This window comes from Pseudomonas sp. Q11 (assembly GCF_024494355.1).
GTDB classification, from domain to species: Bacteria; Pseudomonadota; Gammaproteobacteria; order Pseudomonadales; family Pseudomonadaceae; genus Aquipseudomonas; species Aquipseudomonas hefeiensis.
In genome coordinates this window covers 1-57,671 of sequence record NZ_JAKNQY010000033.1, presented here as the reverse complement: position 1 = coordinate 57,671, position 57,671 = coordinate 1, and the positions used below count along the sequence as shown (strand labels likewise).

Here is a 57,671-nt window from a genome sequence, read left to right as displayed (position 1 = left end):
GGCCGCAACATGTACTCACTCACTCATTGGAGGTTTACCGTCATGAACAACACCATGTTCGCCGCCATTGCCCAAACCGCTCAGGCTCCGCTGGTCGTTCGCCACATCCCCCGACCTGTTCCCGGCAAAGGACAGGTATTGATCAGGGTCCACGCCGCAGGGATCAATCCTCTGGATACCAAGATCGCGGCAGGTGGCGGCGCTCATGCCCGCCAGCCGCTGCCCGCCGTACTGGGTATCGATCTGGCCGGGACGGTCGTTGAACTGGGGGAGGGTGTGCACGATTTCGCTCCCGGCGATGACGTGTTCGGCATGGCTGGGGGGATCGGCGGCGTCCAGGGTGCGCTGGCCGAATACATTGCCGTCGATGCTCACCTGATTGCGCTCAAGCCCCGTTCATTGAGCATGCGCGAAGCAGCAGCCTTGCCGTTGGTCTTCATCACTGCCTGGGAAGGGTTGGTAGACCGGGCCAATGTTCGGGCCGGCCAACAAGTGCTGATCCACGGCGGCGCGGGCGGCGTCGGTCAAATGGCCGTACAAATCGCCAAGGCCCGCGGCGCCGAGGTCTACGCCACCGGCTCGGCCACCAGCCTGGATTTCATCCTCGAACTGGGCGCAACCCCTATCGACCACCGGGCGCAGGACACCGACAGTTACGTGCGCCAGCACACCGACGGCGAAGGCTTCGACATCGTCTACGACACCGTCGGGGGGTCGACACTGGATGCGTCGTTCAACGCGGTGAAGACCTATACCGGCCACGTACTCAGCTGTCTCGGCTGGGGACAACACAGCCTGGCACCCTTGTCGTTCAAGGGGGCGAGTTATTCCGGGGTGTTTACCTTGATGCCGCTGCTGACCGGCAAGGGGCGCGAGCACCATGGTCGGATATTGCGCGAAGCGGCGGCTTTGGTTGAGGCCGGGGTACTGCGCATCAAGGTAGACCCACATCGGTTTGGCCTGGGAGACGTGAATGAGGCGTTTGCGCAAGTAGCGCAGGGGCGTGGGCAAGGGAAGACGGTGGTAGAGATGGCGGGGGAGTGACGCTGGTCTGTAACTGTCATCCGGAAGCTGCACCCATAAAATAGCCCCGGTCTGCAAAGGCCGGGGTTTTATCGCCATCCGCTACCGCTAAAACTTGAGAACCCTTCCAAACTCCGTAGAATGCTGCTGCCATTATGCCACTACCTTTCAGGGACGAGTTCAGACATGCGAGTTTTTACCCTCTTCCTGGCCCTCTGCCTTATGGCGGGCTGCGCCTCCAAACCCGATTACTACATTTCCCCCACGCCGGTAACGATTCCCACAACCGCCACCTATTGGATCGACACTTTCGATGTTGAAGTCGTAGGTAAAAACGAACGCTTTTTGCCTGACGAAAAAGTCCGTGAGCAATTGCACACCGACCTGATCGGCCGCCTGCTTGAGGACAATCGTTATGCCTCCAGCAAGGAAACCGCCGACTATCTGCTGGACGTCAACAGCGTCTACGCACGACGTATTCAAGACACCCAAGGTGGCTTCATGAGCAAGATCGTCGCCGATGGGACGTTCCTCGCCAGTGTTGATTTCAGCTATGAGGTCAAGGTGAAGAAGGCCGGCACCGAGGTTTTGCATTTTGCCCAGGCCCGTCAGGGGCTGATGCCGGGCGGTGCGGTCGGGCAATTTCAGAACATGAGAAGCATGGTGGGTGCTCTGACCAACAGAGGTAACTCTGATGTCGAAGGCTTTTACACCGGCCACTTGAGCGGCTTTATCGCCGACGACCTGCGGGCCATTCCGTCCCGCTAGTCATGACTGTCGCCGGTTGCTGACTCACGCATAAAAAAAATCTCGTGGTCGTTAACCCGAACCACGAGTGCCTCGCGTCTGACCTTGTGAACGGATCATTCATTCACGAGGTTCAGCCCATGTCCCGTCCTCCTTCATTTCTACGTCCTGCTGCCCAGGGCTTCGCCGTGACCTTGCTGGTGGCATTGGCCGGTTGTGAGTTGTCTTCGCCCCGGGAGGTTGCCAAGCCGGCCGAACCGGCGTCTGCGTCCCCCGGCCCTGTGCGGCAAAGCGAAATCGCTTACGTGCACGAGCCTCTGGCCAAGCGCATGGCCGGCCCGGCTTCGATGCCTTCGCCAAGGGTGCGCAGCGATGCTATCGCGGGGGATTACCGCGCCGAGCCCCGCGAGCAGTATGAAAAACTGCCGGACAACCCCATCCACAGCGTCGCCGAAACGCCAGTCTCGACCTTCAGCGTCGATGTCGACACCGGCAGCTATGCCAATGTGCGACGTTTGCTCAATCAAGGTAGCCTGCCGCCCGAAGGCGCTGTGCGACTGGAGGAAATGGTCAACTATTTCCCTTACGACTATGCCTTGCCCACTGACGGTTCCCCCTTCGGCGTGACCACTGAAGTGGCCCCGTCGCCCTGGAACCCTAACACCCGCCTGTTGCGCATTGGCATCAAGGCGAGCGATCGCGCCGTAGCGGATCTGGCGCCGGCCAACCTGGTTTTTCTGGTGGACGTTTCCAGTTCCATGGCCCGGCGCGAAGGCTTGCCGCTGGTCAAAAGCACCCTGAAACTGCTGGTGGATCAATTGCGCGAGCAGGACCGGGTCTCTCTGGTGGTGTACGCCGGCGAATCCCGGGTGGTGCTTAAGCCGACCTCGGGCCGCGACAAGGTCAAGATCCGCAACGCCATCGATCAGTTGGACGCTGGCGGTTCCACGGCAGGTGCGTCGGGTATCGAGCTGGCCTATCAGATGGCTCAGGAAAGCTTTATCGACAAAGGTATCAACCGCATCCTGCTGGCCACCGATGGCGACTTTAACGTCGGCATCAGCGATTTCGACAGCCTCAAGCAGATGGCGGTGGACCGGCGTAAAAGCGGCGTATCCCTGACCACGCTGGGCTTCGGTGTGGATAACTACAACGAACACCTGATGGAGCAACTGGCCGACGCCGGTGACGGCAACTATGCCTACATCGACAACCTGCTTGAAGCGCGCAAGGTATTGGTGGACCAGCTCAGCTCAACCCTGGCAGTGGTGGCGCGGGATGTGAAATTGCAGGTGGAGTTCAACCCCGCCCAGGTCAGTGAGTATCGTCTGTTGGGTTATGAGAACCGTGCGCTCAAGCGTGAAGATTTCAACAACGACAAGGTGGATGCGGGCGAAATCGGCGCTGGGCATACGGTGACCGCGTTGTATGAAATTGTTCCGAAGGGCGAGCAGGGCTGGTTGGAACCGTTGCGTTATGCGAGCACGCCCGCGCTGGGCGGCAAGGCAGGGGAGCTGGCGATGCTGCGCGTGCGCTACAAGCCCGCTGAAGGCGGGAGCAGCCGATTGATCGAGCACCCTGTCGCCAGCACGCAAAAAAATGACAAGGCCAGCGATGACCTGCGCTTCTCGGCCGCTGTGGCCGCTTTCGCCCAACAGCTCAAGGGGGATGGCCGCTACACTGGAACGATGAGTTTGCAGGACACCGCGCAATTGGCCCGCTCCGCCCGAGGTGATGATCCGTTTGGACTGCGCTCGGAGTTTGTGCAATTGGTGGAGCTCGCGCAGAGCCTCGAGCCTGCAGCCAAGCGCTGATCCTGACCACAACGAGGATCAAATGTGGGAGCGAGCCTGCTCGCGATAGCGGTGGATCGATCACTCTCATCATTGACTGATCCGACGCCATCGCGAGCAGGCTCGCTCCCACAGTATTCTCTTGTCGCCTGCCAGAGCTGTGTTGACCGCAAAGGAGTTCGTCACCGACATGCCCGCGCCCCATGATTGCCCCAGCGACGAATCGCTGCTGGCCCGTTATCGCAATGGCGACGGGGCTTGCTTCGAAGCCCTGTACGCCCGCCATCGACAGGGGCTATATCGTTTTCTGGTGTCCTTGAGCAACAAAACCGAACTGGCCGAGGAAGTCTTCCAGGACACCTGGCTTAGCCTGATCCGCAGCAGCACCCAGCCACAAGGGCGGGCGAGTTTTCGTACCTGGTTGTTCCAGATTGCCCGCAACCGCTTGATCGATCACTGGCGCAAACACGGTGTCCACAACCCGCTGCACGACAGTTACGATGAACAGCTCCACGTCCAGCCCGACGACACCGCCGGTCCCGAACAACAGCTGAGCCTGAGTCGCGATCAGGCCCGCCTGGACGCCGCGTTACAAGCGTTGCCTGAGGACCAGCGGGAAGTCTTCCTGCTGCGTCTACACGGTGACCTGGAATTACCGCAAATTGCCGCCCTGACCGGCGCCCCGCTGGAAACGGTAAAAAGCCGCTTGCGTTACGCCCAGCAGAAATTGCATCGACTGCTGGCCGAGGAGGTACCCGCATGATTGATTCCAAACAGACCCCGGATTCCGACGACGAAAGGCTCATCGAGCATTTTCGCCAGCACGCCAGCGGCGAGCCGCCCGCGTCCCTGGACGCCTTCATTCTGGCCGCCGCCCGTCGTGAAGCCCCGACGCCTGCGCTCAGTCTGTGGAAGCGCTGGCTGCAGGCCTGCCAACGGCCGCGCTGGCAGGTGGCATTTGCCACGGTTGCCGGTGTGGCGCTGATGATCGGCCTGGTGGTGCGTTCGCCAGTGCCCCACGACGAGCTGTCCTCACCCGCCTCGATGGAGTTTTCCGCCAATCGGCAGGAGTCCGCCGTCGCCGCTGCACCGCCGCCCGCCATGCCTGCTCCCGCGCCGACAGCCCGGATGGCGCCCCAGGGCGAAAGGGCCCGAGCCCAGGCAAACACTGACCAGGCCTTTGCGGATAGACCCGCGGCGAGAATGAGTAAAAGCGCGCCCGTTGCACTGCCGTCGCTGGAGCAGGAGCTGCTGGAAATCCTGCGCTTGCGCGAGGCGGGTGAGAGCAAGGCGGCTGATGAGAAGTTGCTGGCGTTGTATGAGCGCTTTCCCAAGGAGGATTTGCCGGCACGGTTGGAGGCGTTGCAAAAGCGTTGAGTAAAAAACCGGGATTCGCCCCTTCGATTTCTGACCACTAGCCTGCGATCAGGGTACGAAGTTCAGTGATCATGAGGATTGATAATTTTTTGTTTTGCTCGTGATCAAAACATATAGTTTTTTATGAATCCTCAATCTGTTTGCCAAGTAGAGGCGAAAGGAGCGAACTCATGCAAACGCTCAAAGTTGCAATCGCCGGATTCGGCGGCGTCGGACGTGCCACAGCCGACCTGCTGCTGTCCCGACGCGAGCGCTATCGCGAGGTTTACGGCGTGGACGTTCGCCTGGTCGCGGTGTGCGGATCACGTGCAGGCCTGGCTGACGCGAACGGTCTGCAAGCGAACCAGTTGGATGCCCTGCAGGCGGGTCTGTCAGGGCCGGATTTCGTGATGGCGAGCGGCGCAGACGTTCTTATCGAGGCTGGGCCGAGCGATTTTCGCAGCGGCGAGCCGGGTCTTGCCTACCTTCGTACGGCGCTGGCGGCCGGCCAGGACTGCATCGTGATATCGAAGGGCGCCCTGGTCCACAGCGGGCGACAATTGCGCGAACTCGCGCAGGCCTCGGGGGCGATGCTCAAACTCAGTGGTGCGGCGGCGGCCGCCCTGCCGACACTCGACCTGCTCGACCACAGCCTGGCCGGCTGCAAGGTGCTCGCCATCGAGGGCATCCTCAACGCCACCACCAACTACCTGCTTGACGCCATGAGCACGCAGGGCCTCGGCTTCGATGCGGCATTGCGTGAAGCGCAGGCGGGCGGCTTCGCCGAAGCTGACCCGCGCAACGACACGCAAGGCTGGGATACCGCCTGCAAGCTCCTGCTGCTCGCCAACTTCGGTCTGGGTGCCGACCTGACGATGGATGACCTGGTGGTCGACGGTATTCAGTCGGTCACGGCAGAGCGCATCGAGGCCTGGCGCGAGAAGGGTCTTGTTCCCAAACTGATCGGCAGCCTCACCCGCGCAGACGGTGCGATCCGCGCCAGCGTCGGTATCAAGACCTATCCACTGTCCGACCCGTTCGCCCACGTGAGCGGAAAGAACAAGGCGATCCGTATCAGCAGCGACGCAATGGGCGAGACGCTGGCGATCGGCTGCGGTGTGGAGCCGATCGCCACCGCAGCGGCCGCCCTGAAGGACCTCGAACACATTCTCATGGCCAGGGCCGCGCGGTCCTCCTCTGTTTCGGAATGCTCATCATGACCCTGCGCACCTTGCAAGCCATCCGCCACGTCGGTTTCGAAGATCTTGGCAGCTTTGAGGCGCCCCTGCGCAAAGCCGGCTACGCCATCGAGTACGTCGAAGCGGCAGAGCGCGATCTCGGGCTGCTCGACCCGCTTGATGCAGACCTTCTGGTGGTCCTTGGCGGCCCGATTGGCGTCTACGATCACGCCAGTTATCCGCTCCTCACCAACGAGCTAGAGCTATTGCGAGCACGCCTGGCGGCCGACCGACCGACGCTCGGTATTTGCCTCGGCGCGCAGTTGATGGCGGCCGCTCTCGGTGCGCGCGTCTATCCTGGGCCGGCCAAGGAGATCGGCTGGGCGGCCCTTGACCTGACGCCCGCCCTTGAACGTCAGCCCCTCGCCGCGCTGCGCAATGTGCCCGTTCTGCACTGGCATGGCGACACCTTCGACCTGCCGGAAGGCTGTAGCCTGCTTGCGTCCACCCCGCTCTGTCGCAGTCAGGCCTTCTCCCGCGGGCCAAACGTACTCGGTCTGCAGTTCCATCCCGAAGTCAGTGGCGCACGATTCGAGCATTGGTTACTGGGGCATGCAAGTGAGCTGGCCACGTCAGGTATCGACCCCGTTGCCTTGCGCCGCGATGCAAAGCGCTATGCAAACGATCTCGAGAAAGCCGGGGCCATCTTGCTGGACCAATGGTTGGCGGGCATAGATCAATAGTCGCCGACGCACGTGAATGCTGACCCTCCCAGCCTCAAGCAATCCATTGACCGCATAAATGTTCCAGAACCGTATACCTGTCCAATTTTCAGGCGGCCACTCTGGAGATAGTAGTGATGCCTTTCAGAAGGATTGAGGGACTGAGGGCCTACTCAAAACTGGCCTCTCTCTAAGACGTCGCCATGGTTGCAGCCCTGTGCTTAAGCCATGGCGATCATCAGCATTCACGCGCGAACAACATCAGGTGATCGAAATGACCAATCCAAAACTCGAAGTGCTGACACCCAGCAATTGCCAAGTGATTTTCATCGATCAACAGCCGCAAATGGCATTTGGGGTACAAAGCATTGATCGGCAGACCTTGAAGAACAACACCGTGGGCCTGGCCAAGGCCGCGAAGATTTTCTCGATTCCAACCATCATCACCACGGTCGAAACAGAAAGCTTTTCGGGCCATACCTATCCGGAATTGCTGGCTGTTTTCCCTGAAGCACCGATCCTTGAGCGTACCTCGATGAACTCCTGGGACGACCAGAAAGTACGCGATGCGCTGAAAAAAAATGGCCGTAACAAAGTGATCGTCTCTGGCTTGTGGACCGAAGTCTGCAATACAACCTTCGCGCTGTCAGCGATGCATGATGCCGGCTATGAAATTTATATGGTGGCCGACGCCTCGGGTGGCACCAGCCAAGCTGCGCATGATTACTCCATGCAACGCATGATTCAGGCTGGCGTTGTCCCGGTTACCTGGCAGCAAGTGCTGCTGGAGTGGCAGCGTGACTGGAAGAACCGCGACACCTACGACGCGGTCATGACATTGGTCAAAGAGCATTCTGGCGCATATGGAATGGGCGTCGACTACGCCTACACCATGGTGCACAAGGCGCCAGAGCGCGTAACGCACGGACCGACGCTGGAGCCTGTCGCGGCGAATATCTGACCGCTGCCGGGTCGATCCAGCAGGTCGACCCGACTGCAAATCAATGGACTCCGGTAGCGGGTACACCATGGGTATACGCCGTTTTTTGCTCTGCGGAGTACTGCCATTAGCCCCCCTGCTAAACCCTGCCTGGCTCACACAGCAGCAGTGCCGTCCCAAAACCACACATTCATACAATTTGCGCTCCGAGTCCTGCGCCAACATAACCCCGTAACGTGGTCAACCAGGCGCCTGCCGTACGCGCAGCCATGCTCCCGGCAGGCACCGCGCTCAAAAAAGACCACCTGCAATAAACCTTCGGGATGTGAGCCCCTTCATACGAAGTGCCACAAGGCGCTCATCCACTACAGGAGTCCATCATGGACGCAGATACCGTCAATGAGGCGGCCACGCTAGTTGTCAGGCACAGGGTTAAGGCCGGACATGAGCAGCAATACGAAGCATGGCTGCGGCGCACCATCGATACGGCAAGCCGTTATGTCGGGCATATGGGTATTGATGTCGTCCGCAGCCACAGCGACGGACTGCCGCTGTTCACCTGCGTGTTGCACTTTTCCTGCACGCTGCACTTGCAGAGCTGGCTGGATTCGAGTGATCGCCAGGCGTTGATTGTCCAGGTAAAGCCTTTGCTCACCGACGGCGATCAGATCGAAGTGTCGAGCGCCCGTGAGTTCTGGTTCGTACCTGCCTCAGAACATCAGCCCCCGCCACGCTGGAAGCAGGCCTGTGTGACCTTCCTGGTCATTATGCCGCTCAGTTTGATAGTGCCCCAACTGTGGCAGCCCCTCTTCACACGCATTACCTGGCTAGGCAGTCATCCCGTCAGTGCGGTGCTGGTCACGCTGAGTATCGTGCTGCTGGTGGTTTATTTGTTCATGCCAATGATGACCCGTTGGTTAGCGGCCTGGCTCAACCCACAACGCCGCGAGGAATGATCATGAGTGAAGATCCGTCAGACAAAAGCCGTCGCCAGTTTCTCGCTACCAGCTCAGTGCTCGGGGCCGCGGGAGCACTCTGGTCTGCCCTGCCTTTTGCCGGCTCCGCCGGCACCTCTTTCGCCAACTCTCCGGGAGGTTCCATGAAAGCCGATTTGATCCTTTACAACGGCCGTCTGCACACCGTGGATCGTGAAAAGCCGCAAGCGACAGCTGTGGCCATCAAGGACGGAAAATTCATTGCCGTGGGCAGCGACGTAGAGGTCATGGCGGTCCGGGCAGATACGACACAGGTTATAGATCTGCAAAAGCGCACGGTGATCCCAGGTCTCAATGACTCGCACCTGCACCTGATTCGTGGGGGGCTGAACTACAACCTGGAACTGCGCTGGGAAGGTGTTCCATCTCTCGCCGATGCGTTACGGATGCTCAAGGATCAGGCCGATCGCACACCTGCTCCGCAATGGGTGCGGGTGGTGGGGGGCTGGAATGAATTCCAGTTTGCCGAGCGTCGCCTGCCTACCCTGGACGAATTGAACAAGGCCGCACCAGATACACCGGTATTCGTCCTGCACCTTTATGACCGCGCCCTCCTCAATCGGGCGGCACTGCGCGTTGTCGGCTATACCCGCGACACGCCGAACCCGCCGGGCGGAGAGATTGTCCGCGACAGCAATGGTGAACCCACCGGCATGCTGGTGGCTAAACCCAATGCGATGATTCTCTACTCGACCCTGGCCAAGGGGCCAACGCTGCCGCTGGAATACCAGGTCAACTCGACACGCCAGTTTATGCGCGAACTCAACCGCCTCGGCGTAACCAGTGCCATCGATGCGGGTGGTGGTTTCCAGAACTATCCGGACGACTATGAAGTGGTCCGCGAGCTGGCCAAGCACAATCAGTTGAGCGTGCGCATCGCCTACAACCTGTTCACCCAGAAACCCAAGGAAGAGCTGACCGACTTCAAGAACTGGAGCAGCATGGTCAAGCCTGGCGATGGCGATGACTTCTTCCGGCACAACGGGGCCGGCGAAATGCTGGTGTTCTCTGCCGCTGACTTCGAAGACTTCCTTGAACCTCGCCCAGACCTTGCGCCGACTATGGAGCAGGACCTGGAACCGGTGGTCCGTCACTTGGTCGAGCAGCGCTGGCCGTTCCGGCTGCACGCGACCTACGACGAATCCATTTCACGGATGCTCGATGTGTTCGAGCGGGTCAATCGCGACATTCCGTTCAATGGCCTGCCATGGTTCTTCGATCACGCTGAAACCATTAGCCCGAAGAATATCGAGCGGGTACGCGCCCTTGGCGGTGGCATTGCCATTCAGGACCGCATGGCCTTCCAAGGCGAGTATTTCGTCGACCGTTACGGCAGCAAGGCCGCCGAGCAGACCCCGCCCATTCAACGCATGCTGGCCGAGGGCGTACCCGTTGGTGCGGGGACTGATGCAACCCGCGTCTCCAGTTACAACCCCTGGACCTCGCTTTATTGGCTGGTCAGCGGCCGAACCGTTGGCGGGCTGGAGCTTTACCCCAACGGTCTTTCACGTGACACCGCCCTGCAGCTCTTTACCCATGGCAGTGCCTGGTTCTCGTCAGAGCAAGGCAAGAAGGGCCAGATCAAGGTCGGGCAACTGGCCGATCTCACGGCCCTGTCGGCGGACTTCTTCAGTGTCGAGGAAGAGGCGATCAAGTGGATCGAATCAGTGCTGACCATAGTCGACGGCAAAGTGGTCTATGGTGCTGCGGAGTTCGACCAGCTGTCGCCCCCCAGCCTTCCGGTCATGCCGGACTGGTCACCGGTTGCCAAGATACCCGGCCACTGGCGTCCCGCTTCACCGCTGTTGACTCAGGTGCATCAATGCTCAGGCCCTTGCGCGGTGCATGCGCACAGCCATGACAGGGTGCGCCGGTCATCCGTACCTATCAGTGACTACCAAGGCTTCTGGGGCGCCTTCGGCTGCTCCTGCTTCGCTTTCTGACCATGGACACGACTATCGAAAAGCGCTCCCCCTGGAGCGCACTGCGCCATAGCACTTTCCGCTGGCTATGGCTGGCCAGCATCGCCTCCAACATCGGCACCTGGATGCACGAGGTAGGGGCCGGCTGGTTGATGACGACGCTGTCAGCCAGCCCCATGCACGTTGCCTTGGTGCAGGTTGCAGGCTCCGCGCCGATGTTCTTTCTTGCTCTTCCAGCGGGTGCCATGGCCGACATCGTCGACAAGCGTCGCTACCTGCTTATGGTGCAAGTGTGGATGGCCGCGGTGGCGATGTTCCTGGCGCTGCTCACGCTAAGCGGCATGATGACCGTCTCGCTGCTGCTCCTTCTGACCCTGGGCATGGGCGTGGGGACTGCATTGATGATGCCCGCATGGTCAGCGTTGACGCCCGAACTGGTCGACAAGCGCGACCTCGGCTCGGCCATCGCCCTGTCCAGCCTCGGCATCAACGTCGCCCGCGCCATCGGGCCGGCGATTGCTGGGGTGTTGGTCAGCATGAGCGGCCCCTGGGCCACCTTCGCGCTGAACGCCGTGTCGTTCTTCGCGGTGATGGCGGTGCTGTACACCTGGAAACGCGAACAGACACCGGCGCTGTTCCCGGCGGAACGGCTGCTCGGGGCCATGCGCGCAGGCTGGCGCTACAGCCGCAGCTCCCAGCCGTTGCAAGCGGTGCTGGTGCGGTCGGCGGCATTCTTCGTCGGCGCCAGTGCTGGCATGTCGCTGCTGCCGCTGATCGTGCGCGGTGAGCTGAACGGCAGCGCCAGCGATTTCGGCCTGCTGCTCGGCAGCGTCGGCATCGGTGCAGTGCTCGGCGCTACTTTACTGCCGCGCATCCGTGATGCGGTGAAACCCGATCACCTGGTAGCCGGCTCCAGCCTGCTCTACGCCTTGGTGCTTGCCGCGCTGGCCGGGGTGCGCAACTTGTACTGGCTGATACCGGTGATGATGATCAGTGGCGCGGCCTGGATCGCCGTGTTGTCGAGCCTGCAAATGGCGGCGCAGACCTCCGTACCCAACTGGGTGCGGGCGCGGGCGCTGTCGGTATACATCCTGGTGTTCTTCGGCAGCATGGCGGCCGGCGGCGCGCTGTGGGGCTTCGTCGCCAGTAACCTGTCGATCAGCCTAACCCTGCTGATCGCTGGCGGGGTCCTGCTAGCGGGCATCCTGTTGACCCTGCGCTTCCACCTGCCGGTGACCGAAGCCGAAGACCTGGCACCGTCCCTGCACTGGCCTGCCCCGGTCCTTGCCGATGACCAGGATCAGGAACGCGGTCCAGTAATGGTCACCCTTGAGTATCAGGTCGACCCGTCGCAGGCAGAACTATTTCGCCTTGCCATGCAGGATGTACGCAGCATGCGAATGCGCAATGGTGCCTTTTCCTGGGGACTGGTCCAGGACAGTGGGCATCCGCAACGTTGGCTGGAGTTTTTCTTTGACGAGTCCTGGCTTGAACATCTGCGCCACCACGGTCGGGTGACCCGCGCCGAACAACGCACCGAGGCTGCGGCTCGCCAGTTCCAGGCTGGCGGAGTCGCCATCCGCATTCACCACTACCTGGCACCCACTAAGCCCCACACTTGAGCGCATTAACCACAACATGCCAGCGCACGGAGACCTCGGTATTCAATGCTTTGGCACCCAGAGCGCTTGTGATCAACCTAAGCTCATGGGATCAGGGATGAATATAACCGTACTGTTCATACATGGCGAATGGCTGTCTGCCGCCGCCTGGGATAATTTCTCCAGCCGCTATCGGGCATGTGGCTACACCTGCATCGCACCACCCTGGCCCTTATCGGAGGGACCGCCAGAGAGGCTGCGCGAGGCGCCACATACCGACTTCCCGAGGCTTGGGATCACACAAATAATTGAGCACTATGCCGCGCTGATCCGGCGCATGCCTCAGCCCCCTTTGCTGATTGGTCACTCGCTGGGTGGCCTGCTCGTACAGATACTTCTGGATCGTGGTCTTGGCTGTGCCGGGATATCGATTACAGCGATGCCCCCTCGTGGGTTAATGCCTCGCTTGAGCATCCTCTACAAGGCGATCCCCATGCGCATGGCTTGGGGCAGTTGGAAGCGAGTCATGTATTTTCCGCTACGAGAATTTGCCCAACTTACTCGGGTTTTGGCGATCCAGGATCTTTCGCTGTTACATGCAAGCCATATCGTGCCAGCGCCGGGGCGGATTTTCTTTGAAGCGGCTTTCGGTATTGGCACACATGTCGACTTTGCCAATGACCACAGAGCACCGCTGCTGTTGATCGCCGCCGAGAACGATCACAGCATACGGCCATGCCTGGTGACGTCGAACTATCGGCAATACAATCGCTCGGCGGCCAGTACCTCGTTCAAGTGCTTTGCCGGGCACAGCCACTGGCTCATCGCCGAACCCGGTTGGGAGCAAATAGCTGACTACACAATTGAATGGGCGCAAACTCAACTGGGTCGCTTTTGATTAATTTCAGGTTCGCGCGGTGATTAGCGTATTGGGCTTTTCCCCAGCCAAACAGCAGAAGCCAACCCCAGGAAATCGCTGGCGCACATGCACGGCGCTGGCAATCTATATGCTGTTGGTTAGCCTGCCATGTTTTAGTCCGGCCGCAGCGGCCGCCGACTACTTACTGGACAAGCTGGAGCACCACCGCTGGACCGTCGCTGATGAAGGCCCCAATCAGGTCGGGGCCTTGGCTCAGACCCGAGACGGTTATCTCTGGCTTGGAACCAACGATTCGCTCTATCGCTTTGATGGCCTGGACTTCGAGCGATACATACCGCCAGACGGCAATCCGCTGGGCATCATTTCCGTACTCAAGGCGGAGGATGAAGGCTTGTGGGCGGGTCTGCGTGCAGGAGGCATTAGCCTGATCACTGACACAGGCATAACCCATTACCCAGTCAGTGCTGGGTTGCCTGGCGGGGTGATCTATAGCATCGCCAAGGATCGCAGTGGCGCAGTCTGGATCGCCGCCAACGATGGTTTGGCGCGTTTTGACGGTAACGCGTGGCAACGTATCGGTACCGAGTGGAACTTTCCGGGACGAAATGCCCGCGCTGTACTCGTCGACCGCGATGGCACGCTATGGGCAGCCAATGAAGATCGCCTTTTCTACCTGCCGTCAGGTGCCAAAGCGTTTATCGATGCAGGCATTGCGGTGGGTTGGGTGAGTCATATGGCCCAGGCTCCAGATGGGTCCATCTGGATGGCAGAACGATATGGCGGTTCGCTGCGCCGAATCGTGCCAAACGAAGGCGATGCGGCTACCCAGGTGACCGTAATCGATGGTGCCAGTGGTTTGTTATTCGACAGCACTGGGGCGCTATGGGTGGGAACCAGCGGTAAGGGCGTTCGCTATGTACACGCCTCTGCCAGCCTCAGTGCTCTATCGATAACTGACGTACGCAGTCACCAAGAAAAGTTCATGGCCAAGGATGGCTTGAGTGCAGATATCGTTCTTCCATTACTCGAAGATGTCGACGGCAATATTTGGGTGGGGACTAGTGCCGGGCTAGACCGTTTTCGGCCAAGCGCTATGGTCTCGGCCGCATTTCCACACAACGCCCAGAATTTGGCATTGGTTGCCGGTACGGCAGGCAGTGTCTGGGCAGGTACCAGCAACCTACCGGCAATGCGTCTGAGCAGCACAGGGTTAGCCTCTCTGGATATACCGGCACCGATCAGTAATGCCTTCAGTGATGCTAACGGTGATATCTGGATGGCTGGCAGCAAGGGTGTCTGGCGTGCGCAAGGCGACGAAATCGAGCGAGTCGCGTCATTGCCAACCCAGGATGGGCTTGACTCAGCCGTCCGCGCGATGACTCTCGATCAGGCGGGCAACCTGTGGGTTTCGATCAACCGCAAGGGGCTTTTCGTTCTTCGAAGCGGGCGTTGGTCAATGGTTGCGCCGCCTAATGCTGATCCAAGCCAGTTAATGCCTGTCACCGCTACCACCGATCCTCTTGGTAGACTCTGGTTCGGCTACCGCAATAATCTGATTGTGACCCACGACGACAAGGTCCAACGACACTGGGGGGCAGACGAAGGCTTAAAGGTGGGTCATGTCACGGCGATGCTGCATCAGGGCCGCCTCACCTGGGTTGGTGGCCAGCGTGGAGTGGCCTTCTTCGATGGTGAGCGCTTCCACAGCCTTCACCTACCGGACAATGGGCTGTTCGACAATATCTACGCGATTCTGGCCGTACCTCCCAGAGAACCAGAAGGTGATGGGAGCTATGATCTCTGGCTCCATGGCAAAGCCGGGGTTTATCAGTTGACCGCTCGTGAGGTAAAGCGCGCCATCGCTGACCCGCAATACCAAATACGTTACCGCAGCTATGAGGTGATTGGTGGCCTGGCCAATGACCCGCACCAAGTACTCCCATTACCTACTGCAGTGCGCAGTACGGATGGACGTCTATGGTTCAGCACCAGTAAGGGCGTGACTTGGATTGATCCGACTCGCTATGTGCAGAGTAAAGCGGCGCCCAAGGTAGTCATCCAATCGCTCAATGTCGATGGTAAGGAGCCCCGGCCAAGTGAGTTGTCACAACTGGGCGCAGAGCCAAAGAGAATCGAAATCTCTTATGCAGCGCTTAGTCTCTCAGGCATGCAAGGTTTGCACTTTCGCTATCTGTTGGAGGGGGTCGACACGGACTGGCAGCAGGCGGGTTCAAAACGTAGTGCCATTTATACGGGGCTCGGCCCCGGGGATTATCGGTTCCGCGTATTGGCCTCCAATCAGGATGGAATACTGAGCACCGAGGAGGCCGTGCTCAGCTTCAGTATTCGACCCGTTTTCTACCGCACCCCACTATTTATAGTGTTGAGCGGTCTGGCAGTGGCGATTATTTTGTGGATGCTGCATCGGTTCAATATTCGCCGTTCAGCCCAGCATCTGCGTGACCGTCTTGAGGAACGACATGCCGAGCGCGAGCGAATTGCCCGTGAGCTGCATGACACCCTACTCCAGGGTGTGCAGGGGCTTGTGTTGAGTTTCCAGGCGGCCACTGAGCAAATCCCCAGTACTCATCCGGCACGATCCAAAATGGAGAGAGCGCTAGACCGCGCAGATCAGGTTTTGGTGGAGGCACGAGAGCGGGTGAGTAATCTGCGTGATCTGAACGAGCCTGCTCTGAATCTGATCGATGCATTTGCCGCTGTCACGAGTGAGCTGCAGCAAGAAGGCAGTACGCGCTTTACCGTGAACAGCCACGGCACGCCACTGCCACTGCACCCTATAGTCGGAGAAGAAAGCTACCGGATAGGCTGTGAAGCGATCATGAACGCCTTTCGACATGCCAATGCGCAGAACGTGGAAATCCGGATCGTCTACACCAGGCACGCATTTCAGCTAAGCGTTGGCGATAATGGTAGCGGCATCGACCCACAGTATCTGCCGCCCAATATCCGCCCCGATCACTGGGGCTTGCATGGCATGCTGGAGCGGGCCCAAAAAATAGGCGGCCGGCTGTCTATTCAAAGAGGAGCCCACAATGGCACTGAAATTCAACTGACTGTACCCGCATTAACGGCCTACCGACGTGTCCCGCGACGTCTCAGCCAGTGGCTACGTGTATTGACTCAATTGAGGCCCTAGCGTGCACCCGGAGAATGAACAGATACGCGTGCTGGTCGTCGATGACCACCCTCTGCTGCGCGAGGGTATCGCTGCCGTCCTTGAAGCCCAATCAGACATAGTGCTGGTCGGCGAAGCGACCAATGGCTGCGAAGCGCTTCAGCTATTTCGCTCGCTGCGTCCGGACGTCACCCTGATGGATCTACAAATGCCCGAGATGGATGGCATCGAGGCGATTCATGCCATTCGCGCTGAGTTTCCTCTCGCCCGCATTGCCATCCTGACCACCTATCGGGGTGATGTACGGGCATTGCATGCAATCAAGGCGGGAGCTCTCGGCTACTTGTTGAAAAGTAGTCTGCGCAAGGAACTGCTGGATGCCATCCGCTCCATTGCTGCCGGCAAGCGCCATATCCCGGCAGAGATAGCCGTTGAGCTGGCTGATCACTTAAGCCACGACTCCCTGACCGCTCGTGAAATCCAGGTCCTGCAATGTGTCGCTATGGGTAAACCCAACAAGCAAATCGCGACGGAACTCATGATCGCGGAGGACACCATCAAGGGGCATTTAAGAAGCATCATGGACAAGTTGGGTGCCAGCAATCGCACCCATGCGGTCACCCTCGGCATTCAGCGCGGCATCATCACTGTGTGATACCCCACTTTTGAGGGGGGCGCGCGCCCCCCATTGTTGTCTTATGCGCGATCAGTGCACGGCATAGCATGGTGCCAGGACCCAAAAGATCCACAGTGGAGCACAGCCATGCGTGCCACCTTGCATGCCGTTACCCCGGCAACCGCAGTAGACCGCCCGAATCAGCGCTGTATTTCCGACGAAACGTATGATGGCGTCATGCGATTGCTTAGCGAGGCTCAAGCGCACCTGAGCATCGATCGTGACTCAGCCTGCCTATGCCTGACCCGTGCCCTGGTCATGATGCAAAAGAGCGATAGCCAGCTAAAAAGCCGCCATGGCTGTCTATCCAGTTGGCAAACTAAACGGGTGGTTGACTACATCGACGCTAACCTCGACTCATCAATACGCACAAATCAGATGGCTGCTGTTCTAAGCCTGAGTGTCAGCTACTTCTCGCATGCTTTCAAAAATACCTTTGGCGTAACGCCGCTGGTTTACGTCGCACGTCGGCGCATCGAATCTGCTCGACAGATCATGCTCACGACCGACTCCTCGCTGACCGACATCGCCCATAGTCACGGATTCTGTGACCAATCCCATTTCATCCGTACCTTCCGCCGCCAGATCGGGATTACACCTCAGGCTTGGCGACGGTTGTGCGATGCCGGGTTATACGAGGAACAGACCCGTTCCGCCCCCATGACATTGGCCACTTCCAGACCATCAGTGTGCAGCGCTATCGCCGCCGGACATCGAAGCTCAGGGGCTTGCGCCAGCACTCATTCAAACCGCTGAATTCGATGTGTTGTGTGATATAGGCGAAGCATATGCACGCAACCTGGACACCGCCGTGACGATTACTAGTTCGTGCTACAACGACAAGACTCACGACTGCGGGATGCTCAATCCACCGGCACATCTACCTGCGATGCACGCAGCTATGCGCCAGACTGGTAGAGGGGCACAGAATGGACACATTTGAGACACATGAAAAACAAAAGGGCCTAGGTTTTCACCTAGGCCCTTGTTTTATATGGTGCACCAGGCGGGATTCGAACCCACGACCCCTGCCTTCGGAGGGCAGTACTCTATCCAGCTGAGCTACTGGTGCGACGCGGGCGCCATGATACTCATATGCAATGCGGGCGTCCATGCTGCTGATTTGCCGGTGTTTTCATAAGCATAGGCGGGCATGGGCTACGCTGATCAGAAAAAGCGGGCAAATTCAGCTTTTTCGTTCTTTTTTTCGAACACCCTATTGTCCTTCACCCCCATCGGCCCTAGGATTCGTTTGAGATTTCAAACGCTCTTGTCTGAGTGCTGAACCGCACGTCTGTGCTTATGTGCGTTATTTCTGTGCTTCAGCCCGGTGGATGATTTCCCTGACGGCAGCCCATAAGGCGCCTTTCTACAAATCTAATTCGCTGCGCGTGTGCGCGGTGCTGTTAAGGAAAGCCGACATGCAGCTTAAAGACACCCAGTTGTTCCGCCAGCAAGCCTTCATCGATGGCGCTTGGGTCGATGCGGACAATGGTCAGACGATCAAGGTTACCAACCCGGCAACGGGCGAAGTGTTGGGCACTGTGCCGAAGATGGGCGCTGCCGAAACCCGTCGGGCGATTGAAGCCGCCGACAAGGCGTTGCCAGCCTGGCGCGCCCTCACCGCCAAAGAGCGCGCTAACAAGCTGCGCCGCTGGTACGAATTGCTGATCGAAAACCAGGATGACCTTGGTCGCCTGATGACCCTGGAACAAGGCAAGCCGCTGGCCGAAGCCAAGGGCGAAATTGTTTACGCAGCCTCGTTTATCGAATGGTTCGCCGAAGAAGCCAAGCGCATCTACGGTGATGTGATTCCCGGCCACCAGCCCGACAAGCGCCTGATCGTGATCAAGCAGCCGATCGGTGTGACTGCTGCGATTACCCCGTGGAATTTCCCGGCCGCGATGATCACCCGCAAGGCCGGGCCGGCCCTGGCCGCTGGCTGCACCATGGTCATCAAGCCGGCTTCGCAAACCCCGTTCTCGGCCCTGGCCCTGGTTGAGCTGGCCCACCGTGCCGGCATTCCGCAAGGGGTGCTGAGCGTGGTCACCGGCAGTGCCGGTGACATCGGCGGCGAGCTGACCAGCAACCCGATCGTGCGCAAACTGTCGTTCACCGGCTCGACCGAGATCGGTCGCCAGTTGATGGCCGAATGCGCCAAGGACATCAAGAAAGTCTCCCTGGAGCTGGGCGGTAATGCGCCGTTCATCGTGTTCGACGACGCGGACCTGGATAAGGCCGTCGAGGGCGCGATCATTTCCAAATACCGCAACAACGGCCAGACCTGCGTCTGCGCCAACCGTCTGTACATCCAGGATTCGGTGTACGACGCCTTCGCTGAAAAACTCAAAGTGGCGGTAGCCAAGCTCAAGATCGGCAATGGTCTGGAAGATGGCACTACCACCGGTCCGTTGATCGACGAGAAAGCGGTTGCCAAGGTGCAAGAGCACATCGCCGATGCGGTCAGCAAAGGCGCGACCGTGCTGGCTGGCGGCAAGGCTATGGAAGGCAACTTCTTCGAGCCGACCATCCTGACCAACGTGCCATCGAGCGCCGCCGTGGCGAAGGAAGAAACCTTCGGTCCGTTGGCGCCGCTGTTCCGCTTCAAAGACGAAGCCGAAGTGATCGCGATGTCCAACGACACCGAGTTCGGCCTGGCCTCGTACTTCTATGCCCGCGACCTGGGCCGTGTGTTCCGCGTGGCCGAAGCCCTGGAATACGGCATGGTCGGTGTCAACACCGGTTTGATCTCCAACGAAGTCGCGCCGTTCGGCGGCATCAAGGCGTCGGGCCTGGGCCGTGAAGGCTCCAAGTACGGCATCGAGGATTACCTGGAAATCAAATACCTCTGCCTCGGTATCTGATTCTGTTGCAAGCGCAAAGGGCACGAGAGCGCTGTCCCTTTGCGCGTTTCACCCGTTCAGTTTCTTGTGGCCGGAACGCTGTGACAGTCGATCATCGCATGCTGTCGCAGTTGCCTCCCTGCCATGTACGCCTTGGACCACGCCGCCGATGAGCGGCGAATGAGGACATTTTCAATGAGCAACAAGACCAACGCTTCCCTGATGAAACGCCGCGAAGCTGCTGTACCGCGCGGCGTGGGCCAGATTCACCCGATCTTCGCCGAGTCGGCGAAGAACGCCACGGTAACCGACGTTGAAGGCCGTGAATTCATCGACTTCGCCGGTGGCATCGCGGTGCTGAACACCGGCCACGTCCACCCGAAAATCATCGCCGCCGTGACCGAACAGTTGAACAAGCTGACCCACACCTGCTTCCAGGTCCTGGCTTACGAGCCGTATGTGGAACTGTGCGAAAAACTCAACGCCAAGGTACCGGGTGATTTCGCCAAGAAAACCCTGCTGGTGACCACAGGTTCCGAAGCGGTGGAGAACGCCGTAAAAATCGCCCGCGCCGCGACTGGTCGCGCGGGTGTCATCGCTTTTACTGGCGCCTACCACGGCCGCACCATGATGACCCTGGGCCTGACCGGTAAAGTCGTGCCGTATTCGGCCGGCATGGGCCTGATGCCCGGCGGCATCTTCCGCGCGCTGTACCCGAACGAACTGCACGGCGTGAGCATTGACGATTCCATCGCCAGCATCGAGCGCATCTTCAAGAACGACGCCGAACCACGTGACATCGCGGCAATCATCATCGAGCCGGTACAGGGCGAGGGTGGTTTCTACGTGGCGCCCAAGGAGTTCATGAAGCGTCTGCGCGCCCTCTGTGATCAGCATGGCATTCTGCTGATCGCTGACGAAGTACAGACCGGTGCCGGTCGTACTGGCACTTTCTTCGCCATGGAGCAGATGGGCGTTGCCGCCGACCTGACTACTTTCGCCAAATCCATCGCCGGTGGCTTCCCGTTGGCCGGTGTCTGCGGCAAGGCCGAGTACATGGACGCTATCGCCCCTGGTGGCCTGGGCGGCACCTACGCCGGCAGCCCGATTGCCTGCGCTGCTGCGCTGGCGGTGATGGAAGTGTTTGAGGAAGAACAACTGCTTGATCGCTGCAAAGCGGTGGGCGAGCGCCTGGTGACTGGCCTCAAGGCCATCCAGAAGAAATACCCGATCATCGGTGACGTGCGCGCTCTGGGCGCGATGATCGCCGTGGAGCTGTTCGAAAATGGCGATACCCACAAGCCGAACGCGGCGGCAGTGGCTCAGGTTGTGGCCAAGGCTCGCGACAAGGGCTTGATCCTGCTGTCCTGCGGCACCTACGGCAACGTCCTGCGGGTGCTGGTGCCATTGACCTCGCCAGACGAGCAATTGGACAAAGGCTTGGCAATCATCGAAGAGTGCTTCTCCGAGCTCTGATATTTACGAGCGCTGAGCTGTGCGTTGATCCACAAAAAACCCGCTTTGCAGCGGGTTTTTTCATTTTCGCGAACATATTCCCGGGGGTAGAGCTGTCTGCAACGGCCACCATTGACTAAGGTGCAAGTATTGCGAGGGGAGCGATACTGCATGACTGCTGTGGATTTACCCGCTGTACCGCGTGTGTTGATCGCCGAGGCCGATCCGGCGTCTCGGGAGCTGCTTGAGCAAGTGTTATCGGGCATACGTTGCGATGCCCAGGTGGATACGTGCGGTGAGGGCCAGCAAGCCCTGAACCTGCTGGCGCACAATGCGTACGATCTGGTGATCGCCGATTGGGAGCTGCCGGGCGTCGATGGTCTGAGTATTCTGCGCGGCCTTCGTCAGCAACATCGCAATCAGGTATTACCCTTCATTCTGATGAGCCGGCGCAACGATAGCGCCAGCGTACGTGAGGTCTTGCCGCTGGCGCCAGCGGCCTATCTGACCAAGCCCTTGAACCGGGAAGACTTGACCCAGCGTTTGCAAGGGCTGTTGTTGAGCGGCGGTGAAGATTGCACTACTGACGTGTCAGTCCCGGGGCAGACCCTGAAAGCCTTCTTGGAGCGTCGACGTGATTCTGCCGAAGGCGCGCCGTTGATGACCGATGTGCAAGTGGCTGTAAAGCGCAGCCTCAACCCCGGCGGTCTGGATTTGAAACTGCTGGAAGAGGAAATCCGCACTGACCCGCAAATCACCGCCGTATTGATCGCCGCGGCCAACAGCGCTGCGCAACACCAAGGTGGCGGCCGGGTGCAGACGGTGGCTCAGTCGCTGCAGCAGTTAGGCACCGGGCAGAGCATGAACCTGATTCTCGGCTTGACCCTCAAGCGCTGTGCCCGCCTGAGTGTCCCGTGCCTGGCGGACTATGCCGAGCGTTACTGGGAATTGTCGCTGCACACCGCCGAGCACGCCCGGATGCTGGCGCGGCTGCTGGATCTGGAGCAGGAGCGCTGTTATTGCGCCGGGCTGTTGCATCGTCTGGGGGACTTGGCGTTGTTGCGCTGCCTGGAAGAATGGAGGCAGGCCGGTGGGGAGTTGGACGATCTGGAAGAAGTGGGCAACGCACTCGATCAGTACGGTGCCAGCTTCGGTTCGGCATTGCGGACGCGCTGGCGCTTGCCATTGGAGCTGCGAGAGCTGATTGCGGCAGCTTATGGCCTGGGGGGCGGGGTTTACTCGCGGGAGGCGCTGGTGATGAACATGGCGTCGCAGATGGCCCATCTGACCGAGCATGAAGGACTTGAAGAACTGGCCCAGGGGCGCACGGCGCGCTTATTGAAGATCGGCTTGCCGGAATTGATGCGGTTGCGCCGCAAGTAGCACCAGCACCTAACCCCTGTGGGAGCGGGCTTTGTGGGAGCAAAGCTTGCTCGCGATGCAGGCAACTCGGGTTCAAGTGGACACCGAGGCGCTGCTATCGCGGGCAAGCCTTGCTTCCACAGGGGTTCAGTGGCGGGACAACTCACTCAAGCCGCAATGATGCGATTCTTGCCTTGGCGCTTGGCTTCGTACATGGCCGCGTCGGCGCGGGAGAACAGAGTATCCAGGGACTGGTCTTCGGCGGTGATGCTGGTCAAGCCTTGGCTGACGGTGATGCCGAAGTTTTGCTCCCCGCTACGGAAAGCCAGACGCTGAATCTCCCGCTGCAAACGCTCGGCGACTTGCAGTGCCATGTCCGGGGCACAGCCAGGAAATACTGCGGCGAACTCTTCACCACCGATTCGTCCGAACAGGTCGCCGCGCCTGAGCACGGAGCGTCCGCTTTCGGCGATTTTCTGCAGCACGGTGTCGCCTTCCTGATGACCATAGGTGTCGTTGATTACTTTGAAATCATCAATGTCCAGCAACAGGAACGCCATGGGTGTTCCTTGCAGCCGCGCCTGTGCGAATTCGCGGTGGGCACATTCGAAGAAGTGGCGGCGATTGCTGCTCTGGGTCAGCACGTCGGTAGTCGCCAGTCGTTGCAGTTCGCTTTCCAGCAGCTTCTTTTCAGTGATGTCTTCGGCGATGCCCACCACGATCACCGGTTGCCCCGACTCGGCCTTGCGGTTGATGAAGCACTTGTCGCTCAGCCAGCGGATTTGGCCATTGGCAGCGATGATGCGGTATTCGCGATCTTCCACGGCACCTTTGACCAGCACTTCGGCCAGGCTGCGTTCGGCGTATTCCAGATCGTCGGGGTAGATTGCGTCGCGCCATTCGTTGAAATCGGCCAGCACCAAGCCCGCCGGTCGACCGAAAATTCGTTCATAGGCGGGGCTGACGTACAGGACTTGTCGGGTTTCCCAGTTGAACGCCCAAAGCACCGCGTTGACGCTGACCAGTAATGAACTGAATAGCTGCTCACGCTCGCTCAGGCGCGCGACTTCGCCCTGGGCGTGCATCAGCGCCATGAGCGTCTGGGCCGCTTCGGGCCAATGAGGGTGGGACGAATCCTGTAGGTTCTTGTCGACCATCGGCACAAATCTCAAAGAACGTGCACTGCTGTGGATTGGCACGCGCTTGCTCCAAAGCCCGCCAGTATGGCGAAGTGCTCTTTGAGATAAGGGATTCGGGGCGAAGTTCCTTTTCAGGCGACGAAGGGCGGGGGATTTAGCGAGTCAAATTTATCGGGGCTGAACCTGTGGTGAGGGGTTTACCCCCTCGCCACAGGAACCCTTCACCACAGTGATCTTGTCAGGCCGTTGCAGGTCGCAACGAGTAAGTCTTGAGCTGGTCAGCGAAGTCGCGCAGGGACTGGATGCCGCTGGCCTCGGCTTCGTGGATCCACTCCTTGATGGCTGCGAGCATGTCATGGCCGTTGCTGCTGGTCTTGACCCAGATCTGCTGCAAAGCCAGGCGTTTTTCGTAGATCACCTTCAATGCATGGCTGTGTTCCAGCATGCTCTGGATGCGCGCGTGGTGACGCTCATCCAGCAGGCTGGTTTCCCGCGACAGCAGGCGTTTGGCCCGGTGGAACTGGTGGCGGACCGAGTGATCGACCTTTTCCAGTTCCTGCTTGACCAGCGGTGCGATAACCAGCCTGCGGTACTGGGCCATGATCTGGAAACGGTTGTTGAGGATCGCCATGGCGGTATCCATGTCCAGGTGGCCCTTGCCTTCGACCCGGTGTGCGATCGGCGCGACGCGCTGGACCTTGGCCAGGCGCAGGAAGCTGAACACCTGGATCCAGGCCCAGCCCAGGTCGAACTCCCATTTACGTACCGACAGTTTGGCCGAATTGGGATAGGTGTGATGGTTGTTGTGCAGTTCTTCGCCACCGATCAGGATGCCCCAGGGCACAAGGTTGGTCGCTGCGTCGCGGCATTCGAAGTTGCGGTAGCCCACGGCATGGCCCAGGCCATTGACGACGCCGGCGGCCCAGACCGGAATCCACATCATCTGGATGGCCCAGATGGTGATGCCGATCGTGCCGAACAGCAGCAGGTCGATGACGCCCATGATCACCACGCCCAGTATCGGGAAGCGGCTATAAAGGTTGCGCTCGATCCAGTCATCAGGGCAGTTCTTGCCGTAGATGCGCAGGGTTTCGGGGTTTTCCGCTTCGGCGCGATACAGCTCGGCGCCTTTGCGCAGCACGGTGGACAGGCCCTTGATCACCGGGCTGTGGGGGTCGTCGACGGTTTCGCATTTGGCATGGTGCTTGCGGTGGATGGCGGTCCACTCGCGGGTGTTCTGCGCCGTGGTCAACCACAGCCAGAAGCGGAAGAAATGTTTGAGGCCGGCGTTGAGCTCCAGGGAGCGATGAGCCGAGTAACGGTGCAGATAGACCGTGACGCCAATGATCGTGACATGGGTCATCAGCAGGGTGATTGCCACCAGTGACCAGGGCGACAAGCCAAGAAAACCTTCGTACCACATAGGCTATAGGGCCCTCGATAAAGATAGAAACAGCCGTAGCATTATCACCTGCCACACAGATAAAACCAGTCGGCCTTTCAGATAACAGTGGCAGGATGTTTCTTACTCTATAATTCCCGCCTTTGTGGGGACATGGACGACCTAATGACCATTTATCACCGTAGCGCCATGCGTGGAGCACTGCTTTATCTCCTGTTGTCGATCGTCTGGCTGCAGCTGGTTGGTTATTTATTGAGCAGTTTCTTCGATCAATCTGCCGACCGGCTTCGCTGGCAGTTGATCAACGGTTACGCCTGGGTCCTGGTCAGCGCCGGATTGGTTTTCCTGGCGGGTGTGCGCATGTCCCGGCTTTTCGGAAAAGGCGTACACCGTGCCGACGGCGAGCGTTTGCGCCAGGCCGCCGCTGTCTTCGATTGCACGCGCGAAGGCGTGTTGGTGACGGATCCCAAGGGCCTGATCGTGCACGTCAATCGGGCCTTCATGGCGATCACAGGTTACGGCCGGGATGAGGTGCTGGGCCGTCGGCCCAACCTGTTCAAGTCGGGCCGTCATGGGGCGGATTTCTACCGGGATATGTTTGCTTCCCTGGCCAGTCTTGGCGAATGGAGTGGCGAGATCTGGAATCGACGCAAGAGCGGAGAGATCTACCCACAGTGGCAGACGATTCGCGTCGTTCACGACGATAGCGGCCAGGTCAGTCATTACGTCGCGGTGTTTTCGGACATCAGCGCGATCAAGAATTCGGAGCACGAACTGGCGTACCTGGCTCACCACGATCCGCTGACCGGTCTGCCCAATCGCCTGCTGTTTTCCGATCGCGCCGAGCAGGCCCTGGCGTCGTCGCAGTTGCACAAACGCGGCTGCGCCTTGTTGCTGGTGGACCTGGACCACTTCAAGAACATCAACGACAGCCTGGGGCATCATGTTGGCGATCAATTGCTCAAAAGCGTGGCAGAGCGGTTCCGCGGACTGTTTGCGCCTGGCGTGACCCTGGCCCGGCTGGGGGGCGACGAGTTTGCGGTGCTGGTGGAAAACTGCTCGCAGCCGGCGCAGGCGGCGGTTCTGGCCCAGCGCATTATCGATGCCCTGAAAGAACCGTTGCACCTCGACAGCCAGCTCTTGTTCATCAACGCCAGCGTGGGCATCAGCCTGTTTCCCGGCGACGCTCTCAGTGCGGGGCAGTTGCTGCGCAATGCCGACTCGGCGCTGTTCAAGGCCAAAAGCGCCGGGCGCGACGGCTATGCCTTGTACACCGAAGAACTCACAGCCCATGCCCAACAGCGCGTCGAGATCGCCTTTGAACTGCGTCGCGCCCTCCAGCAGCAGGAACTGCGGGTTCATTACCAACCGGTGCATGACCTGGCGACCAGCCGTCTGATCGGTGTCGAGGCATTGGTTCGCTGGGAACATCCCGAGCGAGGGCTGGTTTCGCCAGCCGAATTCATTCCCATTGCCGAGCGCACCGGGCTGATTGCCCAGATCGATGCCTGGGTCATGGAACAGGCCTGTCGGCAGATGTGCCAGTGGCAGCAGGCCGGAGTGGTGCTGTCGTTCGTCGCGGTCAATGTTTCCAGCCGGTTGTTCGCCCGTCGCGAGTTGTACGAACAGGTCGCCCGGGTGCTGCACGACACGGGCCTGGAGCCGGCTTGTCTGGAGCTGGAGGTGACCGAAAGCGCGGTGATGGACGACCCGGAAGTGGCGTTGGAGCAAATGCATCGTCTGCGGGAGCTGGGTGTGCGCCTGGCTATCGATGATTTTGGCACCGGTTATTCGTCGTTGCTGCGGCTCAAACGCCTGCCGGTACAGAAGCTCAAGATCGATCAGGGTTTTGTCGCCGGTTTGCCGTGGGATGAAGACGACGTGGCGATTGTCCGGGTAATCATCGCTCTGGCCCGCAGCATGGGTATGCAGGTGCATGCCGAAGGCATCGAGCAGCGCGAGCAAGCGGCGTTCCTGCTTGAACATGCCTGTGGGCTGGGACAGGGCTACTGGTTCGGGCGGCCCGTGGCGGCTCAGCAGTTGGATTGGGACCGGGCGCCGGTTATTGCTTGATCGTCAGTGGTATTGATGTTGGTCGAGTAACACCCCTCAGATCTGTTTGAGCAGGACCTGTGGGAGCAAAGCTTGCTCGCGAGGCGGCCTGACAGCCGACCTGGTTCTCCGGTTTTACCCCAATCCAACTGTGGGAGCGGGCTTGCTCGCGAAGGCGTCTGTTTAGCTTGCATCGATAGGGACTGAGGCACCGCTATCGCGAGCAGGCTCGCTCCCACAATGGATTGGCGTTGAACTTGAGATTCGGTTCGACACACAGAACCCTGTGGGAGCGAGCCTGCTCGCAATGACGCCGGCTCAGCTTGCCTCAATGTAAGCGCTACCCCTTGGCCCCAGGCGCCGCCATCTCCTTGGTTTCCAATGATCCAACGCCCGCTCGACCAACAACTGCACCCCATCGGCCATGCGGCTGATCGCCAGGGCGACGCAGCGGCGTGAGTCATCCACGTCGTCAGCCAGGTCGGCGGCGATGGTGCTGATGGAGAGCAGGTCTTCGGAGGCGTTGGCGAGCAGGGTTTCGGTGTCGATGTGGGGAGAAACGATGAAGAGTTGGTTTTTGTCGGGTTCGGGCGGTGAGGCGGGCTTGGGGTTGAGGTAGTAGTCGAGGGCGCGGGTGGCGGCGTCTTCGAGCTTTTTTTCTTCCTGCGCTTGGACGCGGGATTTATGGCTGCTTTGCGGCGGATTCGGTGAATGCTTGACCATATTTTATGTACCAGAGTTGGGGTCGATATCCTTTCGCTTGCATTCGAAGAGGTGGCAACTGTACGTAGGTGTGCAAGACCGGTCCGGTACCGCCGGCAGACCCGAAGGTCTCCCACGCACAATTGCCATAACGGACGCGAGCATAAAAAAATGCTCGGTCAATAGCCATAACCAATTGCGTACCAGTCCGGACTTGCACGTCCGTGTCACCGTTTTTTGCGATGACGAACCAAGGTTAGCGGTGCAAAACCAGGGTGCCTAGTTCATGAACAGCCCGGCGTTTTGAAGGAAATACCCGAGGGTTTGGCAGGGGAAAAGCCTCCGATCCCACTGCCGTAGGACGTCGGCTACTTTCTGTGATTTTGGTTATATAAAAATTCTTAAATAGTCTTTTTAAGAATATCAACGCCTCTCTAGTATTGCTCCTACGCCGCAGGCAGTGCCGTCCATTGTCAGGCGATTCTTCAAGGAGCATCAGCATGAGCGCACCTCTACGGACCGTTGACGGCCAGGACCAAGCAACCCTCTTGCGCGAGATCCAGAGTGCCTTACGGGACCTGCGTTTTGGCGCGGTGGAAATCACGGTGCACAACGCCCAAGTGGTCCAGATCGAGCGCAAGGAAAAATTCCGGCTGCAGCAGCCGAGTCATAAGTCGTCTTGAAAAGCCAAAAAATCGCAGCCTTCGGCAGCTCCTACAGGGGAGCTTGGCGTAGGAGCTGCCGAAGGCTGCGATCTTTTCAGGGCCACAACGATTTCGAAGCCATAAAAACCAGAATTCCAGGAGCTTTCACCATGTCGTCCATTCGCCGTTATGCCCTGGCCGCCTTGGCCAGCGCTGTTTTTGCAGGGGCCGCTTTTGCCAAGGATTACGAGTTGCTCAACGTGTCCTACGACCCGACCCGTGAGCTTTATCAGGATTACAACGCCGAATTCGCCAGTTTCTGGAAGCAAGCGCACCCGGACGACAGCGTGAAGATCCAACAGTCCCACGGTGGCTCGGGCAAGCAAGGCCGGGCGGTGATCGATGGTTTGCGGGCCGACGTGGTGACCCTGGCCTTGGCCGGCGACATCGATGAAATCGCCAGGCTGGGCAGGTCCTTGCCGGTGGACTGGCAAAAGCGTCTTCCCGAGGCGAGCACGCCATACACCTCGACCATCGTGTTCCTGGTGCGCAAGGGCAATCCCAAGGGCATCAAGGACTGGGGGGACCTGATCAAGAATGACGTGTCGGTCATCACGCCGAACCCGAAGACTTCCGGTGGCGCTCGGTGGAACTTCCTCGCCGCCTGGGCCTATGGCCTCAAGGCCAACGGCGGTGACGAGGCCAAGGCCAAGGAGTATGTGCAAGCGCTGTTCAAGCATGTGCCAATCCTCGACACCGGCGCCCGTGGTTCGACCATTACCTTCGTCAACAACGGTCAGGGCGACGTACTGCTGGCCTGGGAAAACGAAGCTTTCCTGGCACTGAAGGAAGACGGGGGCGCCGACAAGTTCGACATCATCGTGCCGTCGCTGTCGATCCTCGCCGAACCGCCGGTGGCGGTGGTGGACAAGAACGCCGGGAAAAAGGGCAACGCCGAGATCGCCGAAGCCTACCTCAAACACTTGTACAGCCCGGCTGGGCAAGAAATCGCGGCGAAAAACTTTTATCGCCCACGGGACAAAGACGTTGCCGCCAAGTATTCCCGGCAGTTCCCGGAACTGGAACTGGTGACCATCGACAAGGACTTCGGTGGCTGGAAAACCGCCCAGCCGAAGTTCTTCAACGATGGCGGCGTGTTCGATCAGATTTATCAGGCGCAGTGAGCTGGACGGGCCTGAATGAGCTGATTACAGGCTAAAGCCGGACACTGAATCTGTGGCAAGGGGGGGTTGTGGGGCAAGCCATGCTCCCACCCGGTTTTTGCTCCCACAGTGTGTTCTCAACCAAGGACTTTTATGTCGCGTCGCATCTCACCGGTCATACCCGGCTTCGGGCTGACGCTGGGCTACACCCTGGTGTACCTCAGTCTGATTGTGCTCATACCGCTGGCGGCGATGTTCGTGCATGCCGCCCAGCTCACCTGGGCACAGTTTTGGGCAATCATCTCGGCACCACGGGTGCTCGCGGCCCTGCAGCTCAGCTTCGGAACCGCGCTGTGCGCCGCGATCATCAACGGCATGATCGGCACCCTGCTGGCCTGGGTGCTGGTGCGTTACACCTTCCCCGGTCGCAAGATCATCGATGCGATGATCGACCTGCCGTTCGCCCTGCCCACCGCCGTGGCGGGCATCGCGCTGACGGCGTTGTATGCGCCGACAGGCCTGGTGGGCCAGTTTGCCGCCGACCTGGGTTTCAAGATCGCCTACACCCCACTGGGCATTACCCTGGCGCTGACTTTCGTAACGCTGCCATTCGTGATGCGCACGATGCAACCGGTGCTGGCCGATATTCCCCGTGAAGTCGAAGAAGCCGCGGCCTGCCTCGGCGCCCGGCCATGGCAAGTGGTTCGTCACATCCTGGTGCCGGCGTTGCTGCCGGCCTGGCTGACCGGTTTCGCCCTGGCGTTTGCCCGTGGCGTGGGCGAGTACGGTTCGGTGATTTTCATCGCCGGCAACATGCCGATGAAAACCGAGATCCTGCCGCTGCTGATCATGGTCAAGCTCGACCAATACGACTACACCGGCGCCACTTCCATCGGCGTGCTGATGCTGGTGGTTTCCTTTGTCCTGTTGCTGCTGATCAACCTGCTGCAGCGGCGCATCGAAACCCCATAAGGAGGCACGAAGATGTCCCAATCGTCTATTTATGCGGCCTCCACCAACGCCGCCCGCCGTGGCAGTGCGGCGTCGCGGCGAGTCCTGCTTGGCCTTGGCTGGTTGATCTTTGCGCTGTTCCTGCTGCTGCCGCTGTTCATTGTGGTCTCCCAGGGACTGAAGCTGGGTGTGGGGGCGTTCTTTGCCGCGATCTTCGAACCCGACGCCCTGTCGGCGCTCAAGCTCACGGTGATCGCGGTGCTGATCTCGGTGCCGCTGAACCTGGTGTTCGGGGTCAGCGCCGCGTGGTGCGTGAGCAAGTATTCGTTTCGTGGCAAAAGCCTGCTGGTGACCTTGATCGACCTGCCGTTCTCGGTCTCCCCGGTGATCGCAGGCCTGGTCTATGTGCTGATGTTCGGCGCCCAGGGGGTGTTCGGGCCGTGGCTTTCGGATCACGACATCCAGATTGTGTTTGCGCTACCGGGCATCGTCCTGGCGACGATTTTTGTCACCGTGCCGTTCGTGGCCCGCGAATTGATCCCGCTGATGCAGGAGCAAGGCACCCAGGAAGAGGAAGCCGCGCGCCTGCTGGGCGCCAATGGCTGGCAAATGTTCTGGCATGTCACCGTGCCAAACATCAAGTGGGGCCTGATCTATGGCGTGGTGCTGTGTACGGCCCGGGCCATGGGCGAGTTCGGTGCGGTGTCGGTGGTGTCAGGGCATATCCGCGGGGTGACCAATACGCTGCCGTTGCACGTCGAGATCCTCTACAACGAATACAACCACGTGGCGGCGTTCGCCGTGGCGAGCCTGTTGCTGATCCTGGCGCTCTTGATCCTGCTGCTCAAGCAGTGGAGCGAAAACCGAACCAACCGTCTGCGCAACAGCAGCGCGGAGGAATAAGTCATGTCGATTGAAGCCCGCAACGTCAGCAAGAACTTCAACACCTTCAAGGCCCTGGACAACATCAACCTGGGCATCCAGAGCGGTGAGCTGGTGGCGCTGCTCGGCCCGTCGGGCTGCGGCAAGACCACGCTGCTGCGGATCATCGCCGGCCTTGAAACCCCGGACCAAGGCAACATCGTGTTTCACGGTGAGGACGTGTCCGGCCACGATGTGCGTGATCGCAACGTTGGTTTCGTGTTCCAGCACTACGCCTTGTTCCGTCACATGACCGTGTTCGACAACGTCGCCTTCGGCCTGCGCATGAAGCCCAGGAACCAGCGCCCGAACGAAAGCCAGATCGCAACCAAGGTCCACGAACTGTTGAACATGGTGCAACTGGACTGGCTTGCCGATCGCTATCCCGAACAGCTTTCCGGCGGCCAGCGCCAGCGCATTGCCCTGGCCCGGGCACTGGCAGTTGAGCCCAAGGTGTTGCTGCTGGACGAACCCTTTGGCGCGCTCGACGCCAAGGTTCGCAAGGAACTTCGGCGCTGGCTGGCGCGGTTGCACGAGGACATCAACCTGACCTCGGTGTTCGTGACTCACGATCAGGAAGAGGCGATGGAAGTCGCTGATCGGATCGTGGTGATGAACAAGGGTGTGATCGAGCAGATCGGCTCACCGGGCGATGTCTACGAAAACCCGGCCAGCGACTTTGTGTATCACTTCCTCGGCGACTCGAACCGCCTGCACGTGGGTGAGGATCGGCATGTGCTGTTCCGCCCCCATGAGGTCTCGCTGTCGCGTTCGGAATTGGAGGATCACCACGCCGCCGAGGTGCGCGACATCCGCCCGCTGGGCGCCACCACCCGGGTGACTTTGAAGGTTGAGGGCCAAAGCGAACTGATCGAAGCCGAGGTGGTGAAGGACCACGACAGCCTGGTGGGTCTGGCGAAGGGCGAGACGCTGTTCTTCAAGCCGAAGGTCTGGCAGAAGGTTGCGAACCTTTAAGATCAAAAGCATCGCGAGCAGGCTCGCTCCCACAGTGGAATGGGGTTGACCACAAGTCTGTGGGCAACCCCCAAAAACTGTGGGAGCGGGCTTGCTCGCGAAGGCGTAGACACATTCACCCTCGATGCAATCTGACCCGCCGCTTTCGCGAGCAAGCCCGCTCCCACAAGTGGATCGGTGTCGGCCACAACATCTGCGGCCCAGCCCCAGTCCCCTGTGGGAGCGAGCCTGCTCGCGATAGCGTCTCCAGTCACGACCCGGTCCCATTCTGAATAACAGCGCTTGTGTTTGCTTCGATCGGTTCTACTTTTGCACCTGTCCTTGAACCAAACCCTACCTAGACTCTGACTTGCCAGGAGGCTGTGAGAGTCCATGACGGACCGGTGTTATCTCCTGGCGCCCTGATGCCAAGGAGATAAAGCATGAGAATGGAAGTCAGTCGGCATGGCCCGTTTGGCTGTGCCTTGCTAAGCGTTTTATTGAGCCCATCCGTCAGCGCCACCCCCTCGTTGTCACCGCAGATACCCTTCGATGTCACGGTTACCGAGGAACATCCCACTCTGGTCAGCCTTCAGCGCGATTTCGATGACCTGTCATGGCAGACCTTCATTGCCCTGAACTGGCCGGCGCTGGACAACGGCCATCCCAATACCGGCACCCCCATTGGCAAGCAGGATGGGGCGACGGTGTGGGAAAGCTGGAAAGAGAGCTACCAGATCTTCCGGGCCAAGGGGCAGGCGCCGTTGGCCTGGGACGCACCGGCGACGCTTCCCGAAGCGTGCAAGTCGCTCAAGCCCGGCCGCCTGTTGCAGCAGATGGGTAAGGTGCCCGATGTGCTGGATGAGTTTATCCAGCCTTTCGAGAGCGGCCCGCTGGTGGATCAGAACGGTGCCTATACGCGCAACGAAATCGTGGTCAACCGATCGATGTTCGATTCAATTGTCGACAATGGCCTGTACAGCATCGAAGGCCAGCAGAAGTTTTTTGCTGCAAACCCGACCAACACCGTGGCTTTCAGCTGCGGCTCGGCCAAGACAAAGGACGTCGGCGCGGTGATGGTGAAAGCGTCGTGGAAAGTGCTGGGCACCCATGATCGCCCGCAGGATTTCCACACCGTCGATGCGCTGGTTTATACACCGGGAAACAGCGACCCGAGCAAAGGACCCATTGTCGGGGAGTCATGCAAGTCCGAACCGGTGGGCCTGGTGGGACTGCACATGGTTCACAAGACCGACAGCGCCGCGCAGTGGGTCTGGTCGACCTTTGAACATGTAAAAAACGTACCCGAAAAGACCACGCCCCCGGCCCAGCGGGTGGGACCTTATCTGTTCTACAACGCTGCCAGCCAAAGCGACATCAACCAGCCGCCGCCCCGGCCATGGAATCCGGCGGTCAAGGCGACACCCTCGCAGATCGTGCGTGAGATACCGCTGACCGAGGCCACCAAAACCCTGAACGCCACCTATCAAGCCCTGTTGCGTACAGTCAATCCGCAGAGTGTCTGGGCCAACTACCAACTGATCAGCACCCAGTGGCCGTCAGATCCACCCGACACCTGCCAGGTATCGGCCGCCAATCCGTTGGGCAATCCCGCGCCCTCGTTCCTGGCCAACGCCACGCTGGAAACCTACATCCAAGGCACCGTGCCCCAGGCGTCGTCCAGTTGCATGGCGTGCCATGGCAATGCGGCCACCCATGTCACCGAATCGCCGCGCACCAGCTTCGCGGATTTCACCTATTTGCTCGAACGCGCACAGTCCACCGGCGCGACAAGGAGTCAGCCATGAGCAGTGATCTGGACAAATTCGTGGGTCTTTCATCGGCCCTGACCGGCATTCCCGTGAACCGGTTGGCGCCGCAGATTGACCCGGTCGGTTTACCGCCGATATTTCTCGACTACGTGACCCCGCGCATTACCCCTGAGGTGCTCAATGCGTTGCTGGCCCAATACACCGCGCAGGCAGCGCAAAAGCTACACCCGGACCTGATCGCGCAGAAGGTGCTGGTGGGCACCGGGCCACAACCGGTGATCCCGCAAACCGTGCTGGCCGCGCGGTCGATCATGAAGTTGTGGTTGCTGGGCGTCTGGTACCAACCGTATGACGCCGGGAATTTCAAAGTGGGTGAGTCGACGGTGGTCTCAGACCAGGCCTACATCTACAGCTGGGCCTGGAAAATCGCCCAGGCTCATCCGATGGGCTACAGCGAATCTTTCTTCGGTTATTGGAACGCTGAGCCATCGAGCCTTGAGGACTTGACCGGCGTACCTGCCAACGGACAGCAAGGAGCCTTGTCATGAGTACCGAACAAGCCGAGGTGGTCATCGTTGGCGCAGGACTGGCCGGCAGCATCATTGCTTACCAATTGGGCATGGCCGGGGTGGATGTGCTGGTGCTTGAGTCCGGCCCCGAGATCCCGGCCAACCGCACGCAATACCTGGAGCGGTTCTACACAGCAACGCTTAAAACCCCGGAATCGCCTTACCCACCCGTGACGAGCCTGGACACCCCGCGTAATCCGGCCGAACAGAACGCCCCACGGGCGACCATTGCCGATCTGATCCTTGGCTGGGATAAGCCTCAGGTCAGCTATTTGGTGCAGAAAGGTCCGCTCCCCTTCACCAGTACCTATGAGCGCGTGGGTGGCGGGACGACCTGGCATTGGGTCGGGACATGCCTGCGCATGGTGCCGAACGATTTTCGCTTGAAGTCAAAATATGGTGTTGGGGTCGACTGGCCGATCAGCTACGACGATCTGCAAAGTGCCTATTGCCGGGCGGAGGCGGAAATCGGCGTGTCGGCCAATGTCGCCGACCAGGCGTATCTGGGCATGACGTTTCCCGAAGGCTATGAGTTTCCGATGCACAGCATCCCGCTGTCCCTGGTCGACGGCAGTTTTGTCACGGCCGTGACGGGGCAGTCTTTTGACGGTTTGCCGCTGGTCGTCAGCCCGACGCCGGCCGGGCGCAATTCCCAACCTTACGCCGGGCGCCGGGTGTGCGCCGGCAATACCAACTGCACACCGATCTGTCCGATCCAGGCCAAGTACGATGCCACCGTGACGATGAACAAGGCACTGGCCACCGGCAAGGTCCGGATACTGTACAAAACCGTGGCCAGCAAGGTGACTGTGGGGGCGGACAAAAACATCAATGGTGTGGAGTTCATCCAGTATCAGTTGGGTGACGGCCCGGCCACTGGCACTGGCGTGGCCGTCGGGCAGCGTTATGTGATCGCCGCCCATGCCATCGAAACGCCCAAGCTGTTGCTCAATTCCGTCAGCTCAGCCTGGCCCAAAGGCGTAGCCAACAGCAGCGGGCAGGTGGGGCGCAGCCTCGCCGACCACCCGATCTACCTGGCCTGGGGGCTGATGCCGGAAGGCAAGGCGGTATTTCCGTACCGTGGCCCTGTGTCCACGGCGGGTATCGAGAGCTTGCGTGACGGAGACTTTCGCAAGCAACGCGCGGCGTGGCGTATCGAAATTGGCAACGAGGGCTGGAACTGGCCGGCCACCGACCCATACAAAACCGTGGCTGACTTCATCGATGGCAGTAACGACGGTGGTGCCAATCCGTTGCCGCCGGCCAAAGAACCCCAGCAAGTGCTGTACGGGACAGCGCTGGTCCAGAAGCTCAACGACATATTCATCCGCCAGTTCCGGATCGGATTTCTGGTGGAGCAGGTCGAGGACGATCCTGATCACGCCAATTGCTACATCGTGCCGTCCACCGAGTACAAGGACCGGCTCGGCATTCCCCGGCCGGAAATTCACTATGACCTGTCCGATTACACCAAGGAGGGATTCCGGCAGGCGAAGTTGTTGGCAACTCACATCATCGAGGACTTGCTCGGCGCGGTGGAGCTGACCAAACCCCTTCCGCCCGGGTTGTTCACCTACCAAGGGGTGCCTTACAGCTTCCAGGGCGCCGGGCACCTGATGGGGACCTATCGCATGGGTGATGATCCGAACAAATCGGTGGTCGACAAATACCAACGCAGTTGGGATCACCAGAACCTGTTCCTGGTGGGCGATGGCGTCTTCCCCAGCACCGGGACCTCGAACCCGAGCCTGACCATCGCGGCGCTGTCGTTCCAGGCCGGGGACACGCTGGCGAATGACTTGCGGGCGGTGACGATGCAGGTCCAATCCAACATCGCGTGGCAGGGCACCGGCGTGCAGGTCAACGGCCTGGTACCGCGCCTGGTTCGCTACGTCAGCGGGCGATGGTGTGCCAGTCCGCAGGGCGGCAATGTCGATGGAAATGGCGGTTCGAGGCACATCGACTACAGCAGCTATGCCTTGCCCGGTGCCGCCGAAGGCGCCTTGATAGGTCGCGTGGGCAATGGTGGCAAGCCGTTTCTGGTGGGTGATCTGGGGCAGGTTCCGGGCGATCAGCAAGGGGAACTGCAACTGTGCATCAACGATGACCTGACCGGGCAGCACGGGTCTGGCTTGAAAGATAACACCGGCGCGCTGACGATTCGGGTCGAGTTCGGTGCGCTGTAAGGTTTGAGCGGTAATGGTCCAACTCCTGTGGGAGCGAGCTTGTGGGAGCAAGGCTTGCCCGCGATGCAAACACCTCGGTGTAACTGATAGACCGAGGCGATGCCATCGCGGGCAAGCCTTGCTTCCACAGATTCAGACGGCCGAGCGCTGGTTGCGCAAGGCTACGGGGCCGACGCGTTCCTCGATGGCCCGCTTCAGTTCGCCGCGAAGCCCCAGCAGGAAGCCCGCCTCCACCACCACGAACAGCGGCCCGACAATCAGCCCGGTGAGGTCATCGACGAACGCCGGTTTGCGGCCTTCGTAATAGTGACCGACGAACTGGATCACCCAGCCCAGCACAAACATTCCCAAGCCACTGCCCAGCCATACCAAGGTGCTTTGCGCGGCGAGCACCTGGCCCAGCCATAGCGCCAGGGCCAGCAGTACCGTCATCAGCACGCCCAGTCGCAGTTCCAGGCGCAGATAAAACCAGGCACTGGCTACCGCTACCAGCAGCGCCGGCGACACTAGCAGTGCGCCCGCCGGCCAACCCGGCCGTGACAGCAGCACGGCAACGGCGACGAAAATCAGCGGAATGCCGATGAAGTGCGTGGCGATGTTGCGTGGGTCGCGGTGGTAGGCGGCGTATTGACTGAGATGATCAACGAGGCTTTTCATTGTTGTTCCTCCTGAGGTGATGCCTGCATGATGCCCGGGTTCCATGAGGCGTTCTGTCAGTTAGCCGACACTTGTCCCGGAGTTTCCATGAATACGCATCCCTGGCACTCGCACCTGTTGGCCGGTCACTGGTACAGCCACTTGCCCGCTGAGTTACAGAATAGTCTGTTGGGCATGGCGCGGGTGCGCCGCCTGGTGCCGGGGCATCGGCTGTTCCAGCGCGGTGACCCGCCCTGCGGGATGTACGCCGTATTGGAAGGCGCGGTACGGATTGGCGCAGTGAACGAACAGGGCAAGGAAGCGCTGCTCAGCGTGGTGGAGGCGCCCCACTGGTTTGGTGAAATCTGTCTGTTCGATGGCCAGCCGCGCACCCATGACGCGGTGGGCGTTGGCCAGTGCACCTTGCTGCACTTGCCTCAGGCGCCGTTGATGGCGTTTCTGCAAGAGCATCCGGTCTATTGGCGAGATATCGCGCGGCTGATGAGCCACAAACTGCGCCTGACCTTCATTAATCTCGAACACCTGAGCCTGATGCCCGCCCCGATACGTGTTGCCCATCGCCTGCTGATGATCGCCGAAGGCTACGGCGAAATCGAACCGGCGCGGCGGGTCTTGCAACTGCCCCAGGAGCAACTGGCGCTCATGCTCTCACTGTCGCGCCAGACCACCAACCAGATCCTCAAGGACTTGCAGGGCCAGGGCATTGTGCGACTGGCTTACGGTGAGATTGAAATCTTGGATATCGAGCGGTTGCGGGCCCTGACCACAATCTGAGTCCGGCCCAGCATCTGTGGGAGCGGGCTTGCTCGCGAAAGCGGTGGGTCTGTTGGCTGTGATGTTGACTGTGCTGCCGTCTTCGCGAGCAAGCCCGCTCCCACAAGGTTTGTGTGCACCACAGATCAAATGTGGGAGCGAGCCTGCTCGCGATAGGGCCGGCCCAGGCAACGCAAACCCCTAGCGCAAACCCTCACGAAACTGCCCAGGCGTCATTCCGGTCCAGCGCTTGAACGCCCGGCTGAAGCTGCTGGCATCGGCAAAGCCCAGCAGATAACCGACTTCACTCAGTGAGCACTGCGGATCGCGCAGGTGCAGCAGCGCCAGGTTTTCCCGACATTCGTTAAGCAGCGCGTCGAAGCGGCAGCCTTCATCGGCCAAATGCCGTTGCAGGCTGCGCAGGCTCAGGTGCATGGCCTGGGCGATGCGCTCGGCGCTGGGTTCGCCTTCGGGCAGTTGGGCTTCGATAGCGGCCCGCACCTTGCGCTCCCAGGTCAGCGGCTGGAGCTGGGCGAGAGTACGCTTGAGTACCGTCTCGTTGTGTTCGGCCAGCTCCGGGTTGGCGTCGTCCAGGTGGCTGTCGAAATCGGCGAGGTTGAATTCCAGGCAATCTTGCCCGGCGCCGAAATACACAGGCGAACGAAACACTTTATGCCAGGGGCCGGGGTCCGTCGGTTCCGGGCGCCGCAAGTACACCGCCAGCGGTGCGTAATCGCGGCCCAGTCGGTTGCGACACGTGCGCACGTAAATCGCAGCGAATGCATCGATGGCTTCAAAGGCCGGCGTCGCCCGGCCCTGGGGCACGTCGAGCGTGAAGCGGTAACGGTCTTCGCAGCGGCTCAAGTGCAGTGTCAACGCATCGCTGACCACCGGGTGATAACGCACGATCCGCTCAAACACTTCTCGCAAGCTGCCGCTGGCCACCAGGGCGTAACCCAACGCGTGGAACGTGGTGGGACTGACGAAGCGCGAAACCCGCAGGCCGATCGCCGGATCGCCGCTGGCCTGCACGGCCAACTCCCACAGGCGCGTGGTGGCCGAGAGCGGATAACGGGCATTCGGGTCGTCCATCCATTGCGGATCGAGCCCGGCCTCCAGACACAGGGCATGGCTGTCCAGGCCCAACGCATCAAGCTGTTTGCGCAGGGCGCGGGTCCAACTGGCGAGGGAGGTGGGTTCAGTCATGGCGATTGGCGCTTGCGGTCAACAGGTTGGCGTTTACGGCTACCACCCTAGGGGGCATCGCCCGGCAGGATGAGCACATCGATAGAAGAGGATGTAAGCCATGCACGGCACTTGCGCAAGCCCCGAGCGATTGAATGCACAACAGCGATCGGCCCATATTCGCCAGGTGGTCCTGGCCCGGGGCGAGGAGTTGCGCCAGCGCTACCCGATCCTGCGCCACCAGGATGCGTTGGGCGCGGGCATCCTGGCGTTTGCTCTGGCCGGGATGGTCGGCTCGGGGCTGCTCTACATCAACGGTCACCTGGCCGGCTGGGCGTGCCTGCTGCTCAACGCTTTTTTCGCGTCCCTGACCCACGAGCTGGAACACGACCTGATCCACAGCATGTATTTTCGCAAGCAACGCGTACCTCACAACCTGATGATGGGCCTGGTGTGGCTGGCGCGGCCCAGCACCATCAACCCGTGGATCCGCCGCCACTTGCACCTCAATCATCACAAGGTGTCCGGCAGCGAGGCTGACATGGAAGAGCGGGCCATCACCAACGGCGAGCCCTGGGGGCTGGCGCGGCTGCTGATGGTGGGCGACAACGTGATGTCGGCGTTCATCCGCCTGCTGCGGGCAAAGACCTGGGCGCACAAGCGCAGCATCCTCAAGCGCACGCTGAAGGTGTATTTCCCGCTGGCGCTGTTGCACTGGGGCGCGTGGTACGTGTTTCTCGGTTTCCATGGGGCCAACGCTGTCGCCTATCTGCTTGGTACGTCGATTGATTGGTCGGCGACCACGCTGGCAGTGATGCATGTGATCGATATCGCAGCGGTGGTGATCATCGGCCCGAACGTGCTGCGCACCTTTTGCCTGCATTTCATCAGCTCGAACATGCATTACTACGGCGACATTGAGCCGGGCAATGTCATCCAGCAAACCCAGGTGCTCAACCCGTGGTGGCTGTGGCCGTTGCAGGCGTTCTGCTTCAACTTCGGCAGCAGCCACGGGATCCATCATTTCGTGGTCAAGGAGCCGTTCTACATCCGCCAGATGACGGTGCCGGTGGCCCACAAAGTGATGCGCGAGATGGGCGTGCGGTTCAATGATTTCGGCACGTTTGGGCGGGCGAACCGGTTTGTGCGGGAAGAGGGTGCGGTGCGGGAGAAGGCTCCCGCCGGGCCTGCAGAAGCTGTGTAGGAGCTGACGAGTGCAACGAGGCTGCGATCTTTCCACAGCCAATTGAGTCCAGAGCGAAAGATCAAGATCAAAAGATCGCAGGCTTCGCCAGCTCCTACAGAGCCCAGCGGGAGCAAGCTCCCTCGCCACAGAGAATGAGTTACCACAGAGAGCGGGTCAGAACTGGTAACTCACCGTCGCCGCCACGTTGCGTTCTTCGCCCAGGTAGCAATAGCTCAGGCTGGCGCAGGAGGCGACGTAGGTTTCGTTGGTCAGGTTGTTTGCGTTCAGGCGCACGTCCACGCCTTTCAAGCCGACCTTGCCCAGGTCATACCCCACCGACGCATCGAACAACGTATAGGACGGCACCTTCATGGTGTTTTCCGCATCGGCCCAGCTGTAGCCGACATAACGTACGCCACCGCCCAGTCGCAGGCCATCGAGCGCGCCGCTGTCGAACTTGTAGTCCGCCCACACCGAAGCCATGTGGCGTGGGGCCTGGGTCGGTGAGTTGCCCTTGTTTTCGATGATGTCGGTGGCGGTGCTCAACGTGCTGATCATCGATTTCGAATACTCGATATCGGTGAAGGTGTAGCTGCCCAGCACTTTGAGCTGCTCGGTCAGTTGCAGGTGCGCTTCCAGTTCCAGGCCTTGGGAGCGAACGGCACCGACGGCGCGGTAGAAGTTTTCCTGGGGCAGTTTGGTCGCCAGGTTCTCTTGGTCGATGCGAAACAGCGAGGCGGTGTACAGATCATCCGTGCCCGGCGGCTGATACTTCAGGCCCAGCTCCCATTGCTTGCCATCGGTCGGCGGCAGCGGGTTGCCGGCGCTGTCGGCGTAGGAGTTGGGGTTGAACGACTCGGAGTAGCTGATGTATGGCGCCAGGCCGTTGTCAAACAGGTACAGCGCGCCGGCGCGGCCAGTGAGCTTGCTGCGCTTGTCGTTGATCTCGGTGCCTTCCGGGCGGCCGAACTCAGCGATGCGGTTTTCATCCGAGGTTTGCACCCAGTCCTGACGCAGGCCCAGGGAGAAACGCCATTTATCCATCTCGATCAGGTCTTGCAGGTAGACGCCGGTCTGCTCCAGGCGCCGCAGGTAGCTGGTGGGGCTGAAGTAGGTGATGGCCGAGTTGCCATAAACCGGATCGAAGGCGTTGATCGGGGCCAGGCTGCCGCTGGTCCAGTCCACCACGGTTTTGCGCCGCTGATAGTCAGCGCCCATTAGCACGGTGTGCTTAGTCGCCCCAGTGAAGAATTCAGCCTGCAGCATGTTGTCGACGATGAACGAATGCAGTTTTTCTTCGGCACCGGTGTAGTAGCGGTTCAACTCGTTGCTGGTCGGCGTGGTCCAGCCGTAGGCGTAGACCTGATCATTGGTGACCTGGGAGTCCAGGTAACGGAAGTTCTGGCGGGCGGTGAAGACATCGTTGAAGCGGTGTTCGAACTGGTAGCCGAACGACTGCTGATCACGCTCATAACCATCGACGCCCGGCTCGCCTTCGAAGAAGTTTTCCGAGATACGCTTGCCGTTGTGCTGATGCAAGGTGCCGTCGGCCGGCATGCCGCCGTGATAACCACCGTCGGGGTCGTGCTGCAGATAGGCCTGAAGTGTCAGCGATGTGTCTTCGGTAAAGTCGATGCTCAGCGTGGGGGCGAGGGCAAAGCGCTTTTCCTTGTTGTGGTCGAACTGCGTGTCGGACGTATCCGCCAGGCCCACCAGGCGATAGGCGATGCGTTTGTCATCATCCACCGGTCCTGTGAAGTCGAAGCCCGTGCCGCGTTGGCCTTGGGTGCCGACCGTGGCCTGGATCTGGTGATAGGCCTCGTACAGCGGCTTTTTGCTGGTGAGCGCCACCAGGCCACCGGGGGAGCTGCGACCATAGAGCACCGAGGACGGGCCTTTGAGAATGTCGACCCGCTCCAGGAAGTACGGATCGACTTGCATGGAGCTGTAGGTGCCGCTGTCGCCCATGGACTTGAGGCCGTCGAGGTAAATGTTGTCCACCGAGCCATCGTTGAAGCCGCGCATCGCCACGTAGTCGTAGCGATGCGTCGCGCCGTAGGGGTTGGTCAACACGCCTGGGGTGTAGCGCATGGTCTGGGACACGGTTTGCGCGCCTTGGTCGTCCATTTGCTCGCGGGTCACCACGGAAACGCTTTGCGAGGTTTCCCGCAGGGCGGTACTGGTCTTGGTGGCGATCTGGCTGTGGGTGGCGTTGTAGCCCTCCATGCTGCCCAAGGCGTTACCCAGGGCAAACCCCTTGATGTCGGTGGTCGGCAGCGCCAAAGTGCCGCCCGAAGCCTCGGTTTGCAGCACATAGCTGCTGCCATCCTGGCTGACGGCGGTCAGGCCCGAACCGCTGAGCAGGTGGCTCAGCGCCTGGTCCGCCGAATACTCGCCGTGCAGTCCCGGGGACTGGACCCCGCTTGTTTGCTGCGGGGTGCTTGCCAGGGTGATACCCGCCTGGCGGGCGAACTGGTTCAGCACGTCGCTCAGTGGGCCGGCGGCAATGTTGTAGCTCTGGCGCGCGGTGGTGACACCGTCTTGCGCCGCGACGGCGAACATCGGTACGGCGCCCGCACCCAACACCGTGCAGAACAGTGCCGCGCGGATGGCATGGCGCAACAGGCCTGTTTGCGTGGAGCAGCCAAAGGGGGGCTTGAGGTTTACGCGCTCAGTCATTGTGGGTTTCCGTTGGAGTCGCTAAGGGCAGATAAGCGTTGCTTACTGTCCTAGCCGGACTTGCGCGCAAAACCCGCCAAAAAAATCAGACCGATTCTTGCACCGTGACCCACCAGCGGGTTCGATAGTGTAATTGCACGGGGAGCGTGCGCGGCAGCACAGCCAGCAACTTGTCGGTGTCTTCCAGGCGGAAAACGCCTGACAAACGCAGGTCTGCAATCGACGCGGCGCATTTCAGATAGCCCTGGCGATAACGTCCCACCTCGTTGAGGAAGTCCTCCAGGCGCATGTTGCGCGTGACGATCAACCCATCCGCCCAGGCGCCGACGTCCATATCCAGAGGCGGCACCAGGGTCGCTGTCGATGAGCTGAGCAGATAACTCTGCCCGGCGCTCACCTGTAGCGCGGCACCATCGGCACCTCGGTGCGAACGGATCGCGACCCTGCCACGGGTGACGCTCAGGCGTGTGCAGGCATCGTCCTGTCGCACCACGAAGCGCCCGTCCAACCCTTCGAACAGGCCATGTCGGCTACGCACTAACAGCGCCCGCTCCGGATCGTGACCGCAGGTGAGCATGATCTCACCCCGCGTCAGGCTGATCAGGCGATGCTCGGTCGTGTAGTCCAGGTCGGCCGCGCTGTCAGTGTTCAGTTCTAGTCGCGTACCGTCCGGCAACTGGAAGCCTCGGTGTTCACCGGTGGCAGTGGTGAAATCCGTGTTCCACGGCTGCCAGTCCAGATCCTTGCCCAGCCAGGCGGCGGAGCCTAGCAGCGCCACCCCCGACAACAGTTTCAAGGCCTGACGCCGGCCGAGTCGCTGGGCGCTATTTTCCAGGGTGTCGAGAGCGACGTGGGTGCCGGGGACCGCCCTCAGGTTCGAGGTCAATTCACTGTGCAGCGATTGCACCCGCTGCCAGGCCAGTTCGTGTTCGTGATGGGCGGCGCGCCAGACCTCGCATTGTTGGCGCAAGGCCGGATTGGCAGCATGGTTGCGCAGGCGCAGCACCCAGTTGATCGCTTGCCTGACCACCTGTTGTGACGGGCCGCTGCGCCGATTCAACACGTTATCCACAGGCTCAGCTTTCATAACGCAACACATAGCAGTGATACAGCGCATCGGCGACGTAACGCTCCACCGAGCGCAAGGAAATGCCCATCTGTTCGGCAATCTGCTTGTACGGCAGGCCTTCGCACTGGGCCAGCAGAAATGCCCTGCGCACTTTCGGCTTCAGGCCTTCCAGCATTCTGGCGATGGCTTCCAGCAACTCCAGGATCAAGGCCTGGGCTTCGGCCTCGGGGGCTTGGGCTGGCGGCAGGTGGGCGATGGTTTCGAGGTAGGCGCGTTCGATTTCTTCCCGGCGCCAATGATCGATCACCAGGCCTTGGGCGATGGTGCGTAGAAAGGCGCGGGGCGACTTGAGCTCCAGGCGTTCGGTGCGTTGTAGCAGGCGCACGAAGGTGTCCTGGGCCAGGTCCGCTGCGTCGGCAGCATTGCCCAAGCGGCTGCGCAGCCAAGTGTGAAGCCAGCCGTGATGGTTGCTGTAGAGCGCCTGTACTGCAAACTCGGGAGATGACATGAACGCGAAGGCCTGGATATCACAAATGATAATAGGTCGCATTGTCATCAGCGGTCAGTGAATTTGCAACCACCGTTCGACACACTGTGTCCTTCCGTCGTCCATTTGTTCAAAGGGCTAATATTTTTTTAACTTTTGCCGACAGCGTTGTATGCGTGCACCAAAGTGGAGCAGACCAAAAGTCCGCCCGCGCTGTGACATGAATGCTGCAACCGGAATGCACCCCACTCCCTGCATAAGAAGCCTGTCGATGAATCTGAAGTTCAGCCATAAAATCCTGCTGGCCGCCTCTGGTGTGGTCGTTCTGGCTTTTGCCCTGTTCACGCTCTACAACGATTATCTGCAACGAAACACCATTGGCAGCAGTCTCGAATCCTCCATCCAACAGTCTGGCGACCTGACGGCCAGCAGTGTCCAGAACTGGATGAGCGGCCGGGTGCTGGTGCTGGAAAACCTGGCGCAGAATATTGCGCACCAGGGCGCGGGTGCCGATCTGCCGGGGCTGGTGGATCAGCCGGCGTTGACGTCGAATTTCCAGTTCACTTACGTGGGCCAGGCCAACGGCGTCTTCACCCAGCGCCCTGACGCCAAAATGCCCGACGGCTACGACCCGCGTCAGCGTCCCTGGTACAAACAGGCGGTCACCGCCGATCAAACCATGCTGACCCCGCCCTACATGGCAGCGGTCGGTGGCCTGGTGGTGACCATCGCCCTGCCGGTGAAGCACAACGGTGAACTGCTCGGTGTGGTGGGCGGCGATCTGAGCCTGGAAACCCTGGTGAAAATCATCAACTCGGTAGATTTCGGCGGCATCGGCCATGGGTTTCTGGTCAGCGGCGACGGGCAGGTCATCGTCAGCCCGGACAAGGACCAGGTGATGAAGAACCTCAAGGATATCTATCCCGGTACGCCGGTGCGCATCGAGAAAGGCATCCAGGAAGTTGAGTTCAATGGGCAGGATCGTATTCTTTCGTTTACTCCGGTCACGGGCCTGCCGAATGCCCAGTGGTACATCGGTCTGTCGATCGACAAGGACAAAGCCTACGCACCCCTGAGCCATTTCCGCACATCGGCGCTGATTGCGATGTTTGTGGCGGTGGCGGCCATTGCGTTGTTGCTGAGCCTGTTGATCCAGGTGTTGATGCGTCCTTTGACCACCATGGGGCGCGCCATGCAGGACATCGCCCAAGGTGAAGGCGACCTGACCCGGCGTCTGGTGGTACAGGGCAAGGATGAGTTCGGTGAGCTGGGGAGTTCATTCAACCAGTTCGTGGAACGGATTCACGCGTCGATCTCGGAAGTGTCTTCCGCCACTCGACAGGTGCATGACCTGTCGCAGCGGGTGATGACTTCGTCCAATGCCTCGCTCATCGGCTCCGACGAACAAAGCGCCCGCACCAACAGCGTGGCAGCGGCCATCAACCAGCTGGGCGCCGCGACCCAGGAAATCGCCCGCAATGCCGCCGACGCCTCGCAACAGGCCAGCGGCGCCAGCGAGCAGGCCGATGACGGACGCCAGGTGGTGGAAAAAACCATTCAGGCGATGACCGAGCTGTCGCAAAAGATCAGTCTCTCGTGCACCCAGATCGAAACCCTGAACGCCAGCACCGACAACATCGGGCATATCCTGGACGTGATCAAAGGCATCTCTCAGCAAACCAACCTGCTGGCGCTGAACGCCGCCATCGAAGCGGCCCGTGCCGGTGAAGCCGGGCGCGGGTTTGCGGTGGTGGCCGATGAAGTGCGCAACCTGGCGCACCGCACCCAGGAGTCGGCGGAAGAAATCCACAAGATGATCACCTCGCTCCAGGTCGGCTCCCGTGAAGCGGTGACCACGATGAACGCCAGCCAGCTTTCCAGCGAAGAAAGCGTGGAAGTGGCCAACCAGGCCGGCCTGCGGCTGGTCAGCGTGACGCAGCGCATCGGCGAAATCGACGGCATGAACCAGTCGGTGGCCGCGGCTACCGAAGAACAGACCGCCGTGGTGGAAACCCTCAACATGGACGTCAGCCACATCAACCTGCTGAACCAGCAAAGCGTCGCCAACCTCAATGAAACCCTGAGGGATTGCGATGCCTTGTCGCAACAGGCCAATCGCCTGAAGCAGTTGGTGGACAGCTTCAAGATCTGACCTCAGCCGACATCACCGCCAACCGTGCTGCCGTCTTCGCGAGCAAGCCCGCTCCCACAGGGGATTTGTGGTGGATGGGGATCTGCGAACGACTCGGAAAATTGTGGGAGCAAGTCTTACCCGCGATGACGGTGGCACAGCCGGCAGTGATGCAAGCTGACCCATCGCTATCGCGAGCAGGCTCGCTCCCACAAGGGAGTGGTGTTTACTTGAAGATCACTTGCACATTCCCCATAGCCTCATCGGCAAACCCTTGCAGGAAATCCCGGAAGCCGGACGGGGTATGTGCATCGGTGTGGTCGGCGATGATGGTCCAGGTGGCGCGGCAGCGGTTATCCGCCAGGGGCTCGACGCGCATTGCCGCCCACAGGTTGTCGATGCCCAGGGTGTTGTAGATCAGCGTCCAGGTCATGTGCATGGCCTGGTCATCACGGCTGTTGAGTTGTTCCACCACCAGATTTTTCCCGTCGCGGAAAAACTTTTTGCGCAGGGACCTCACGCCCTCACCGGTCATTTCGATGTGATCAAGTGCCGGGATGAATTGATCGAACCCCGCAAAATTGCCCACCACAGCCCAGACGTTCGCCGCGTCGGCGGGGACTTCCACTGACGTTTCGACGTGGCAGGCGTGGGGGTTCTTGATCAAGGTGTCGGGTTGAAATGCATTCATGGTCTTGCTCCTTTTTTACCGTTGAGGGTGCTTCAGATGAAATCGATGGCCTTGAGGTAATCGGCGCCGCGACGCAGCAGGGCCGGGGACTTTTCCGGGTAGCGGGCACCCATCTGCCGTACGCCGGCCCGGGCATTGGCGTGGTTGATCAACGAGATGTCGCCGATGTCTTCCTCGAAGCCGTTGAGGTAGAAACCCAGTACGCCGAACAGCGCATTGTCGGCATCGACCCGGCCCAGTTGCCGTTGCCAGTCAGCAATGCTGACCAGCGAGAACTCCCGGCCACTGTCACGAAACGACGCCACATAAGCGTCCCAGCTCAAAGGCTCGGGGTTGTGCAGGTTGAACACCGCCTGCATCGGCTGATAGCGACTGGCGTGGAAGGCGATGAAACGCGCCAGGAAGTCCACCGGCATCAGGTCGAAATTGAGCGACAGTTCCGGCACCTGACCAAGCTGGATCGAGCCCTTTAGCATCAGCATCAGCCGGTTTTTGTGGGGCTGGCAGACCCCGGTCAGGCTGTTGAAACTGATGTTGCCGGGGCGAAACAGATTGACCCACACCCCGCGATCCCGAGCGCGCTGCAGGATCCGCTCTCCGACCCATTTGGACAGGTTGTAGCCGTTCTTGATGTAGATCGGTGGCGTCTTGGCGGCGGGCTGCTCCAGGACCTGGCCGTCGGCATCCAGGGCACTGGACGCCGACAACGTGGAGACGAAGTTGAAGATCTTCTTGCTGCGCCCTTCACACAGGCGCAGGCATTCGAAGATCGGCTCCACGTTGTCGCGCGCCAAAGACTCGTAGTCGAGCACATGATTGACGTGGGCGGCGTTGTGGACCAATGCGCCGAAGGTGCGGTCGATGCGGGCATAGACATCGTCTGGCAAGCCCAATTGCGGTTGGGTGATGTCGGCGGCGTAGACACTGACGCGGCTCAGGTCCAGGTGGTTCAGGCGATTGTCCCGCAAGGCCTGGGCGAAACGTTCGGCCGCGCTTTGTCCACCGGACTCGCGCACCAGGCACGCAACTTCTGTGGCACCCCAGGCCAGCAAGGCTTCGACAATGTGTACCCCGAGAAAACTGTTGGCGCCGGTCACCACCACCTTGTGCACATCACCGCACTGGCTGACAGGCAGCGGCTCGAGATTGAGTTGCGCTTCGGCATCGATCAAGGCCTGGGGGCTGAGGGTCGATGCGCTGGTTTGCTCAGGATCGTCGAGCAACTTGGCCAGGGTCATCAGCGTGGGCGCTTCGATGAAACGATTGATCGACAGGCTGCGCCCGAAGGCCTCGCGAATCCCCAGCAGCAGTTGCGACAACAGGATCGAATGGCCACCGAGATTGAAAAAACTCTCATCGGTGGCGATGTCGTCGACCGGCAGCTCCAGCAACTCGGCCCACAGTTGCCGCAACTGCGTTTCCAGAACGTTCTGCGGTTGGCGTCGCTGGGTACCGACCTGCACTTGCACCGCCGTGGCGAGCAGGGCCCGGCGATCGACCTTACCGTTGCTGGTGTAGGGCAGGCTGGGCAATTGCACGTAGGCCACCGGGTGCATGTAGCTGGGCAGCGCGTTTTGTACGTGCTCGCGCAAAGCCTGGAGGGCGGCGCCGGTTTGCTCTTCCCGGGGGTGAACCAGAAACGCCAGGATCCGCCGCCGCTCATCGACCCCCACCGCTACTTGGCGAAACAACTGGCTGTCGCGCAGGCAATGCTCGATTTCCTCGGGTTCGACCCGAAAGCCACGGATCTTCACCTGGTTATCGCGCCGGCCACCCAGTTCGATGCCGTTGTCGGTCCATTGGGCGATATCGCCAGTGCGATAAACCCGCAGTGTTGGCCCGCCGGGCAGCGTCAGGTTGAGGTAGCGGCTCGCGGTCAGCACCGGGTCGTTCAGGTAACCGAGGCCGACCCCAGGCCCGGCGATGTACAGCTCGCCCGGTGTGCCTTGGGGCACCGGTTGCAGTTGTTCATCCAGAATCAGCACCCGACCATTGGCGATGGGCACGCCGAGGTTGCGGTTGTTGTCACCGACAGCGAATTGCCGAGTGGTAGCCAGCACCGTGGTTTCGGTCGGGCCGTAGATGTTGTGGAAACGGCACTGTGGTGCGAGCTGTTCGATCACGAACGGCTCACAGACATCGCCGCCGGTAATCAGGTGCGCCAGCCCCAACGGTGCATCCAGCGGCATCACGCTCAGCAGGGCGGGCGGCAGGAAAGCGTGAGTGGCGCGCTGTTGCTTAATCAACGCCACCAGTTGCTGCGGATCGCGACGCTGGTCTTCGCTGGGCACCACCAGCGTCGCGCCCTGGATGAAGGTCGGCAGGATATCCAGCAGCGACGCGTCAAAGTTGATGGTAGAGAACTGCAACGCCCGGCTGTCACGTTGCAATCGGACGTAGTCGCTATACCAGGCGCAGAAATGGCTGAGGTTGCGATGACTGAGCAACACGCCTTTGGGCTGGCCGGTGGTGCCGGAGGTGTAGATCGCCACGGCCGGTTCGTCGCTGTCCACCGTGCGGCGGATCAACGAGGCCGGGATGCCTGGCGTGGGCGAAGGCAGCCGATGGACATTCAGCGTTGGCAGCGACAGGTCGTCCAGGTCGCTGTCGCCGTCGTGCAGCAGCAGGTCCGCCTGGGCATTTTCCAGGATGAAGCGTCGACGTTGTGTCGGATGCTGCGGGTCCAGCGGCAGGTACACCGCCCCGCAACCCAGCACCGCCAGGATCGCCGCGTACAGGTGCGCGGACTTGGGCAGGCACACACCGATCACCTTGTGGGAGGAAGGCCTGTGGGAGGAAGGCTTGCCCTCGATGAACGATGATGCGGTTTGCTTGAGAGCATCGGTGTCTTCATCGCGGGCAAGCCTTGCTCCCACAGATTCCTTTACAGGTCCTTTCCCAGATTCCCATCCAGGTCCGGCGCTCTTCAGCATTTGCAGCATCGGCTGTTGCAACCTCAGCGCCAGGCGGCGCAAGGATTGGTAGTCGATGAGTTGTCCGTCGACCCACAGGGCCGGTTGCGTCGCGTCGTCGAGCATGCGCTGTTCGATGCTGTGCATCACCGGCACCTCGGCGGCGGCCAGCAGCCAGGGCACCGGCGGCCGATTGAGGCGGTGCTCGAACGCCAGCGGCTCCAGCGCATCGAGTCCGAGCAGCGGTTGGTCGACAGCGTCAGCCTGCACGGTCGGCCAGTGATCGAAGCAGGTGTCATCCCGGGATAACTGGCTGACCAGCCGTGCGCCGGTCTCGACCAGTGTCGCCAGCGTACGCTGGCGCAAGGACTGACCATTGCCATCGCGTTGCGGCGCGATCACTTCCTGGCGCAACAACCGCTGCGCACTGTCGCGGAATATCACCACCGGTTGTGGCAATACCTCGCCGGGTAGCGTGCGCAGCGCCACGCGCACCTGGAGGCATGAGCGGGCTTCAATGGCCCGCGATGTCGTACCGTCGTCGATCAACAGGTCGACCGCGCCGTGGCTGGCCGGCGATTGCCGGTCCACCACACCGTGGCCGTGCAGTTCGAGCTCCCGGGCCAGGTCGATCATGGCCTGGCTTGTGCCAGACACTGCAATTTCGAGGCGTCTCATGGGTGGATCCTCATGGGGTCAGATAGTCGGCCAGGGCGTCGCGCACGCAGGGGGACGCCAGCATCGAGCTGCTGCGAAAAAAGCGCGTGATATTGCCCACCAACGGGTGAAAACGATTGATGGGATACGCCAGCGCACTGGCCTCTTCACGCATTGACTGGCGCACCGATTCGTCGACGGGCAGGTGTGCGATCAGCTGGAAATCGAACGCCTGTTGCAGGTCGCTCGCCAGGTACTGGCTGATGAAGCCGGGCATCAATCGCGCAATCGCATCGCGGTCGGCTTCGGGCGCGCTGCGCCAGTAGATTTGTACCAGTCGCGTCCAGAAACCGGAGTGCCGACCCTCGTCCAGCAAGTGGTCGGCCATCAGGCCCTTGATCGAAGCCTTGACCGAGTCATCCCGGGCGAATGCCGCCACCTCGTTGGTCACGGTGTTCTCGGCAATGGCGATGCAGATCAGCTCCACGGCGCTGCGCAGATGCTCCGGCGCCTGGGCCAGCGTCGCCGGTATGGCGCGGCTGAGCTCGATCTGATCGGGCAAGGGGATCGGCGCGATGCCAGTCATGTCGATGGTCTGCTGCATGAAGTCCATCGCCACCAGTGCGTGATAATCCTCGTCCACCACCACCGTCATTGCGTCGTAGCGACAGGCGAACGGGAACTCGATGCCGAAGCTGTTCTTGGCGATGCGCCGGGCGGTGTGGTCCACCAGCTCAGTCTCGAAGATCACCACATCGTTGATGAACTTGTAGAGGCTCTGTACCAGCACAAAATCGCGCAGTTGCGGGCAGTGGCTGAGGAAGGTCTGGCTGTGCACCAGGGGTTGACGGCTCATGGGGAAGATCAACTTGTTGTCGTCTTCGACCCGGCGCCGTGGCCGGGTGCGGATGGTGGCGCGGCTTTCCCAGGCGTCGGCGAAGGATTGGTATTCGACGGCGTTCATGGCGCCACCTGCGCAAGCGGTTGGACCATGCTCTGGCGTAACCCGTCCCACAGCGCGGTGCGGCTTTGGACGGCGGCGAGTGCGGCGGCCAACACCTCGGTTTCGCGTTGCGGGTCGCCATCGATCAGCCGGGCCAAGAGTTTTTCCGCTGCCGGGCCGTGGTCTTCGGAATCGACTTCGATGTGCCGCTGCAGGTAGTAACGAAACGTCGGCGCCTGATCCAGGCCGATGCCCCAGGCGTCCAGCATGCGCTGGAACATCTGCGGGATGACGCTCTCGCGACCATGCACGAAGGCGGCGGCCACGCTGTGGGCCGGTGCATGCAGCGCCGTTTGCAGCGTCTGGCGGACGAACCGGGCCGCCGCCGGCTCCACTTCGACGCTCTCCAGCGCCGTCTCGGGGCTGACGCCTTCCTGTTGCAGGGTGATGAACTGCTCAATGGCGCGGGTATCGGCGCCAACCTCCCGCATGGCGTCCAGATACAGTTCGAAGTGGCTGCAATAGCCGGCTCCGGGGCGATCATCCGATTCCTCGCCCAGGACGATTTCGTTGATCAAGCGTGCAGCGTGTGGGTCGGCTGGCGGCAACCAGGGCAGGTGGACACAGGTCAGCTCCCGTTGCAGCCGTTTGGTCAGTGACATGAAATCCCACACGGCAAAGACATGGCTTTGCATAAAGCGGCGTAACAGATCGATTGATGTTATTTCGGAAAAAACCGGGTGTTGGCCAAGGGCGTGTTTTTTCAGAGATAGTTGTTCTTTGGTTGGCAGCATCGGAACGTCCTCATCAATGATGTTTATTCGGAAAAGATACCCGGGCTTTAATAAAAGCGAGCGGGCGCCTGAACCGGAGTCCATAAGTTTCGAAAGTATTGAAGTGCTCGTCTTAACTACGCATTTATGGCATGTGAGCAAGGTTTTTCAGGCCTTGGCCATAAACGTAAGCGGTCGATAACGACTCGACGGATAAAAAACTAATACACGAAACAAGTAAGCGGCAAGTGATTTTTTAATTATTTAAAGAGGGGTTTTTATTGGGCGCGAAGAGGGGTGTTAAAACTTTCAATATAAGTTTTATTCAGGCGAAGCCGCTCCTTCCGATTGAAAAGTATCAGAATCGAAGAAGTTGAGTGAATGCCTCACTCGGAGCACTTCGGGGGACTGGGAAATAAGGAGTTTTTATTTTATGGGGGGGACATCGGTCGGACTTCCGATCATCCCGCCGGTTGGACGGTGCTCCTTGCGTATTGGCTTCGATTCGTCTGGCTGCGGCCAGGCGCTGACTTCTTCAGGTCTGTTTTTTAATCGACAAACGCAAGAGTGAGCCCAAATCGATGGCAGTGCCATTGAACTGATGGGGCGACAGGGCGAGGCAACGCTGCGGCCTCGTCGGGCGGGCGAGAAACCGTGTAGGAGGGATGTGTAAGAAAGTGATGCGCCCCTCAGGGCGCGGGTGTCAGGTCAACGGCTTGCTTGTTGTTCCAGATAGCGGCGGATGGTGACGCAGGCTTTTTCCAGATGCAGCTCCAGCAGGGCAACCGCTCTGTCGATGTCCTGGGCCGCAGCGGCTTCAAGCAGCGCACGATGATCGTCCTGGGTCAGTTTGCCCAAGCCCATGGACGACAGATGAAAGCGCAAGAAGCGTTCCTCCTCATTGAGCTCGCGCTCAATCAGGTCAAGCAGTTTGCTGTTGGGCGCCTTGTGATAAAGCGACATGTGAAACAGCCGGTTGAGCCGGCCGATTTCAGCGTGGTCGGTTTGGGCTTCCAGTTGCTCGATGTAATGGCCGGTCAGGGCCAGGTCCTCGGCATCGAGGAGGGGAATGGACAGGCGCAATGCGAAAGATTCAAGGACCGAACGCAGGGCGTAGGTCTCGATCGCATTGTTGGTGATCAACGGGGCTACCACGGCGCCTTTGTGCTGAACCACGTTGAGCAGTGATTGTGCTTCAAGCTGGCGCAGTGCCTCGCGTACTGGCATGCGGCTGACGCCGAACAGGTCCGCCAGTTCCTGCTGGCGCAGGGCGGTGCCGCAGGGCAAGCGCCCGTCGAGAATGGCCTCGCGCAGGGACTCTTCGATGATTGCGCGTGCCTGGGCAGCGGGAATGGGTCCGTTGACCTGGATAGTGCTTAGCGGTTTGGGCTTCTGTGTCACGACAACGCACCCTGACTGGTAGTAACAAAAATTGGATCCAAGCCAACGTTAGTTACAGATTGCCAAGCCGTCAAAATCTCGCGGCCTTGGTTCCTGAACTAAAGTTTAGTCTGCTTGCGGTGATCGCACCTTGCCATTGTCTTTTACCCGGCCAGGCTTCACCATCCAACGCATTTCCAACGGCTCTTTTTGGACGTATTTCCCTTGGCTGCACCTTTCCCTGTTACCAGGTCCTTGCGCTGGCTGTGTTCGGCATTGTTGCTGGCCGGCCTCATGCTGGGCGGCCTGCGGGCCGACTGGGACTTTGCGCAGATCAGCCGACGGGCGCAAGCGTTATATGGGCCGTTGGGCGAAGGGCAGCAACGGATCGATGCCTGGCAGCAATTGTTGGCGACCCAGAAGCAGACGCCGGAGCTTGAGCAGCTCAAGGTGGTGAACCTGTTTTTCAACAAACGGGTGCGCTACGTCGAAGACATCGACCTGTGGCGTCAGGTCGATTACTGGGAGACCCCGATCCAGGCCCTGTGGAAAGGCGCCGGGGATTGCGAGGACTATGCCATTGCCAAGTATTTCAGCCTGCGTCGTCTCGGGGTGTCCAGTGACAAGCTGCGCATCACCTACGTCAAGGCTTTGCGGCAGAACCGTGCGCACATGGTGCTCACCTACTACGCGACCCCCGACGCCATGCCGCTGGTACTCGACAGCCTGATCGACGGCATCCAGCCGGCCAGCCAGCGAACCGATCTGTTGCCGGTCTACTCTTTCAATGCCGAGGGGCTGTGGCTGCCGGGCGCCAAGGGCAACAAGAAAGTGGGTGACACCAAGCGCCTGTCCCGGTGGCAGGATGTGTTGAAAAAAATGCAGGCCGAAGGTTTTCCGGTCGAGACGACTAACTAGGAGCGCGCGCTCAGATGTCCTTGTTCAAACAGCTGTTGATCGCTATCTGTCTGTTCCTGGTGGTTGCCTTCAGCGGCAGCTTCATGGTCAGCCTGGAAAGCTCGCGGGCCCAGTACGTCAACCAGTTGCGCTCCCACGCCCAGGACGCGGCAACGGCGCTGGCGCTGTCCCTGACGCCGAACATCGACGACCCGGCGATGGTGGAGCTGATGGTCAGTTCGATCTTCGACAGCGGTTATTACGCGACCATTCGGGTGGTCGATGTCGCCACCGACAAAACCCTCGTCGAGCGCACCGGCACACCCGACGCCGGCAGCGTGCCGCAATGGTTCATCAACCTCATCGGCCTGGAGCCGGCCGGTGGCGATGCGATTGTCAGCCGTGGCTGGGAGCAGGCGGCGCGGGTCGAGGTGGTCAGCCACCCGATGTTCGCCCTCGCCAAGCTGTGGCAGAGCGCATTGGGCAGCCTGGGCTGGTTGCTGCTGTGCGGCGCGGTGAGCGCGGTGCTGGGGGCTTTGCTGCTGCGTCGTCAGCTCAAGCCGCTGGATTACATGGTGCACCAGTCCCATGCCATCGCCCGTCGCGAGTTCCTGAGCCTGCCGGAGCTGCCGCGTACCCCGGAACTGCGCCGCGTGGTGCAGGCGATGAACCAGATGGTCGAAAAGCTCAAGGCGTTGTTCCAGGAGCAGGCCGAGCGCAGCGAAAAACTGCGGGTCGAATCGTACCAGGACAACCTCACGGGCCTGGCCAACCGGCGGTATTTCGAAATGCAGCTCCACGCCCGGGTGAGCAACCCCGAGCAGGCCAGTTCCGGTTATCTGCTGTTGCTGCGGGTCAAGGACCTGGCCGGGTTGAACCAGCGGCTGGGGGGGCAGCGCACCGACCAGTTGCTCAAGGCTGTGGGCGAACAATTGCTGCGTGAATGCGCCCGCTATCCTGAAACCCACAACCTGGTGACGCGCATCCGCGGCGGGGAGTTCGCCGTACTGGCGCCGGGACTGGTGCGCGAGGAAGCGCTGCAACTGGCGCAGAACCTCGAAAGCGCGCTGGCGAGCCTGAGTGCCACCGGGGCGACTGACGTGGCTTCGGTGGCTTCCATCGGACTTGCACCCTTCGTCCATGGCGACTCGCCGCAAGCTGTGCTCCAGCTCGGCGACCAGGCCCTTGCCCAGGCCGAAAGCCAGGGCGAACCGGGTTGGGCCTGCCTGGACCACAGCGCTTCGGCCAGCGTCGGTGACGATCACCATGCCTGGCACACTTTGCTCGACCAGGCCTTGAGCCATCAGCGCTTCGAGCTTTACTTCCAGCCGGTGGTGGCCGCCCAGGACACCCAAGTGGTGCTGCATTACAAAGTGCTGTCGCGGCTGCTGGACGAGCAGGGCCAGGCCATCCCCGCCGGGCGCTTCCTGCCGTGGCTGGAGCGCTTTGGCTGGACCGCGCGCCTGGACCGTTTGATGCTCGAACAGGTGCTCAAGCAAATGGCCGGGCACGAACAAGCCCTGGCGCTGAACCTGTCCTCCGCGACCCTGGCTGATCCTCAGGCACTGAACAAAATCTTTGAGGTCCTGCGGGCCCACGCCAACCTCGGGCCGCGCCTGACCCTGGAAATAGGCGAAGAGCAGTTGCCGGAGCAGGCCGTGCTCGAACAATTGACCCGGCAACTGCGCGAGCTTGGTTTTTCCTTGAGCCTGCAGCGTTTTGGTGGGCGGTTCAGCATGATCGGCAACTTGTCGCGGTTGGGGTTGGCTTATCTGAAGATCGATGGCAGCTATATCCGCGCGATTGACCAGGAAAGTGATAAGCGCCTGTTCATTGAAGCGATCCAGCGTGCTGCTCACAGTATTGACCTGCCGTTGATTGCTGAGCGGGTTGAGACGGAAGGGGAGTTGGCGGTGATTCGTGAGATGGGGTTGTTTGGGGTGCAGGGGCAGTTGGTTGGGGAGCCTCGGCGTTGGGGGTGAGGTTTGTTGACCTTATGACCGAGTACATATCCATTGCTGCGGTAACGGCGGGTTATGGTTCCGCCCTTACGGCGGGTCACTTTTGGCAAACGCCCCAAAAGTAACCAAAAGGTCTTGCCCCACCACTCGGTGCCTCGCCTAGGCTCGGCATGCCCGAACGCAGGCATTGCTCCGTGGGCCCGCCGCGAAGGGCCATCCATGGCCC

45 protein-coding genes, 1 tRNA gene and 2 pseudogenes are annotated in these 57,671 nt (G+C 60.4%); 34 read left to right on the top strand and 14 right to left on the bottom strand.

Annotated elements, in window-relative coordinates:
• Window positions 1–42 precede the first annotated feature (42 nt).
• From MA884_RS25265 to MA884_RS25190, 16 genes and pseudogenes are all read left to right on the top strand, one after another.
• Entirely contained in the window at window positions 43–1,044 is a 1,002-nt protein-coding gene (locus MA884_RS25265) for a zinc-dependent alcohol dehydrogenase family protein (RefSeq protein WP_256233069.1), read from the top strand.
• 165 nt (window positions 1,045–1,209) lie between these two features.
• The gene (locus MA884_RS25260; protein ID WP_256233068.1) at window positions 1,210–1,791 is read left to right on the top strand and encodes a hypothetical protein; all 582 of its coding nucleotides are present in this window, start codon (window positions 1,210–1,212) and stop codon (window positions 1,789–1,791) included.
• A 119-nt stretch (window positions 1,792–1,910) separates the two neighbouring features.
• The gene (locus MA884_RS25255) at window positions 1,911–3,584 is read left to right on the top strand and encodes a VWA domain-containing protein (RefSeq protein WP_256233067.1); all 1,674 of its coding nucleotides are present in this window, start codon (window positions 1,911–1,913) and stop codon (window positions 3,582–3,584) included.
• 169 nt (window positions 3,585–3,753) lie between these two features.
• Window positions 3,754–4,326 (top strand): RNA polymerase sigma factor, encoded by a 573-nt coding sequence (locus tag MA884_RS25250; protein WP_256233066.1) that lies wholly within the window; start codon window positions 3,754–3,756, stop codon window positions 4,324–4,326.
• Window positions 4,323–4,940 carry a hypothetical protein gene (locus MA884_RS25245; protein ID WP_256233065.1) on the top strand — a complete coding sequence of 206 codons (618 nt, stop codon included), beginning with the start codon at window positions 4,323–4,325 and terminating at the stop codon, window positions 4,938–4,940. The genes MA884_RS25250 and MA884_RS25245 overlap by 4 nt, the downstream gene beginning before the upstream one ends.
• 170 nt (window positions 4,941–5,110) lie before the next feature.
• Complete coding sequence (locus MA884_RS25240; protein WP_256233064.1) at window positions 5,111–6,139, top strand: homoserine dehydrogenase; 1,029 nt, start codon at window positions 5,111–5,113, stop codon at window positions 6,137–6,139.
• Entirely contained in the window at window positions 6,136–6,840 is a 705-nt protein-coding gene (locus MA884_RS25235) for a glutamine amidotransferase (protein ID WP_256233063.1), read from the top strand. The genes MA884_RS25240 and MA884_RS25235 overlap by 4 nt, the downstream gene beginning before the upstream one ends.
• A 253-nt stretch (window positions 6,841–7,093) precedes the next feature.
• Window positions 7,094–7,780, top strand: coding sequence for a hydrolase (locus MA884_RS25230; RefSeq protein ID WP_256233080.1), 687 nt, complete (start codon window positions 7,094–7,096; stop codon window positions 7,778–7,780).
• Window positions 7,781–8,139: 359 nt separating this feature from the next.
• Entirely contained in the window at window positions 8,140–8,715 is a 576-nt protein-coding gene (locus MA884_RS25225; RefSeq protein ID WP_256233062.1) for an antibiotic biosynthesis monooxygenase, read from the top strand.
• A 143-nt stretch (window positions 8,716–8,858) separates the two neighbouring features.
• Entirely contained in the window at window positions 8,859–10,697 is a 1,839-nt protein-coding gene (locus MA884_RS25220; protein WP_256233061.1) for an amidohydrolase, read from the top strand.
• Window positions 10,698–10,699: 2 nt separating this feature from the next.
• Window positions 10,700–12,298 carry an MFS transporter gene (locus tag MA884_RS25215; protein WP_256233060.1) on the top strand — a complete coding sequence of 533 codons (1,599 nt, stop codon included), beginning with the start codon at window positions 10,700–10,702 and terminating at the stop codon, window positions 12,296–12,298.
• Between the two features lie 97 nt (window positions 12,299–12,395).
• Window positions 12,396–13,175 (top strand): alpha/beta hydrolase, encoded by a 780-nt coding sequence (locus MA884_RS25210; protein WP_256233059.1) that lies wholly within the window; start codon window positions 12,396–12,398, stop codon window positions 13,173–13,175.
• A gap of 19 nt (window positions 13,176–13,194) precedes the next feature.
• Entirely contained in the window at window positions 13,195–16,314 is a 3,120-nt protein-coding gene (locus tag MA884_RS28130) for a sensor histidine kinase (protein WP_256233058.1), read from the top strand.
• 22 nt (window positions 16,315–16,336) lie between these two features.
• Window positions 16,337–16,948 carry a response regulator gene (locus MA884_RS25200; protein WP_371134824.1) on the top strand — a complete coding sequence of 204 codons (612 nt, stop codon included), beginning with the start codon at window positions 16,337–16,339 and terminating at the stop codon, window positions 16,946–16,948.
• Window positions 16,949–17,056: 108 nt separating this feature from the next.
• A complete protein-coding gene (locus MA884_RS25195) occupies window positions 17,057–17,725 on the top strand; it encodes a helix-turn-helix domain-containing protein (protein ID WP_371134821.1) in 669 nt (222 codons plus the stop codon).
• Window positions 17,685–17,912 (top strand): annotated as a pseudogene (locus MA884_RS25190) (alpha/beta hydrolase fold domain-containing protein); the annotation flags it as partial. The gene MA884_RS25195 and the pseudogene MA884_RS25190, both read left to right, overlap by 41 nt.
• Window positions 17,913–17,964: 52 nt before the next feature.
• On the opposite strand, the gene MA884_RS25185 reads toward MA884_RS25190, so the two are convergent.
• Window positions 17,965–18,041, bottom strand: a tRNA-Arg gene (locus MA884_RS25185).
• 349 nt (window positions 18,042–18,390) lie between these two features.
• Between MA884_RS25185 and gabD the strand changes: the two genes are divergently transcribed.
• The 3 genes from gabD to MA884_RS25170 all read left to right on the top strand — a co-directional run bounded on the left by gabD (window position 18,391) and on the right by MA884_RS25170 (window position 22,650).
• On the top strand, window positions 18,391–19,833 hold the full coding sequence (gene gabD / locus MA884_RS25180; RefSeq protein WP_107323124.1) for an NADP-dependent succinate-semialdehyde dehydrogenase: 1,443 nt from the start codon (window positions 18,391–18,393) through the stop codon (window positions 19,831–19,833).
• 174 nt (window positions 19,834–20,007) lie between these two features.
• Window positions 20,008–21,288 (top strand): 4-aminobutyrate--2-oxoglutarate transaminase, encoded by a 1,281-nt coding sequence (gene gabT, locus MA884_RS25175; protein WP_256233056.1) that lies wholly within the window; start codon window positions 20,008–20,010, stop codon window positions 21,286–21,288.
• 150 nt (window positions 21,289–21,438) lie between these two features.
• The gene (locus tag MA884_RS25170) at window positions 21,439–22,650 is read left to right on the top strand and encodes an HDOD domain-containing protein (protein WP_256233055.1); all 1,212 of its coding nucleotides are present in this window, start codon (window positions 21,439–21,441) and stop codon (window positions 22,648–22,650) included.
• 146 nt (window positions 22,651–22,796) lie between these two features.
• Here MA884_RS25170 and MA884_RS25165 read toward each other — a convergent pair whose 3' ends face one another.
• Both MA884_RS25165 and desA read right to left on the bottom strand, forming a co-directional pair.
• Window positions 22,797–23,786: a sensor domain-containing diguanylate cyclase gene (locus MA884_RS25165; RefSeq protein WP_256233054.1), complete on the bottom strand. Its 990-nt coding sequence runs from the start codon at window positions 23,784–23,786 to the stop codon at window positions 22,797–22,799.
• Window positions 23,787–24,006: 220 nt separating this feature from the next.
• Entirely contained in the window at window positions 24,007–25,191 is a 1,185-nt protein-coding gene (gene desA / locus MA884_RS25160) for a delta-9 fatty acid desaturase DesA (protein WP_256233053.1), read from the bottom strand.
• A gap of 144 nt (window positions 25,192–25,335) precedes the next feature.
• Here desA and dibA point away from each other — a divergent pair, with 144 nt between their 5' ends.
• The gene (dibA, locus tag MA884_RS25155; RefSeq protein ID WP_256233052.1) at window positions 25,336–27,243 is read left to right on the top strand and encodes a phosphodiesterase DibA; all 1,908 of its coding nucleotides are present in this window, start codon (window positions 25,336–25,338) and stop codon (window positions 27,241–27,243) included.
• Between the two features lie 297 nt (window positions 27,244–27,540).
• On the opposite strand, the gene MA884_RS25150 is transcribed toward dibA, so the two are convergent.
• The gene (locus MA884_RS25150; protein WP_256233051.1) at window positions 27,541–27,945 is read right to left on the bottom strand and encodes a DUF6124 family protein; all 405 of its coding nucleotides are present in this window, start codon (window positions 27,943–27,945) and stop codon (window positions 27,541–27,543) included.
• 479 nt (window positions 27,946–28,424) lie between these two features.
• Between MA884_RS25150 and oscA the strand changes: the two genes are divergently transcribed.
• The 8 genes from oscA to MA884_RS25110 all read left to right on the top strand — a co-directional run bounded on the left by oscA (window position 28,425) and on the right by MA884_RS25110 (window position 37,084).
• Window positions 28,425–28,607: a sulfur starvation response protein OscA gene (gene oscA, locus MA884_RS25145; RefSeq protein WP_256233050.1), complete on the top strand. Its 183-nt coding sequence runs from the start codon at window positions 28,425–28,427 to the stop codon at window positions 28,605–28,607.
• Window positions 28,608–28,738: 131 nt separating this feature from the next.
• The gene (locus MA884_RS25140) at window positions 28,739–29,752 is read left to right on the top strand and encodes a sulfate ABC transporter substrate-binding protein (protein ID WP_256233049.1); all 1,014 of its coding nucleotides are present in this window, start codon (window positions 28,739–28,741) and stop codon (window positions 29,750–29,752) included.
• Between the two features lie 132 nt (window positions 29,753–29,884).
• Window positions 29,885–30,703, top strand: a complete 819-nt coding sequence (gene cysT / locus MA884_RS25135) for a sulfate ABC transporter permease subunit CysT (protein ID WP_256233048.1) — start codon at window positions 29,885–29,887, stop codon at window positions 30,701–30,703.
• A 12-nt stretch (window positions 30,704–30,715) separates the two neighbouring features.
• Window positions 30,716–31,585 carry a sulfate ABC transporter permease subunit CysW gene (cysW, locus tag MA884_RS25130; RefSeq protein WP_256233047.1) on the top strand — a complete coding sequence of 290 codons (870 nt, stop codon included), beginning with the start codon at window positions 30,716–30,718 and terminating at the stop codon, window positions 31,583–31,585.
• Between the two features lie 3 nt (window positions 31,586–31,588).
• Complete coding sequence (locus MA884_RS25125) at window positions 31,589–32,578, top strand: sulfate/molybdate ABC transporter ATP-binding protein (RefSeq protein WP_256233046.1); 990 nt, start codon at window positions 31,589–31,591, stop codon at window positions 32,576–32,578.
• A 422-nt stretch (window positions 32,579–33,000) separates the two neighbouring features.
• Entirely contained in the window at window positions 33,001–34,365 is a 1,365-nt protein-coding gene (locus MA884_RS25120) for a cytochrome C (protein ID WP_256233045.1), read from the top strand.
• Window positions 34,362–34,877, top strand: coding sequence for a sorbitol dehydrogenase (locus MA884_RS25115; RefSeq protein WP_256233044.1), 516 nt, complete (start codon window positions 34,362–34,364; stop codon window positions 34,875–34,877). Before MA884_RS25120 ends, MA884_RS25115 begins: the two co-directional genes overlap by 4 nt.
• Window positions 34,874–37,084 carry a GMC family oxidoreductase gene (locus MA884_RS25110; RefSeq protein WP_256233043.1) on the top strand — a complete coding sequence of 737 codons (2,211 nt, stop codon included), beginning with the start codon at window positions 34,874–34,876 and terminating at the stop codon, window positions 37,082–37,084. Before MA884_RS25115 ends, MA884_RS25110 begins: the two co-directional genes overlap by 4 nt.
• 132 nt (window positions 37,085–37,216) lie before the next feature.
• Here MA884_RS25110 and MA884_RS25105 read toward each other — a convergent pair whose 3' ends face one another.
• The gene (locus MA884_RS25105; protein ID WP_256233042.1) at window positions 37,217–37,741 is read right to left on the bottom strand and encodes a DUF962 domain-containing protein; all 525 of its coding nucleotides are present in this window, start codon (window positions 37,739–37,741) and stop codon (window positions 37,217–37,219) included.
• Between the two features lie 87 nt (window positions 37,742–37,828).
• Here MA884_RS25105 and MA884_RS25100 point away from each other — a divergent pair, with 87 nt between their 5' ends.
• Window positions 37,829–38,515 (top strand): Crp/Fnr family transcriptional regulator, encoded by a 687-nt coding sequence (locus tag MA884_RS25100; protein ID WP_256233041.1) that lies wholly within the window; start codon window positions 37,829–37,831, stop codon window positions 38,513–38,515.
• A gap of 180 nt (window positions 38,516–38,695) precedes the next feature.
• Here MA884_RS25100 and MA884_RS25095 read toward each other — a convergent pair whose 3' ends face one another.
• Entirely contained in the window at window positions 38,696–39,700 is a 1,005-nt protein-coding gene (locus MA884_RS25095) for an AraC family transcriptional regulator (RefSeq protein ID WP_256233040.1), read from the bottom strand.
• Between the two features lie 100 nt (window positions 39,701–39,800).
• On the opposite strand from MA884_RS25095, the gene MA884_RS25090 reads away from it, so the two are divergent.
• The gene (locus tag MA884_RS25090; protein WP_256233039.1) at window positions 39,801–40,883 is read left to right on the top strand and encodes a fatty acid desaturase; all 1,083 of its coding nucleotides are present in this window, start codon (window positions 39,801–39,803) and stop codon (window positions 40,881–40,883) included.
• A 156-nt stretch (window positions 40,884–41,039) separates the two neighbouring features.
• Here MA884_RS25090 and MA884_RS25085 read toward each other — a convergent pair whose 3' ends face one another.
• From MA884_RS25085 to MA884_RS25075, 3 genes are all read right to left on the bottom strand, one after another.
• Window positions 41,040–43,544, bottom strand: a complete 2,505-nt coding sequence (locus tag MA884_RS25085; RefSeq protein WP_256233038.1) for a TonB-dependent siderophore receptor — start codon at window positions 43,542–43,544, stop codon at window positions 41,040–41,042.
• Between the two features lie 85 nt (window positions 43,545–43,629).
• Entirely contained in the window at window positions 43,630–44,631 is a 1,002-nt protein-coding gene (locus tag MA884_RS25080; RefSeq protein ID WP_256233037.1) for a FecR domain-containing protein, read from the bottom strand.
• Window positions 44,621–45,121, bottom strand: coding sequence for a sigma-70 family RNA polymerase sigma factor (locus MA884_RS25075; RefSeq protein ID WP_256233036.1), 501 nt, complete (start codon window positions 45,119–45,121; stop codon window positions 44,621–44,623). The genes MA884_RS25080 and MA884_RS25075 overlap by 11 nt, the downstream gene beginning before the upstream one ends.
• Window positions 45,122–45,272: 151 nt before the next feature.
• Between MA884_RS25075 and MA884_RS28125 the strand changes: the two are divergent.
• Both MA884_RS28125 and MA884_RS28120 read left to right on the top strand, forming a co-directional pair.
• Window positions 45,273–46,349 (top strand): annotated as a pseudogene (locus MA884_RS28125) (cache domain-containing protein); the annotation flags it as partial.
• A gap of 117 nt (window positions 46,350–46,466) precedes the next feature.
• The gene (locus MA884_RS28120) at window positions 46,467–47,252 is read left to right on the top strand and encodes a methyl-accepting chemotaxis protein (protein ID WP_371134823.1); all 786 of its coding nucleotides are present in this window, start codon (window positions 46,467–46,469) and stop codon (window positions 47,250–47,252) included.
• Window positions 47,253–47,457: 205 nt separating this feature from the next.
• On the opposite strand, the gene MA884_RS25065 is transcribed toward MA884_RS28120, so the two are convergent.
• The 5 genes from MA884_RS25065 to MA884_RS25045 all read right to left on the bottom strand — a co-directional run bounded on the left by MA884_RS25065 (window position 47,458) and on the right by MA884_RS25045 (window position 54,608).
• Window positions 47,458–47,922 carry an SRPBCC family protein gene (locus MA884_RS25065; RefSeq protein WP_256233034.1) on the bottom strand — a complete coding sequence of 155 codons (465 nt, stop codon included), beginning with the start codon at window positions 47,920–47,922 and terminating at the stop codon, window positions 47,458–47,460.
• 32 nt (window positions 47,923–47,954) lie between these two features.
• The gene (locus MA884_RS25060; protein ID WP_256233033.1) at window positions 47,955–51,512 is read right to left on the bottom strand and encodes a non-ribosomal peptide synthetase; all 3,558 of its coding nucleotides are present in this window, start codon (window positions 51,510–51,512) and stop codon (window positions 47,955–47,957) included.
• 10 nt (window positions 51,513–51,522) lie between these two features.
• Window positions 51,523–52,455, bottom strand: coding sequence for a diiron oxygenase (locus tag MA884_RS25055; RefSeq protein WP_256233032.1), 933 nt, complete (start codon window positions 52,453–52,455; stop codon window positions 51,523–51,525).
• Window positions 52,452–53,228: a DUF3050 domain-containing protein gene (locus tag MA884_RS25050; RefSeq protein ID WP_256233031.1), complete on the bottom strand. Its 777-nt coding sequence runs from the start codon at window positions 53,226–53,228 to the stop codon at window positions 52,452–52,454. Before MA884_RS25050 ends, MA884_RS25055 begins: the two co-directional genes overlap by 4 nt.
• Window positions 53,229–53,915: 687 nt before the next feature.
• A complete protein-coding gene (locus MA884_RS25045) occupies window positions 53,916–54,608 on the bottom strand; it encodes a GntR family transcriptional regulator (protein ID WP_256233030.1) in 693 nt (230 codons plus the stop codon).
• A 273-nt stretch (window positions 54,609–54,881) separates the two neighbouring features.
• On the opposite strand from MA884_RS25045, the gene lapG reads away from it, so the two are divergent.
• Both lapG and lapD read left to right on the top strand, forming a co-directional pair.
• Complete coding sequence (gene lapG, locus MA884_RS25040) at window positions 54,882–55,505, top strand: cysteine protease LapG (RefSeq protein ID WP_371134822.1); 624 nt, start codon at window positions 54,882–54,884, stop codon at window positions 55,503–55,505.
• 14 nt (window positions 55,506–55,519) lie between these two features.
• Window positions 55,520–57,466 (top strand): cyclic di-GMP receptor LapD, encoded by a 1,947-nt coding sequence (gene lapD / locus MA884_RS25035; protein WP_256233028.1) that lies wholly within the window; start codon window positions 55,520–55,522, stop codon window positions 57,464–57,466.
• The last annotated feature ends 205 nt before the right edge of the window (window positions 57,467–57,671 follow it).

Bases quoted from the DNA above. Each gene is read 5' to 3' on its own strand.
- desA (WP_256233053.1), bottom strand. From the start codon at position 25,191: ATGTGGTACGAAGGTTTTCTTGGCTTGTCGCCCTGGTCACTGGTGGCA.
- MA884_RS25090 (WP_256233039.1), top strand. From the start codon at position 39,801: ATGCACGGCACTTGCGCAAGCCCCGAGCGATTGAATGCACAACAGCGA.
- MA884_RS25210 (WP_256233059.1), top strand. From the start codon at position 12,396: ATGAATATAACCGTACTGTTCATACATGGCGAATGGCTGTCTGCCGCC.
- MA884_RS25255 (WP_256233067.1), top strand. From the start codon at position 1,911: ATGTCCCGTCCTCCTTCATTTCTACGTCCTGCTGCCCAGGGCTTCGCC.
- MA884_RS25120 (WP_256233045.1), top strand. From the start codon at position 33,001: ATGAGAATGGAAGTCAGTCGGCATGGCCCGTTTGGCTGTGCCTTGCTA.
- MA884_RS25230 (WP_256233080.1), top strand. From the start codon at position 7,094: ATGACCAATCCAAAACTCGAAGTGCTGACACCCAGCAATTGCCAAGTG.
- MA884_RS25105 (WP_256233042.1), bottom strand. From the start codon at position 37,741: ATGAAAAGCCTCGTTGATCATCTCAGTCAATACGCCGCCTACCACCGC.
- gabT (WP_256233056.1), top strand. From the start codon at position 20,008: ATGAGCAACAAGACCAACGCTTCCCTGATGAAACGCCGCGAAGCTGCT.
- lapD (WP_256233028.1), top strand. From the start codon at position 55,520: ATGTCCTTGTTCAAACAGCTGTTGATCGCTATCTGTCTGTTCCTGGTG.
- cysT (WP_256233048.1), top strand. From the start codon at position 29,885: ATGTCGCGTCGCATCTCACCGGTCATACCCGGCTTCGGGCTGACGCTG.
- MA884_RS25080 (WP_256233037.1), bottom strand. From the start codon at position 44,631: ATGAAAGCTGAGCCTGTGGATAACGTGTTGAATCGGCGCAGCGGCCCG.
- MA884_RS25215 (WP_256233060.1), top strand. From the start codon at position 10,700: ATGGACACGACTATCGAAAAGCGCTCCCCCTGGAGCGCACTGCGCCAT.
- MA884_RS25140 (WP_256233049.1), top strand. From the start codon at position 28,739: ATGTCGTCCATTCGCCGTTATGCCCTGGCCGCCTTGGCCAGCGCTGTT.
- MA884_RS25065 (WP_256233034.1), bottom strand. From the start codon at position 47,922: ATGAATGCATTTCAACCCGACACCTTGATCAAGAACCCCCACGCCTGC.
- dibA (WP_256233052.1), top strand. From the start codon at position 25,336: ATGACCATTTATCACCGTAGCGCCATGCGTGGAGCACTGCTTTATCTC.
- MA884_RS25250 (WP_256233066.1), top strand. From the start codon at position 3,754: ATGCCCGCGCCCCATGATTGCCCCAGCGACGAATCGCTGCTGGCCCGT.
- oscA (WP_256233050.1), top strand. From the start codon at position 28,425: ATGAGCGCACCTCTACGGACCGTTGACGGCCAGGACCAAGCAACCCTC.
- MA884_RS25165 (WP_256233054.1), bottom strand. From the start codon at position 23,786: ATGGTCGACAAGAACCTACAGGATTCGTCCCACCCTCATTGGCCCGAA.
- MA884_RS25125 (WP_256233046.1), top strand. From the start codon at position 31,589: ATGTCGATTGAAGCCCGCAACGTCAGCAAGAACTTCAACACCTTCAAG.
- MA884_RS25245 (WP_256233065.1), top strand. From the start codon at position 4,323: ATGATTGATTCCAAACAGACCCCGGATTCCGACGACGAAAGGCTCATC.
- MA884_RS25195 (WP_371134821.1), top strand. From the start codon at position 17,057: ATGCGTGCCACCTTGCATGCCGTTACCCCGGCAACCGCAGTAGACCGC.
- cysW (WP_256233047.1), top strand. From the start codon at position 30,716: ATGTCCCAATCGTCTATTTATGCGGCCTCCACCAACGCCGCCCGCCGT.
- MA884_RS25240 (WP_256233064.1), top strand. From the start codon at position 5,111: ATGCAAACGCTCAAAGTTGCAATCGCCGGATTCGGCGGCGTCGGACGT.
- MA884_RS25265 (WP_256233069.1), top strand. From the start codon at position 43: ATGAACAACACCATGTTCGCCGCCATTGCCCAAACCGCTCAGGCTCCG.
- MA884_RS28120 (WP_371134823.1), top strand. From the start codon at position 46,467: ATGACTTCGTCCAATGCCTCGCTCATCGGCTCCGACGAACAAAGCGCC.
- MA884_RS25225 (WP_256233062.1), top strand. From the start codon at position 8,140: ATGGACGCAGATACCGTCAATGAGGCGGCCACGCTAGTTGTCAGGCAC.
- MA884_RS25095 (WP_256233040.1), bottom strand. From the start codon at position 39,700: ATGACTGAACCCACCTCCCTCGCCAGTTGGACCCGCGCCCTGCGCAAA.
- MA884_RS25100 (WP_256233041.1), top strand. From the start codon at position 37,829: ATGAATACGCATCCCTGGCACTCGCACCTGTTGGCCGGTCACTGGTAC.
- MA884_RS25075 (WP_256233036.1), bottom strand. From the start codon at position 45,121: ATGTCATCTCCCGAGTTTGCAGTACAGGCGCTCTACAGCAACCATCAC.
- gabD (WP_107323124.1), top strand. From the start codon at position 18,391: ATGCAGCTTAAAGACACCCAGTTGTTCCGCCAGCAAGCCTTCATCGAT.
- MA884_RS25060 (WP_256233033.1), bottom strand. From the start codon at position 51,512: ATGAGACGCCTCGAAATTGCAGTGTCTGGCACAAGCCAGGCCATGATC.
- MA884_RS25055 (WP_256233032.1), bottom strand. From the start codon at position 52,455: ATGAACGCCGTCGAATACCAATCCTTCGCCGACGCCTGGGAAAGCCGC.
- lapG (WP_371134822.1), top strand. From the start codon at position 54,882: ATGCTGGGCGGCCTGCGGGCCGACTGGGACTTTGCGCAGATCAGCCGA.
- MA884_RS25085 (WP_256233038.1), bottom strand. From the start codon at position 43,544: ATGACTGAGCGCGTAAACCTCAAGCCCCCCTTTGGCTGCTCCACGCAA.
- MA884_RS25050 (WP_256233031.1), bottom strand. From the start codon at position 53,228: ATGCTGCCAACCAAAGAACAACTATCTCTGAAAAAACACGCCCTTGGC.
- MA884_RS25150 (WP_256233051.1), bottom strand. From the start codon at position 27,945: ATGGTCAAGCATTCACCGAATCCGCCGCAAAGCAGCCATAAATCCCGC.
- MA884_RS25170 (WP_256233055.1), top strand. From the start codon at position 21,439: ATGACTGCTGTGGATTTACCCGCTGTACCGCGTGTGTTGATCGCCGAG.
- MA884_RS25235 (WP_256233063.1), top strand. From the start codon at position 6,136: ATGACCCTGCGCACCTTGCAAGCCATCCGCCACGTCGGTTTCGAAGAT.
- MA884_RS25110 (WP_256233043.1), top strand. From the start codon at position 34,874: ATGAGTACCGAACAAGCCGAGGTGGTCATCGTTGGCGCAGGACTGGCC.
- MA884_RS25115 (WP_256233044.1), top strand. From the start codon at position 34,362: ATGAGCAGTGATCTGGACAAATTCGTGGGTCTTTCATCGGCCCTGACC.
- MA884_RS25220 (WP_256233061.1), top strand. From the start codon at position 8,859: ATGAAAGCCGATTTGATCCTTTACAACGGCCGTCTGCACACCGTGGAT.
- MA884_RS25260 (WP_256233068.1), top strand. From the start codon at position 1,210: ATGCGAGTTTTTACCCTCTTCCTGGCCCTCTGCCTTATGGCGGGCTGC.